This window comes from Bradyrhizobium sp. NBAIM01 (assembly GCF_020194115.1).
Lineage (GTDB): Bacteria > Pseudomonadota > Alphaproteobacteria > Rhizobiales > Xanthobacteraceae > Bradyrhizobium > Bradyrhizobium yuanmingense.
The window spans coordinates 54,462-111,430 of sequence record NZ_JADYVU010000014.1; the positions used below are offsets into that span (position 1 = coordinate 54,462).

The 56,969-nt window shown below is 65.8% G+C and carries 50 protein-coding genes and 1 tRNA gene (1 of these 51 only partly in view); 31 read left to right on the forward strand and 20 right to left on the reverse strand.

All coding sequences use genetic code 11. The features are described from left to right. Window positions 1–792: the 5' portion of a LysR family transcriptional regulator gene (locus I6F31_RS30315; RefSeq protein WP_225186573.1), read on the reverse strand. Its footprint begins 120 nt before the window's first position; only the first 792 of its 912 coding nucleotides appear in the window; its start codon is at window positions 790–792; its stop codon lies beyond the left edge, outside the window. Window positions 793–904: 112 nt separating this feature from the next. Between I6F31_RS30315 and I6F31_RS30320 the strand changes: the two genes are divergently transcribed. Continuing rightward, complete coding sequence (locus tag I6F31_RS30320) at window positions 905–1,912, forward strand: aldo/keto reductase (RefSeq protein ID WP_036009063.1); 1,008 nt, start codon at window positions 905–907, stop codon at window positions 1,910–1,912. Window positions 1,913–1,921: 9 nt separating this feature from the next. Here the strand turns inward: I6F31_RS30320 and moeB are convergent, their stop codons facing one another. Next, on the reverse strand, window positions 1,922–2,725 hold the full coding sequence (gene moeB, locus I6F31_RS30325; RefSeq protein ID WP_036009047.1) for a molybdopterin-synthase adenylyltransferase MoeB: 804 nt from the start codon (window positions 2,723–2,725) through the stop codon (window positions 1,922–1,924). Window positions 2,726–2,986: 261 nt separating this feature from the next. Between moeB and I6F31_RS30330 the strand changes: the two genes are divergently transcribed. Both I6F31_RS30330 and I6F31_RS30335 read left to right on the forward strand, forming a co-directional pair. Beyond that, the gene (locus I6F31_RS30330; protein ID WP_036009066.1) at window positions 2,987–4,345 is read left to right on the forward strand and encodes a serine protease; all 1,359 of its coding nucleotides are present in this window, start codon (window positions 2,987–2,989) and stop codon (window positions 4,343–4,345) included. A 273-nt stretch (window positions 4,346–4,618) separates the two neighbouring features. Beyond that, window positions 4,619–5,362, forward strand: a complete 744-nt coding sequence (locus I6F31_RS30335; protein WP_036009049.1) for a ParA family protein — start codon at window positions 4,619–4,621, stop codon at window positions 5,360–5,362. Window positions 5,363–5,596: 234 nt separating this feature from the next. Here the strand turns inward: I6F31_RS30335 and mutM are convergent, their stop codons facing one another. Continuing rightward, a complete protein-coding gene (mutM, locus tag I6F31_RS30340) occupies window positions 5,597–6,478 on the reverse strand; it encodes a bifunctional DNA-formamidopyrimidine glycosylase/DNA-(apurinic or apyrimidinic site) lyase (protein WP_036009051.1) in 882 nt (293 codons plus the stop codon). A gap of 81 nt (window positions 6,479–6,559) precedes the next feature. Between mutM and ubiE the strand changes: the two genes are divergently transcribed. The 12 genes from ubiE to I6F31_RS30400 all read left to right on the forward strand — a co-directional run bounded on the left by ubiE (window position 6,560) and on the right by I6F31_RS30400 (window position 24,718). Beyond that, window positions 6,560–7,321 carry a bifunctional demethylmenaquinone methyltransferase/2-methoxy-6-polyprenyl-1,4-benzoquinol methylase UbiE gene (ubiE, locus tag I6F31_RS30345; protein ID WP_036009053.1) on the forward strand — a complete coding sequence of 254 codons (762 nt, stop codon included), beginning with the start codon at window positions 6,560–6,562 and terminating at the stop codon, window positions 7,319–7,321. Further along, a complete protein-coding gene (gene ubiB, locus I6F31_RS30350; protein ID WP_036009056.1) occupies window positions 7,318–8,892 on the forward strand; it encodes a 2-polyprenylphenol 6-hydroxylase in 1,575 nt (524 codons plus the stop codon). The genes ubiE and ubiB overlap by 4 nt, the downstream gene beginning before the upstream one ends. Before the next feature lie 56 nt (window positions 8,893–8,948). Next, window positions 8,949–10,391 (forward strand): bifunctional phosphopantothenoylcysteine decarboxylase/phosphopantothenate--cysteine ligase CoaBC, encoded by a 1,443-nt coding sequence (gene coaBC / locus I6F31_RS30355; protein WP_225153038.1) that lies wholly within the window; start codon window positions 8,949–8,951, stop codon window positions 10,389–10,391. Next, window positions 10,388–10,846 carry a dUTP diphosphatase gene (dut, locus tag I6F31_RS30360; protein ID WP_036009075.1) on the forward strand — a complete coding sequence of 153 codons (459 nt, stop codon included), beginning with the start codon at window positions 10,388–10,390 and terminating at the stop codon, window positions 10,844–10,846. Before coaBC ends, dut begins: the two co-directional genes overlap by 4 nt. A 205-nt stretch (window positions 10,847–11,051) precedes the next feature. Beyond that, window positions 11,052–13,556, forward strand: coding sequence for a PAS domain-containing sensor histidine kinase (locus I6F31_RS30365; protein WP_036009077.1), 2,505 nt, complete (start codon window positions 11,052–11,054; stop codon window positions 13,554–13,556). Beyond that, window positions 13,553–15,070 carry a tRNA (adenosine(37)-N6)-threonylcarbamoyltransferase complex ATPase subunit type 1 TsaE gene (gene tsaE / locus I6F31_RS30370; RefSeq protein WP_036009080.1) on the forward strand — a complete coding sequence of 506 codons (1,518 nt, stop codon included), beginning with the start codon at window positions 13,553–13,555 and terminating at the stop codon, window positions 15,068–15,070. The genes I6F31_RS30365 and tsaE overlap by 4 nt, the downstream gene beginning before the upstream one ends. Before the next feature lie 87 nt (window positions 15,071–15,157). Further along, window positions 15,158–15,475 carry a PilZ domain-containing protein gene (locus tag I6F31_RS30375; RefSeq protein WP_036009083.1) on the forward strand — a complete coding sequence of 106 codons (318 nt, stop codon included), beginning with the start codon at window positions 15,158–15,160 and terminating at the stop codon, window positions 15,473–15,475. 118 nt (window positions 15,476–15,593) lie between these two features. Next, window positions 15,594–16,316, forward strand: coding sequence for a nucleotidyltransferase family protein (locus I6F31_RS30380; RefSeq protein WP_036009087.1), 723 nt, complete (start codon window positions 15,594–15,596; stop codon window positions 16,314–16,316). A gap of 197 nt (window positions 16,317–16,513) precedes the next feature. Continuing rightward, window positions 16,514–19,660, forward strand: coding sequence for a double-strand break repair protein AddB (gene addB, locus I6F31_RS30385; RefSeq protein ID WP_225186574.1), 3,147 nt, complete (start codon window positions 16,514–16,516; stop codon window positions 19,658–19,660). Next, the gene (addA, locus tag I6F31_RS30390) at window positions 19,654–23,163 is read left to right on the forward strand and encodes a double-strand break repair helicase AddA (protein ID WP_036009098.1); all 3,510 of its coding nucleotides are present in this window, start codon (window positions 19,654–19,656) and stop codon (window positions 23,161–23,163) included. The genes addB and addA overlap by 7 nt, the downstream gene beginning before the upstream one ends. A gap of 70 nt (window positions 23,164–23,233) precedes the next feature. Next, window positions 23,234–23,554: a thioredoxin gene (gene trxA / locus I6F31_RS30395; protein WP_008540017.1), complete on the forward strand. Its 321-nt coding sequence runs from the start codon at window positions 23,234–23,236 to the stop codon at window positions 23,552–23,554. A gap of 156 nt (window positions 23,555–23,710) precedes the next feature. Further along, window positions 23,711–24,718, forward strand: a complete 1,008-nt coding sequence (locus tag I6F31_RS30400; RefSeq protein WP_225148383.1) for an ATP-dependent DNA ligase — start codon at window positions 23,711–23,713, stop codon at window positions 24,716–24,718. A 99-nt stretch (window positions 24,719–24,817) separates the two neighbouring features. Here the strand turns inward: I6F31_RS30400 and I6F31_RS30405 are convergent, their stop codons facing one another. The 12 genes from I6F31_RS30405 to aroA all read right to left on the reverse strand — a co-directional run bounded on the left by I6F31_RS30405 (window position 24,818) and on the right by aroA (window position 37,142). Continuing rightward, window positions 24,818–25,558, reverse strand: coding sequence for a metallophosphoesterase family protein (locus I6F31_RS30405; protein ID WP_225148345.1), 741 nt, complete (start codon window positions 25,556–25,558; stop codon window positions 24,818–24,820). A gap of 104 nt (window positions 25,559–25,662) precedes the next feature. Next, the gene (locus tag I6F31_RS30410; RefSeq protein ID WP_225148346.1) at window positions 25,663–27,006 is read right to left on the reverse strand and encodes a folylpolyglutamate synthase/dihydrofolate synthase family protein; all 1,344 of its coding nucleotides are present in this window, start codon (window positions 27,004–27,006) and stop codon (window positions 25,663–25,665) included. Then, window positions 27,003–27,944, reverse strand: coding sequence for an acetyl-CoA carboxylase, carboxyltransferase subunit beta (accD, locus tag I6F31_RS30415; RefSeq protein ID WP_225148347.1), 942 nt, complete (start codon window positions 27,942–27,944; stop codon window positions 27,003–27,005). Before accD ends, I6F31_RS30410 begins: the two co-directional genes overlap by 4 nt. 171 nt (window positions 27,945–28,115) lie before the next feature. Continuing rightward, window positions 28,116–28,952 carry a tryptophan synthase subunit alpha gene (trpA, locus tag I6F31_RS30420; RefSeq protein WP_036009108.1) on the reverse strand — a complete coding sequence of 279 codons (837 nt, stop codon included), beginning with the start codon at window positions 28,950–28,952 and terminating at the stop codon, window positions 28,116–28,118. After that, window positions 28,949–30,163: a tryptophan synthase subunit beta gene (trpB, locus tag I6F31_RS30425; RefSeq protein ID WP_057027852.1), complete on the reverse strand. Its 1,215-nt coding sequence runs from the start codon at window positions 30,161–30,163 to the stop codon at window positions 28,949–28,951. Before trpB ends, trpA begins: the two co-directional genes overlap by 4 nt. Further along, window positions 30,160–30,819 (reverse strand): phosphoribosylanthranilate isomerase, encoded by a 660-nt coding sequence (locus I6F31_RS30430; protein WP_036009115.1) that lies wholly within the window; start codon window positions 30,817–30,819, stop codon window positions 30,160–30,162. The genes trpB and I6F31_RS30430 overlap by 4 nt, the downstream gene beginning before the upstream one ends. Window positions 30,820–30,886: 67 nt before the next feature. Further along, on the reverse strand, window positions 30,887–31,279 hold the full coding sequence (locus I6F31_RS30435) for a lipopolysaccharide assembly protein LapA domain-containing protein (protein WP_225148384.1): 393 nt from the start codon (window positions 31,277–31,279) through the stop codon (window positions 30,887–30,889). A gap of 82 nt (window positions 31,280–31,361) precedes the next feature. After that, window positions 31,362–31,667, reverse strand: a complete 306-nt coding sequence (locus tag I6F31_RS30440; protein ID WP_025032949.1) for an integration host factor subunit beta — start codon at window positions 31,665–31,667, stop codon at window positions 31,362–31,364. 172 nt (window positions 31,668–31,839) lie between these two features. Beyond that, complete coding sequence (gene sppA, locus I6F31_RS30445) at window positions 31,840–32,820, reverse strand: signal peptide peptidase SppA (RefSeq protein WP_036024439.1); 981 nt, start codon at window positions 32,818–32,820, stop codon at window positions 31,840–31,842. Between the two features lie 376 nt (window positions 32,821–33,196). Further along, window positions 33,197–34,903 (reverse strand): 30S ribosomal protein S1, encoded by a 1,707-nt coding sequence (rpsA, locus tag I6F31_RS30450; RefSeq protein ID WP_036009120.1) that lies wholly within the window; start codon window positions 34,901–34,903, stop codon window positions 33,197–33,199. 266 nt (window positions 34,904–35,169) lie between these two features. Then, window positions 35,170–35,808, reverse strand: coding sequence for a (d)CMP kinase (gene cmk / locus I6F31_RS30455; RefSeq protein WP_036024437.1), 639 nt, complete (start codon window positions 35,806–35,808; stop codon window positions 35,170–35,172). Further along, window positions 35,805–37,142 carry a 3-phosphoshikimate 1-carboxyvinyltransferase gene (gene aroA, locus I6F31_RS30460; protein WP_225186575.1) on the reverse strand — a complete coding sequence of 446 codons (1,338 nt, stop codon included), beginning with the start codon at window positions 37,140–37,142 and terminating at the stop codon, window positions 35,805–35,807. Before aroA ends, cmk begins: the two co-directional genes overlap by 4 nt. A 158-nt stretch (window positions 37,143–37,300) precedes the next feature. On the opposite strand from aroA, the gene I6F31_RS30465 reads away from it, so the two are divergent. The 3 genes from I6F31_RS30465 (at window position 37,301) to I6F31_RS30475 (ending at window position 38,277) form a co-directional block, all read left to right on the forward strand. Next, window positions 37,301–37,708, forward strand: coding sequence for a TIGR02300 family protein (locus tag I6F31_RS30465; protein ID WP_036009126.1), 408 nt, complete (start codon window positions 37,301–37,303; stop codon window positions 37,706–37,708). A 97-nt stretch (window positions 37,709–37,805) separates the two neighbouring features. Next, window positions 37,806–37,881, forward strand: a tRNA-Ala gene (locus I6F31_RS30470). Between the two features lie 159 nt (window positions 37,882–38,040). Next, on the forward strand, window positions 38,041–38,277 hold the full coding sequence (locus tag I6F31_RS30475) for a GIY-YIG nuclease family protein (RefSeq protein ID WP_225186576.1): 237 nt from the start codon (window positions 38,041–38,043) through the stop codon (window positions 38,275–38,277). Window positions 38,278–38,283: 6 nt separating this feature from the next. Here the strand turns inward: I6F31_RS30475 and I6F31_RS30480 are convergent, their stop codons facing one another. After that, entirely contained in the window at window positions 38,284–38,742 is a 459-nt protein-coding gene (locus I6F31_RS30480; RefSeq protein ID WP_225186577.1) for a MarR family transcriptional regulator, read from the reverse strand. A gap of 155 nt (window positions 38,743–38,897) precedes the next feature. Here I6F31_RS30480 and I6F31_RS30485 point away from each other — a divergent pair, with 155 nt between their 5' ends. From I6F31_RS30485 to I6F31_RS30535, 11 genes are all read left to right on the forward strand, one after another. Continuing rightward, entirely contained in the window at window positions 38,898–39,323 is a 426-nt protein-coding gene (locus I6F31_RS30485) for an organic hydroperoxide resistance protein (protein ID WP_036009140.1), read from the forward strand. Window positions 39,324–39,503: 180 nt separating this feature from the next. Next, window positions 39,504–40,706 carry a CaiB/BaiF CoA-transferase family protein gene (locus I6F31_RS30490; RefSeq protein WP_036009143.1) on the forward strand — a complete coding sequence of 401 codons (1,203 nt, stop codon included), beginning with the start codon at window positions 39,504–39,506 and terminating at the stop codon, window positions 40,704–40,706. A gap of 283 nt (window positions 40,707–40,989) precedes the next feature. Beyond that, window positions 40,990–42,306: a sn-glycerol-3-phosphate ABC transporter substrate-binding protein UgpB gene (ugpB, locus tag I6F31_RS30495; protein WP_036009146.1), complete on the forward strand. Its 1,317-nt coding sequence runs from the start codon at window positions 40,990–40,992 to the stop codon at window positions 42,304–42,306. 47 nt (window positions 42,307–42,353) lie between these two features. After that, window positions 42,354–43,235 carry a sn-glycerol-3-phosphate ABC transporter permease UgpA gene (gene ugpA, locus I6F31_RS30500; RefSeq protein ID WP_036009149.1) on the forward strand — a complete coding sequence of 294 codons (882 nt, stop codon included), beginning with the start codon at window positions 42,354–42,356 and terminating at the stop codon, window positions 43,233–43,235. Then, window positions 43,235–44,083 (forward strand): sn-glycerol-3-phosphate ABC transporter permease UgpE, encoded by an 849-nt coding sequence (gene ugpE, locus I6F31_RS30505; protein WP_225186578.1) that lies wholly within the window; start codon window positions 43,235–43,237, stop codon window positions 44,081–44,083. The genes ugpA and ugpE overlap by 1 nt, the downstream gene beginning before the upstream one ends. A gap of 6 nt (window positions 44,084–44,089) precedes the next feature. Beyond that, entirely contained in the window at window positions 44,090–45,178 is a 1,089-nt protein-coding gene (locus tag I6F31_RS30510; protein ID WP_036009161.1) for a sn-glycerol-3-phosphate import ATP-binding protein UgpC, read from the forward strand. 268 nt (window positions 45,179–45,446) lie between these two features. Continuing rightward, window positions 45,447–45,872, forward strand: coding sequence for an Hsp20 family protein (locus I6F31_RS30515; RefSeq protein ID WP_024338612.1), 426 nt, complete (start codon window positions 45,447–45,449; stop codon window positions 45,870–45,872). Between the two features lie 50 nt (window positions 45,873–45,922). Continuing rightward, window positions 45,923–46,195 carry a DUF1150 domain-containing protein gene (locus tag I6F31_RS30520; RefSeq protein ID WP_011083553.1) on the forward strand — a complete coding sequence of 91 codons (273 nt, stop codon included), beginning with the start codon at window positions 45,923–45,925 and terminating at the stop codon, window positions 46,193–46,195. A 215-nt stretch (window positions 46,196–46,410) separates the two neighbouring features. Continuing rightward, window positions 46,411–47,052, forward strand: a complete 642-nt coding sequence (locus tag I6F31_RS30525; protein ID WP_036009164.1) for a TetR/AcrR family transcriptional regulator — start codon at window positions 46,411–46,413, stop codon at window positions 47,050–47,052. Beyond that, the gene (locus tag I6F31_RS30530) at window positions 47,049–49,736 is read left to right on the forward strand and encodes a molybdopterin-dependent oxidoreductase (protein WP_225186579.1); all 2,688 of its coding nucleotides are present in this window, start codon (window positions 47,049–47,051) and stop codon (window positions 49,734–49,736) included. Before I6F31_RS30525 ends, I6F31_RS30530 begins: the two co-directional genes overlap by 4 nt. Continuing rightward, window positions 49,733–50,653, forward strand: a complete 921-nt coding sequence (locus I6F31_RS30535) for an FAD binding domain-containing protein (RefSeq protein ID WP_225144112.1) — start codon at window positions 49,733–49,735, stop codon at window positions 50,651–50,653. The genes I6F31_RS30530 and I6F31_RS30535 overlap by 4 nt, the downstream gene beginning before the upstream one ends. A 210-nt stretch (window positions 50,654–50,863) precedes the next feature. Here I6F31_RS30535 and I6F31_RS30540 read toward each other — a convergent pair whose 3' ends face one another. From I6F31_RS30540 to I6F31_RS30550, 3 genes are read right to left on the reverse strand one after another with little or no spacing between them, the layout of a single operon-like run. Continuing rightward, a complete protein-coding gene (locus I6F31_RS30540; RefSeq protein ID WP_225186580.1) occupies window positions 50,864–52,402 on the reverse strand; it encodes an AMP-binding protein in 1,539 nt (512 codons plus the stop codon). 57 nt (window positions 52,403–52,459) lie between these two features. After that, entirely contained in the window at window positions 52,460–53,590 is a 1,131-nt protein-coding gene (locus tag I6F31_RS30545) for a DUF5938 domain-containing protein (protein ID WP_036024411.1), read from the reverse strand. 38 nt (window positions 53,591–53,628) lie between these two features. Continuing rightward, entirely contained in the window at window positions 53,629–54,432 is an 804-nt protein-coding gene (locus I6F31_RS30550) for an SDR family oxidoreductase (protein ID WP_225113820.1), read from the reverse strand. A 303-nt stretch (window positions 54,433–54,735) separates the two neighbouring features. On the opposite strand from I6F31_RS30550, the gene I6F31_RS30555 reads away from it, so the two are divergent. Together I6F31_RS30555 and I6F31_RS30560 are read left to right on the forward strand one after the other, a co-directional pair. Next, the gene (locus tag I6F31_RS30555) at window positions 54,736–55,371 is read left to right on the forward strand and encodes a TetR/AcrR family transcriptional regulator (RefSeq protein ID WP_050991851.1); all 636 of its coding nucleotides are present in this window, start codon (window positions 54,736–54,738) and stop codon (window positions 55,369–55,371) included. Window positions 55,372–55,463: 92 nt separating this feature from the next. Continuing rightward, the gene (locus I6F31_RS30560) at window positions 55,464–56,090 is read left to right on the forward strand and encodes a GNAT family N-acetyltransferase (RefSeq protein ID WP_036009173.1); all 627 of its coding nucleotides are present in this window, start codon (window positions 55,464–55,466) and stop codon (window positions 56,088–56,090) included. A 36-nt stretch (window positions 56,091–56,126) separates the two neighbouring features. Here I6F31_RS30560 and I6F31_RS30565 read toward each other — a convergent pair whose 3' ends face one another. Beyond that, entirely contained in the window at window positions 56,127–56,966 is an 840-nt protein-coding gene (locus tag I6F31_RS30565) for an outer membrane beta-barrel protein (protein ID WP_036009176.1), read from the reverse strand. Window positions 56,967–56,969 lie beyond the last annotated feature (3 nt).

The window sequence follows — 56,969 nt, forward strand, 5'->3', positions numbered from 1 at the left end:
CCATTCTTCCATCAGGCTGATCAGATCGCCCGACTTCACGGCATCGCCAACATAGCCGTCGAGCGTGGCCCAGATGCCGACGCCGTCGAGCGCGGCGCGCATCGCAAGATTCATATTGGTCGAGATCAGCTTCGCCGGCGGATCGACCTTCACCACCTGCCCGGCTCTCTCGAATTCCAGATCGTGCATGACGCCGCTCGAATAGCGTGCGCGGATGCAATCATGGTCGAGCAGGTCCTTTGGATGCTTCGGTCTGCCGCGCCGCGCGATGTAACCGGGCGAAGCGACCACGACGTAGCTCTGTGGGCCGCTCAGCGGGATCGCCACCATGTCCTGCGCGAGATGCTCGCCATAGCGCACGCCGGCGTCATAGCCCCCGCTCACGATGTCGACGAAGCCGCTTTCGCTGACGATGTCGAGATCGACCTGCGGATGGGCACTCAGGAACGGCCCGGCCAGCGGCGCCAGCACCAGATCGACCGCGGGAGGCGGCGCATTGATGCGCAGGCGGCCGGAGGCGACCTCGCGCAGGCCCCGGACCTGCTCCAGGGCATCGCCGACATCGCGCAGCGCCGGGGCCACGCGCGAGAGCAACAGCTCACCCGCCTCGGTCAGCGCGACGCTGCGGGTCGTGCGGTTCATCAGGCGGACGCCGAGACGTTCCTCCAGGTCCCGCAGCCGCTGGCTAAGGCTCGATACGGACACGCGAATTTCGACCGCCGCGCGCCGGAAATTGCGGGTGCGGGCAACCGCCACGAAGACATCGAGATCGCGCAAATCGGGCTCGGCCATTGTTCGTCAATGTGAACAAGGCGTTCTGGATTGTCCAGCTTATCGGCGCAATCGCTCTGGCTCATATCTGTCCTCGTGACGCGGCGCAGCCGCCTTTTCGAGGATGATCATCATGGAACAGCGCAAACTCGGTTCAACCGGCCCGACCGTCTCCACATTCGGCCTCGGCTGCATGGGCATGTCGGAGGTCTACGGCGCCGCCGATCGCGGCGAGGCCATCGCCACGGTGCACGCGGCGCTCGACGGCGGCATCACCCTGCTCGACACCGGCGATTTCTACGCCATGGGGCACAACGAGATGCTGTTGCGGGAAGCCCTGAAGGAGGTGTCGCGCGAAAAGGTGCAGCTCAGTGTGAAGTACGGCGCGCTGCGCGGCCCCGCCGGTGAATTCGCGGGAATGGACACGAGGCCGGCGGCGACAAAGAACTTCCTCGCCTATTCGCTGCAGCGCCTCGGCACCGACTATGTCGACATCTACCGTCCCGCGCGTCTCGATCCCAATGTGCCGATCGAGGAGACCATCGGCGGTCTCGCCGATCTTGTGAAGGCCGGTTATGTCAGGCATATCGGCCTGTCCGAGGTCGGCTCCGACACCATCCGCCGCGCGCATGCGGTGCATCCGATCGCCGATCTCCAGATCGAATATTCGCTGATCGAGCGCGGCATCGAACGCGATATCCTGAAGACCTGCCGCGAGCTCGGCATTGGCATCACCGCTTACGGCGTGCTCGCGCGCGGCCTGATCAGCGGTCACTGGTCGAAGGACTCAGGCAAGGCCGGCCGTGACTACCGGCTGATGACGCCACGCTTCCAGGGGGCGAACCTCGACGCCAATCTCGCGCTGGTGGAGCAGCTGCGCGCAATCGCGGACGAGATCGGCGCAACGCCGGCACAGGTTGCGATCGCCTGGGTCGCTGCACAGGACAACGCGATCGTGCCGCTGGTTGGCGCCCGCACCCGCAACCGCCTCAGCGAAGCGCTTGGCGCAACGAAGGTGACGCTGACGCCGGTGCATGTCGCGGCGCTGGCCAAGGCGTTTCCACCCAATATCGCGGCCGGCACGCGCTACCCGGCCGAGCATATGGCGCATCTCGACAGCGAGAAGCCAGCGACGGCGTAACCGCGGCGATCAGGTGCGATGGACGCTGAGATCCTCGAACACAGGCCCGTCGCCGTTGAGCGGATTGGCGGGATCGCGTGAATAGCGCAGCGTCTCGAAGCGCATCGCGCGCGCATCGATCATCAGGAGGCGGCCGACGAGGCCGTCGCCGAAGCCGACGATCTCGCGGATGGCCTCCAGCGCCATCATCGAGCCGAGCACGCCCGCGAGCGCACCCATGACGCCGGCCTCTGCACAGGCCGGCACCGTGCCGGGCGGCGGCGCTTCCGGAAACAGGCAGCGGTAGGTCGGATTGAACTCGCCCTGCTCGTTCGTCTCATGCGCGCGGATGGTGGTCAGCGAGCCGTCGAAGGTGCCGAGCGCCGCTGATATCAGCGGCCGCTTGGCGAAGAAGCAGGCATCGGAAACGAGATAGCGCGTCGAGAAATTGTCGGAGCCGTCGAGCACCAGGTCGTAATCGCCGATCAGGCCGAGCGCGTTATCCGCGTTGAGCCAGGTGGCATGGCCGACGAAGCGGACATGCGGGTTGAGCGCCGCGATCCGCTCGGCGGCACTCTCGACCTTGTGCCGGCCGATGTCGGGCGTCGTATGGATCACCTGGCGCTGCAGGTTGGACAGCGACACCACGTCGTCGTCGACCACGCCGAGCGTGCCAACGCCGGCGGCGGCCAGATACATCAGCGCGGGCGCGCCGAGCCCGCCGGCGCCGATCACCAGCACCGAGGCCCGCTTCAGCGCCGCCTGGCCGGGGCCGCCGACGTCGCGCAACACGATGTGGCGGGCATAGCGTTCGAGTTCGTCCGGGCTCAGCATCGTCGTACGCCTCTCCTACCAAGCCGCCGCTCTCAACCCTCATGGTGAGGAGGCGCAAAGCGCCGTCTCGAACCATGCAGGTCCCGATTTCGCCGCGGCCATCCTTCGAGACGCGGCCTCGAGGCCGCTCCGCAGGATGAGGATCTCAGCTCGCGGCCTCTACGCCACTGAACCACCGCAACATTGTTCGCGACCAACGAGATGTGCTTCAATCGCATGCTTTTCAATGTTTTGGCGTTCAACGGGCTGGCTGGATTTGTCATGAGATCGATGCTTGCGGCAACACTGATGTTGGCGGCTGCCACGGGCGCGCACGCCCAGATGACGACGCCCCAAGTGCCAGGCGCCACCCCGAAGACGGTCCAGACCGTTCCGGTCAAGCCCCCTGCGATGCAGACGCCGTCCGCGACGGCCGATGGCATGGCCAAAGCCGAGCGGCTGGCGCTCCAGTCCGACCTCGCCTGGGTCGGACAATATAACGGCGCCATCACCGGCGACGTCAGCGAGCGCATGGTCAACGCCATCAAGGAGTACCAGAAGGCCAAGGGCGGCAAGCCGACCGGCGTGCTCAATCCGCAGGAGCGCACCGCGCTCGCCGAGGCGGCACGCAAGAAGCAGGAGAGCGTCGGCTGGAAGATCGTGACGGAGCCGACCAGCGGCGCCCGGCTCGGCATTCCCGGCAAGCTGGTGCCGCAGCAGGCAAGCGACGCCAACGGCTCGAAATGGACCTCGCCGACAGGGACGGTGCAGGTGGTTCTCAGCCGCCGCAAGGAAGTGAGCCCGACCTCGGCCAAGCTCGCCGATCTCGAGAAGGAGCCGTCCGGCCGCAAGGTCGATTACACCGTGGTGAAGCCGGATTTCTTCGTGCTGTCGGGCTTGCAGGGCCAGAAGAAGTTCTACGTCCGCGGCACCTTCAAGGGTGACGAGGTCCGCACCATGACGATCCTCTACGACCAGGCGACAGAGAATACGGTCGAGCCGGTCGTGATCGCGATGTCGAGCGCGTTCAACGCGTTTCCCTCGGGACCGCTGGCCGGGCCGCCGCCGCGCAAGAACGTTGAATACGGCACCGGCATCGTCGTCAGCGAGGACGGCGCGATCGTCACCGACCGCCTCGTCACCGACAGCTGCCTTGCGATCACGATCGCCGGCCATGGCAGCGCCGACCGTCTCGCCGAGGACAAGGAGCACGATCTCGCGCTGCTGCGCATCTACGGCGCGCGCGACCTGAGGCCGCTCAGCCTCGCCGGCGGGGCCGCGAAGACCAATGTCGATGTCGTCGGCATCGCCGATCCGCAAAGCCAGGGCGGCGCCGCCGCCGTGTCGAACCTCAAGGCCGCGTTGACGCCGGCGATGAGCAGCAATTCCGCGCTCTCGCCGCCGCCGGCGGTCGGCTTCTCCGGCAGCCCAGCCGTCGACGGCGACGGCAAGTTCGCCGGCATCGCGCTGCTGAAGCCGGCGGTGGTCGCGGGACCCGCGACGTCGGTGCCGGCATCACAGGCGATGATGGTCTCTGCCGAGGCGGTGCGCGGGTTTCTCAAGGCGAAGGGCGTCAGCCCGAATGGCACGTCGACCGACGCCAAAGCCGCCGTCGTGCGCGTGATCTGCGTGCGCAAGTAGGTCTCGTGCCCCTGGACGCGTTGCAGCGCTTGCGCTGCCGCGCAGAGCCGGGGCACGGCCGTGCGGGCCACCTTACGTACGATTACGGAGCCGGTAATGGTACGGATTCGCTGGCATTCGCGATTCCGCCATCATCGTTGCCGTTGATTCGGACCTCCGCGATCCCCTTTGGATCGGGCCGGCACGTCCTGAGCGAGAAGCGCTCAGCATCCAGAAGCGATGCACGTTCGCGTGGCGTATCCCTGACCCAGCACTCCAAAGGATTGACCTTCAATGCACACGATCGTACTGGCCACCCAAAAGGGCGGCAGCGGCAAGAGCACGCTCGCCATCGGCCTCGCCTTGGCCGCCAAGCAGGCCGGCTTCACCGTCCGCCTGATCGAGACCGACCCGCAGGGCACCCTCTCCAACTGGCAGCGCCGCCGCTCTACCGACGATCTCGTCGTCGAGCCGATCTATCACGCCGCCGATATCGCGCCGCGTCTCAAGATGCTCGCCGACAGCGGCCTCCAGCTCGCGATCGTCGACACCGCCGCCGGCCTCAGCGCCGCCACCACCGCCGCGATCCGCCATTCCGACCTCTGCCTGATCCCGGCCCGTCCCAGCGTCGCCGACATCGAGGCGACCGTCTCGACGCTCAGCGTCGCCCGCGCCTGGAAGCGGCCTTACAGCTTCGTGCTCAACCAGACGCCGATCCGCGGACAGCGCATCGACAACGCCGCGACCGCGCTCGCCGAGGAAGCCGCGCTCGATCTTGCCGAGGTGCTCGCGCGTCCGCTGATCGTGATGCGCAACGATCACCAGGACGCGCTTGCGAGCGGCCTTGCCGTGAGTGAATTCGCGCCGAACGGCAAATCGGCGGACGAGATCCGCGGCCTCTGGCGCTGGATCGAGACCCGGCTCGAGCTCGAAGCCACCACCAATGTCCTGATCGACCAGGTCATCTCGGCTGCGCACGGCATGCTGCAGATCGCTGCGGAACAGGCGGCGGACGAGACCACGGCACTGGCGTCCTGAGCGGGGCGATCGCTCGGACGACAGTCGGGCTCTTCGCCATCCGGTGAACGGGCCCAAGCGACGAAGCAGTTCGGCCACCAGCCCGGCCGGATTGCTTCGCCTCGCGCGTTGTAGCGAGGGCTCCCGTAGCCTGGATGAAGCGAAGCGCAATCCAGGAAGGTCTCTCCGCGGAGAGGCCGGCCCCGGATTACGCTGCGCTCCATCCGGGCTACGACGCTGCGGCAATCCCGACGGTCACTTTTGACATTTCGCGCACCAGAACGTCGAACGACCGTTCTGCACGAACCGCTTGATCGTGCCGCCGCAGCGCGGCGTCGTGCATTTTTCGCCTTCGCGGTCATAGACCCTGAACGAATGCTGGAAATAGCCGAGCTCGCCCGAGGTCTGGCGATGGTCGCGCAAGCTGGAGCCGCCGGCCTTGATGGCATCGTTCAGCACGGTGTGGATCGCGCCGACCAAGCGCTGCGCATGATCCGTCGGCTCGCCCTTCCTGGTGGATAGCGTCGCAGCAATGCGCCGCGGCGACAGATGCGAGCGGTGCAGCGCCTCGCAGACATAGATGTTGCCGAGCCCGGCCACCACGCGCTGGTCGAGCAGCGCGGCCTTCAGGCTCGTGGTCTTGCCTTGGCAGGAGCGCGCCAGCATCGCGGCGTCGAATTCGTTGCCGAGCGGCTCGGGGCCGAGCCCGCGCAGCAGCGGCTCGTCTTCGAGCGCGCCACGCGCAATCACTTTCATGTATCCGAAGCGGCGCGGATCGTTGAAGACGATGTCGGCGCCCGAGGACATCCGAAACAGCACGTGGTCGTGGGCGGAATCCTTAGCCTTCGGATAATGAAACTCGCCTGGCTGAGCCTCGTTGTCCGGCTTGATGACGCGGAACGAGCCCGACATGCCCAGATGCATCAAGAGCACGTCGCCGGAGGCGAGATCGGCCATGAGATATTTTGCACGGCGCCCGAGGCCCGTGACGACTTGCCCCTTGAGCCGGGCCACGAAGTCGGGCTGGAACGGAAAGCGCAAATCCGGCCGGCGGGCCTCCGCATCGAGGATTTTCGCGCCCTCCATCACGGGCTGAAGGCCGCGGCGGACGGTCTCGACTTCGGGCAATTCAGGCATGGTCGGGCATTCACCTTATGAAGGCGGTGTGATAGCGCCATTGCGGCGGGCGGGCTATGGTCCGCCGAGTGGAGTAGAGTAATGGATCGGCCGGGCGAAACCACGCATTTTGGCTTCAGGGACGTTCCCCTCGGGGACAAGCAGACGCTGGTGAACGATGTGTTTCGCAGCGTGGCGTCGCGCTATGACCTGATGAACGATTTGATGTCCGGTGGCCTGCACCGGGTCTGGAAGGACATCATGATCACCGCGCTGGATCCGCCGAGGGGCGACCGGCCGTTCGCGCTGCTTGACGTCGCCGGCGGCACCGGCGACATCTCGTTCCGTGCCGCCAAGGCCGCCGGCCCCGGCTTCCACGCCACGGTGTGCGACATCAATGCGGACATGCTGGCCGTGGGGCGCGAACGCGCCGCCAAGCGTCATCTGGACACCCAGGTCGATTTCGTCGAAGGCAATGCCGAATCGCTCGGCTTCGCCGACCGCAGCTTCGATGCCTATACGATCGCTTTCGGCATCCGCAACGTGCCCCGGATCGACCTTGCGCTGCGCGAGGCCTATCGCGTGCTGAGACCCGGCAGCCGCTTCCTGTGCCTGGAATTCTCCACTGTCGAGATGCCCGGCCTCGACAAGCTCTATGATCTGTTCTCGTTCAAGGTGATCCCCCCGCTCGGGCGCATGGTCACGGGCGACGCCGAATCGTACCAGTATCTCGTCGAGTCCATCCGCAAATTTCCGAAGCCCGCCGCCTTCGCCGACATGATCCGCGAGGCTGGCTTTGCCCGCGTCAGCTGGCAGACACTCTCCGGCGGCATCGTCGCATTGCATTCGGGCTGGCGTTTGTGATCTCTGCCGTCACCCACATTGCGCGCCTGATCCGCGCCGCGTTCGTGTTTGCGCACGAAGGCGTGTTCGGCGCGGTCGATCCGAGCCTGGTGCCGCCGCCGGGACAGCTCGCGCTGAAGCTGGCGCGCATCATCGAGCGCCGTGGCGCCAAGCAGGGACCGCGGATCTCGCGCGCGCTGACGCGGATGGGCCCGGCCTATCTCAAGCTCGGCCAGTTCCTGGCCACGCGCCCCGACGTGGTCGGCGTCATCATGGCGCGCGACCTCGAAAGCCTGCAGGACCGCCTGCCGCCGTTTCCGCAGCAGGAAGCCGAGGCCACGATCGCGACCTCGCTGGAACGGCCGCTGACGGACATCTTTGTGAGCTTCGGCCCGCCGGTCGCGGCTGCCTCGATCGCGCAGGTGCATCGCGGCGAGGTGGTGCGCGGCGGCATCCGCAAGTCCGTCGCGATCAAGGTGCTGAGACCCAACGTCGCCGCGCGCTTCCGCCGCGATCTCTCCGATTTCTTCTACGTCGCGCACAAGGCTGAGGCCTACTCGGCCGAGGCGCGGCGCCTGCGCCTGATCGAGGTCATCAACACCATGTCGCGCTCGGTCGCGATGGAGATGGACCTACGGTTAGAGGCTGCCGCGCTGTCGGAGATGGCGGAGAACACGCGCGACGATCCCGATTTCCGCGTGCCCGCCGTCGACTGGGACCGCACCACGCACAACGTGCTGACGATGGAATGGATTGACGGCATCGCGCTGAACGATCACAAGCGCCTCGCCGAGGCGCGGGTCGACCTGCCCGATCTCGGCCGCAAGGTGATCCAGAGCTTCCTGCGCCACGCGCTGCGCGACGGCTTCTTTCATGCCGACATGCATCCGGGCAATCTGTTCCTGGATGACGCCGGCCGCCTCGTCGCGGTCGATTTCGGCATCATGGGCCGGCTCGGCATGAAGGAGCGGCGCTTCCTCGCCGAGATCCTGCTCGGCTTCATCACCCGCGATTATCGCCGCGTGGCCGAGGTGCATTTCGAGGCCGGCTATGTGCCCGCGCATCATTCGGTCGAGAATTTTGCGCAAGCCATCCGCGCCATCGGCGAGCCGATCCACAACCGCACCGCCGAGGAGATCTCGATGGCGCGGCTGCTCACGCTGCTGCTCGAGGTCACCGGCCTGTTCGACATGACGACGCGGCCCGAGCTGATCCTGCTGCAGAAGACCATGGTGGTGGTCGAGGGCGTGGCGCGCGGCTTCGATCCCAAGCTCGACATCTGGCGGATCGCCGACCCCGTGGTGCGCGAATGGATCGAGCGCAACCTCGGACCGATCGGCCGCATCGAGGGCGCGCTCACAGGGACCGGGGACATCGCGCGGGTCTTGATGCGCCTGCCGGAGATCGCCGAGCGGTCGGTGAAGGTGCTCGAGCAGCTCGAGACCATGACGCGGGAGGGCATCAGGCTTTCGCCGGAGAGCATCGCGGCGATGGGACGCAGCGAAGGCCGCAAGAACCGCTGGCGCACCGTGGCGCTCTGGATCATCGCCGCGACCTTCATCGGGATTCTGATCGCCGTCCGGAATCTGTGATTGCACTGCAATCACTGGAGTGATAGCATCGCTATCATTCCGTGCCGGAGGGCGTCATGGCAAGCCTGACCATCCGCAAGCTCGACGACGCCGTCAAAACCTATTTGCGGCTGCGCTCGGCCAAGAACCACAGGTCGGTCGAAGAGGAGGTCCGGGTCATCCTGCGGGAGCTGATCGAGGGCCGCGAGGAGCCGCTGACGCCGTTTGCGGTGCCCTCCGCCGCCCCGACGCCGCAGCGCAGCGGCGCCGTTCCCGAGGTCAGCGTCACCCTGATCATCGGCGGCGGGATCGCGGCCTATAAGTCGCTCGACCTGATCCGCAGGCTGAAGGAGCGCCGCATCGAGGTCCGCTGCGTGCTGACCAAGGCGGCGCAGCAATTCGTGACGCCGCTGGCCGCGAGCGCCCTGTCGCATGAGCGCGTCTATACCGACCTGTTCGACCCGCAGAGCGAGTTCGATGCCGGCCATATACGCCTCGCGCGCGACTGCGACCTGATCGTGGTGGCGCCGGCCACGGCCGACCTGATGGCGAAGATGGCGAACGGCCATGCCGACGACCTCGCCAGCGCCATCCTGCTCGCGACCAACCGCAAGGTGCTGCTGGCGCCGGCGATGAATCCGCTGATGTGGAGCAACGCGGCGACGCGGCGCAACGTCGCCCAGCTCCAGCGCGACGGCGTGGTGCTGATCGGCCCGAATGCGGGCGAGATGGCCGAAGCCGGCGAAGCCGGAACGGGCCGCATGTCGGAAGCCATCGAGATCGCCAATGCCGCCGAGCGGCTGCTGCGGCCGCCGACGCCGAAGCCGCTCGCCGGCAAGCGCGTGCTAATCACCGCCGGTCCCACCCACGAGGCGATCGATCCCGTGCGCTACATCGCCAACCGTTCCTCCGGCAAGCAGGGCTTTGCCATTGCCGCCGCTGCACAGGCCGCGGGCGCCGAGGTTACTCTGGTGAGCGGTCCGGTCGACCTCGACGATCCCCCGGGCGTGACGGTGAAGCATGTCGAATCGGCGCGGCAGATGCTGGAGCAGGTCAAGGCCGCGCTTCCCAGCGACGTCGCGATCTTCGCCGCCGCAGTCGCCGACTGGCGCGTCGCCAATGAAGGCGAGCAGAAGCTGAAGAAAACCGCGGCCGGCATGCCGCCGCTGCAATTGGTCGAGAACCCCGACATTCTCGCCACCATCTCCAAGCTCGCCGACAAGCGCCCGAGGCTCGTGATCGGCTTTGCCGCCGAGACCGAGCACCTCATCGACAACGCCAAAGCAAAATTCGCGCGCAAGGGCTGCGACTGGATCGTCGCCAACGACGTCTCGCCCGCCACCGGCGTGATGGGCGGCGACCGCAACACGGTCCACCTGCTCAGCCGCAAGACCGGTGCGCCGGACGGTGAGATTGCAGTTGATTCCTGGCCGGCGATGACCAAGGAACAGGTCGCGATCGAACTGGTCGCGCAGATCGCGAAGAGCGTGACCGGCAAATCCCTGGAGTCCGCATCTTGAGCACGAAGGTGACCGTCGAGCTGCAACGCCTCGCCCACGCTGAGGGCCTGCCGCTGCCGGCCTATCAGACCAGCGAGGCCGCCGGCCTCGATCTGATGGCCGCGGTGCCGGACAACGAGCCCATGACGCTCGCACCAGGCCAATACGCGCTGGTGCCGACGGGCCTTGCCATCGCCTTGTCGCCGGGACACGAGGCGCAGGTGCGGCCGCGTTCGGGGCTGGCGGCCAAGCACGGCGTCACCGTGCTGAATTCGCCAGGCACGATCGATGCGGACTACCGCGGCGAGATCAAGGTGATCCTGATCAATCACGGCACCGCGCCGTTCGTGATCAAGCGCGGCGAGCGCATCGCCCAGATGGTGATCGCGCCGGTGCTGCAGGCCGCGCTGGTTCCCGTCGCCACATTGTCGTCGACCGACCGCGGCGCCGGCGGTTTTGGTTCGACCGGGCGCTAACCCAAGACAACTCCAGCCGAATCATCCGCAGAATCACGCGCCTTGGAACCGCGCGGCCCGCATTTTTTTGGGGCCGCCCTTGCGTTCACGATCTGGACTCTTACCGGCGGAGTCGCGGTGAGGGTATTGTCTTTTGATTCGCGCGCGACGGGGGTCGCCGCGCGCAGATTCGTGCGGTCTTGAATTTCCGCGTCTTGGGGCAACTATGTCAGGCGTGATCGTGTCGATGCGTCGGACGCTGTTGTCGTGCACATCGCTGGCGCGCAACGGCTTGGTGGGAGGCGCTCTCGCAGCGCTGCTGCCGGCTGCGCCGGCCAAGGCCGCCGACCTCATCGACACCCTCGCCCTCGTGATGGATCTCAACCGGCAGGAACTCGCGGTGCTCGCCACCGCGCTGGCCCTGCTCGGCTTTTCGGTGATGGCCGCGATCCTGTTGATGCGGACGCGGGTGCGCACGGCGAAGAACGAGGCGCGGCTGCGCGCGCGGATCGGGGAACTTCAGCTCCAGGCCGACCGCTTCGGCGCACTGTTGTTCGCCGAGCCGCAGATCCTGATCTCATGGCCGGCGGGCGACAACCGCGCGCAGATTTCCGGCGATATCGCGCTGGTGCTGCCGCGCGATTCCTCGCCGCAGCGCGTGCTGGCGTTCGGAACCTGGCTGCCGCCGGAACCGGCGCTGCTGATGGACCATGCGGTCGATGCGCTGCGCGAGCGCGGCGACGGGTTCCAGCTGACGCTGACCACCGCGCACGGCCATATGCTGGAAGCGATCGGGCGCGCCATCGGCGGCCAGGCCATCGTCCGCATTCGCGAGCTCTCGGGCCTGCGCCGTGATCTGGCCGAAACCAATCTGCGCTACAAGGCGCTCTCCGACGAGACCGAGATGCTTCGCGGCTTTGCCGCGGCCGCACCGTGGCCGATCTGGGCGAAGGGCGAGAACGGCGCGCTGACCTACGCCAACCCGGCCTATGTGCGCGCCACCGAGGCGACCAGCGCCATCGATGCCCAGGAGCGCAAGCTCGAGCTGCTCGACAGTGACGACCGCAATGCGATGGAGCGGGGGCTCAAGGACGCCGCCAATTTCACCTCGCGGCTGCCGATCGTGATCGGCGGCGAACGGCGCATCTACGACGTGCGCGCCGTCAATGTCGGCAGCGGCAGCGTCGGCGTCGCCATCGATGCCAGCGAGGCGGATGCGCTGAGCTCGGCGCTGGTGCGCATGGCGGAGGCGCACCGCCGCACGCTCGACCAGCTCTCCTCCGGCGTTGCCGTGTTCGACGGCCAGCGGCGCCTTGCCTTCTACAACGATTCCTATCGCCGGCTGTGGGATCTCGATCGCAACTTCCTCGACGCCCATCCGGACGATTCCAGCGTGCTCGACCAGCTCCGCGCCGCGCGCAAATTGCCGGAGCAGCCGGATTTCCGCGCCTGGAAGGCCAAGCTGCACGAGGCCTATCGCGCGGTCGAGACGGCCAAGGACACCTGGTTCCTGCCTGACGGCCGCGCGCTCTCGGTCGTCACCACGCCGAATCCCGAGGGCGGCGTCACCTATCTGTTCGACGACGTCACCGAAAGCCTCGACCTCGCCCGCCGCTTCGACGGCCTGATCCGCGTCCAGCGCGAGACGCTGGACAGCCTCGCCGAAGGCGTCGCGGTGTTCGGCAGCAACGGCAAGGCGCAGCTGTTCAATCCGGCCTTCGTGCGGATGTGGAAGCTGTCGAGCGATGCCATGCGCGACGAGCCGCATATCCAGACCGTCGAAGGCTGGTGCCATCAGCTGTTCGACGATCCGCAAGTCTGGCGCCAGATCCGCGAGGCCATCACCGCGATCGAGAACCGCGCCGACCTGCCGCTGAAGCTGGAGCGCAAGGACGGCAGCGTGCTCGACGGCATGATCCGGCCGCTGCCGGACGGCGCCACCATGCTGACCTTCCAGGACATCACCGACACCGAGAATGTCGAGCGCGCGCTGCGCGAGCGCAACGAGGCGCTGGAGGCGGCCGACCAAATGAAGGTGGATTTCGTCCACCACGTCTCCTACGAGCTGCGCTCGCCGCTCACCACCATCATCGGCTTTGCGCATTTCCTCAGCGATCCCTCGACCGGTCCGCTGACGCCGAAGCAGGCCGAATATCTCGACTACGTCACCAAATCGACCAACGCGCTGCTCGCGCTCACCAACAACATCTTGGATCTCGCCACCATCGACGCCGGCGCGATGAAGCTGGAACTCGGGCAGGTCGACGTCAGCAAGGCCATCGAGCTTGCCGCCGAGGGCATCCAGGACCGGCTCGCCACCGACCGCATCCGCCTCAAGGTCGAGATCGCGCCCGACGTCGGCAGCTTCGTCGGCGACGAGAAGCGCGTCGTGCAGGTGCTCTATAACCTCCTCGCCAACGCGGTCGGGTTTTCTCCACAGGATTCCACCGTCGGCATCAGCGCGCGGCGCACGGACCGCAGCGTGGTCTTCACCGTGACAGATTCGGGCCCTGGAATACCTGCCGACATGAAGGACAAGGTGTTCAACTGGTTCGAAAGCCGCTCCCAGGGCTCGCGTCACCGCGGCGCCGGGCTCGGCCTGTCGCTGGTGCGCTCCTTCGTCGAGCTGCATGGCGGCAAGGTGCGGGTGGATTCGATCGTCGGCCGGGGCACGGTCGTGATCTGCGATTTCCCGACCGACCAGGCGGCGCATCGCGACGCCGCCGAATGACTGATGCAACCACATTCTCCGTCGCGCTTCACAACGAGACGGCCACGGCGCAATTGATGGCCGACCTCGCGCTGCTGGTCGGCCCCGGTGACGTCATTACGCTGACCGGCGATCTCGGCGCCGGCAAGACCGCGGCGGCGCGCAGCCTGATCCGCTATCTCGCCGGCGACGATGCGCTGGAAGTGCCGAGCCCGACCTTCACGCTGGTGCAGGGCTACGAGCTGCCGCCCTTCCCGGTGTTGCATGCCGATCTCTACCGTGTCGAAGACGAGAGCGAGCTCGAGGAGATCGGGCTGTCGCCGCTGCCCGATGCCACGCTGGTGCTGATCGAATGGCCGGAGCGCGCCCCGTCGGCGATGCCCGAGAACCGCATCGACATCGCGCTGACGCATCGGCCGGCGCTGGGCTCGAACGCGCGTGCCGCCGACATCACCGGCCATGGCAAGAGCGCAGCTATAGTTGCGCGGCTGAAGGCGCTGCGCGACTTCCTCGACGCATCCGGTTACATCGATGCGACGCGCAAGCGCATGCCGGGCGACGCCTCGACACGCTCCTACGCGCGGCTGGTGCGCGATGAGGAACTCGTCATCCTCATGAACTTCCCGCAGCGGCCCGACGGCGCGGCGCTCTACGACGGAAAATCCTACAGCGCCGCGGTGCATCTGGCCGAGAACGTAAAACCCTTCGTCGCCATCGACGAAGGCCTCCGGGCGCAGGGGATCTCCGCGCCTGCGATCCATCATTTCGATCTCGACCAGGGCTTTCTGATCTCCGAGGATTTCGGCAGCGAGGGCGTGATTGAGGGCGATCCGCCGCGGCCGATACTCGAGCGCTACGAAGCCGCCACCGACGTGCTGGCGATGATGCACGGCAAGACGCTACCGGAGACGCTGCCGCTGGACGGGCAGACCTACGCGATCCCCGTCTTCGACGTCGAGGCGCTGCTGATCGAGATCGGGTTGATGCCGGAATGGTATTTGCCCGATCGCAACGCGCCGCTGAGCGATGAGGCGCGCGCGGAATTTTTTGCGATGTGGCGCGAATTGCTGAAGCGGCCGCTGGCGGCGCCGCGGACGTGGATCATCCGCGATTATCACTCGCCCAATCTGATCTGGCTCGGCGAGCGCAGCGGCATCGAGCGCGTCGGCGTGATCGATTTCCAGGACGCCGTGCTGGGGCCGCAATCCTACGACGTGGTGTCGCTGCTCCAGGACGCTCGCATCGACGTACCCGAGACTATCGAGCTGACGCTGCTGTCGCGCTACATCAAGGCGCGGCGGGCGCAGGACACGAGCTTCGACACCGCCGGCTTCGCCGAGCTCTACGCGATCATGTCGGCGCAGCGGAACACGCGCCTGCTCGGCACCTTCGCCCGGCTCAACCGCCGCGATGGCAAGCCGCATTACCTGCGCCATCAGCCGCGGATCTGGACCTATCTCCAGCGCTCGCTGGCGCATCCCGCGCTCGCCCATCTGCGCGACTGGTATCTCGCCAACGTCCCGCCGCCGGGCTGATTCAGGACCGATTTACCGGCCGTTAGCCAAGATGTCGCTATTCTGGCGCCGAGGGAGCCGGAACATTGCGGGGCTGGAGCGGGGCAGATGGCAGCGAAAGCGGATCAGCGCGGAAATAGCCGGGTCATTTTCGAGCGCGGGTTTTCGGCCCAGATGATGGGAATCGACGGCACCTGGCGGCGCGACTGCACCATGGAGGACGTCTCCGAGACCGGCGCCAAGCTGACCATCGACGGCTCGGTCGAAGGCCTGCATCTGAAGGAATTCTTTCTCCTGCTGTCGTCCACGGGGCTCGCCTACCGGCGTTGCGAGCTGGCCTGGGTCAATGGCGACCAGATCGGCGTCAATTTCCTGAAAGTGGGCGACAAGAAGAAGAAGGTACGTTCCACAGCCGTTGGGGCGTGACGGCAACACCCGTCGTACAACCGTCACGGCGGGTGGTTAAGGCGGTTGAGATGCGGTGCGGCAGATCGAGCCCCGTGTTAGGATTGCTGCGCACGCGAAAGGTCTGAGAAAGCGAAGGATGTCCGTCAAGCCGACCAAAGCCATGGTGCTCGCCGCAGGGTTTGGCCTGCGCATGCGCCCCCTGACGGACAAGATGCCGAAGCCGATGGTGCCGGTCGCAGGCCAGCCGTTGCTCGACCACGTGCTCGACAAGCTCGGCCAGGCCGGCGTGACCGAGGCGGTGGTCAACGTGCACTATTTGCCGGACCAGATCATCGACCACGTCGCATCACGCCAGCTTCCGCGCGTGACGATCTCCGACGAGCGCGACCAGGTGCTCGGCACCGGCGGCGGCGTCGTCAAGGCGCTGCCGCTGCTCGGCGATACGCCGTTCTTCCACGTCAATTCCGACACGCTGTGGATCGACGGTGTGCGCTCCAACCTTTTGCGGCTCGCTGAAAACTTCGATCCCGATCGCATGGACATCCTGCTCCTGATGGCGCCGACCGCGACCAGCATCGGCTATGGCGGCCGCGGCGATTACGGCATGCTGCCCGACGGCGCCTTGCGCAAGCGCAAGGAGAAGGAGGTCGTTCCGTTCGTCTATGCCGGCGCGGCGATCATGTCGCCCGCGATCTTCGTGGACGCACCCAAGGGCGAATTCTCGCTGACGAAGATGTTCGATCGCGCGGGCGAGCAGGAACGGCTGTTCGGCCTGCGCCTCGACGGCGTCTGGATGCATGTCGGCACGCCCGATGCCGTGCACGCCGCGGAAGAGGCGTTTTTGGAGAGCGTGGCTTAAGGGCTGCCTCGAAGAGGCCGTAGCCCGGATGGAGCGTAGCGTAATCCGGGGCCTCTCGCCGCGGAGCAGCATCCCGGATTGCGCTGCGCTCCATCCGGGCTACGAACCTCGGCGAACAGCGGGGACGACTCCTCCTCCACCCATGACCATTTGACCCCGCCTCCCTATATTGCCTGATCCTTCGAATCAGGCAGCCCATGCGCGTCTTCAGCGTTCCCATCTCAGTTCCGTTCCTGCGCACGGTCGTCACCGCCCTGCTCGATGGGCGGCTGGTCGAGGGGTTCGAGGCGCGCAAGGAACCGGCGCGGCTGGCGGACGCCACGCTGTATCTGCCGACGCGGCGCGCCATGCGGGTCGTGCGCGAGATTTTCCTCGATGAAATGAAAGCGGATGCCGTCGTGCTGCCGCGCATCGTCGCGCTCGGCGACATCGACGAGGACGAGCTCGCTTTCGCGGGTGAGAGCGAACAGTTTTCCGGGACCGCGCCGCTCGACATTCCGCCGCGCCTGGGCGAGCTCGAACGGCGGCTGACGCTGGCGCAGCTCGTCGCCGCCTGGGCCAAGGGCCCGGTGCTCGCGCCGCTCGTGGTCGGCGGTCCCGCCTCGACGCTGGCGCTGGCTTCCGATCTCGCGCGGCTGATCGACGACATGGTGACGCGCGGCGTCGACTGGAGCGCGCTCGACGGGCTGGTGCCTGACAACCTCGACCGCTACTGGCAGCACTCGCTCGAATTCCTGCGCATCGCCCGCATCGCCTGGCCCAATCATCTCGCCGAGATCAACCGGATCGAGCCGGCCGCGCGGCGCGATCTTCTGATCGCCGCGGAAGCGAGGCGCTTGACCGCACATCCAAATGGACCCGTGGTTGCGGCGGGTTCGACCGGCTCGATGCCGGCCACCGCCAAATTTCTCCATGCGGTCGCCGCGCTGCCGCATGGTGCCGTGGTGCTGCCGGGCCTCGATACCGATCTCGACGACGACGCCTGGCGCAGCATCGGCGGCGTGCGCGATGCGCTCGGCAAGTTCGTGGAACATCCGGCGTCGAACCATCCGCAATACGCCATGAATGCGCTGCTGCAACGCTTCGGCATCAAGCGCAGCGATGTCGAGACCTTGCAGCCGCCGGCGGAAGTCGGCCGCGACCTGCTCGCGTCGGAATCGATGCGGCCGTCCGCCAAGACCGAGGTCTGGCACGACCGGCTGAAGCAGCCCGATGTCGCCGCGAAGATCGCGGGCGGCATGAAGAACCTCGCGGTGGTCGAAGCGCCCAATCCTGAAATGGAAGCGCTCGCCATCGCCATTGCGATGCGCGAGGCCAGGCACCTGGACAAATCCGCGGCCCTGGTCACGCCCGACCGCGCCCTGGCGCGGCGGGTGATGGCGGCGCTGACCCGATGGGATCTCGCCTTCGATGATTCCGGCGGCGACGTCTTGATGGAAACATCCGCAGGCACGTTTGCGCGGCTTGCGGCAGAGGCGGCGACCAAGGGCCTGGAACCACCGACGCTGCTGGCGATGCTGAAGCATCCGCTGTGCCGGCTCGGCCGCGCGCCGGGGGCGTGGAAGATGGCGATCGAGAGCCTGGAGCTTGCGGTGCTGCGCGGCACGCGTCCGCCGGCAGGCACCACGGGCCTCCTGCGCGAGTTCAACCGCTTCCGCGATGAGCTGGCAAAGCTGTGGCGCAGCGAGGTCTCCGCACTGCATCGCGCCGAGCCGCGGGCGCGTCTCAAGGCCGAGGATCTCGATCGCATCCAGGCTCTGATCGATGCCCTGCAAAAGGCATTGGCGCCGATCGAGAGCCTGCCGCCCACGAAGCCCTATGATTTCGCCGAGCTCGCGCATCGGCATCGCGAGATCATGATCGAGCTGTCGCGCGACGAGCAGGGCATTCCGCTCGCCTTCGAGGATCGCGATGGCCTCGCGCTCGCCGGCGCCTTCGACGATCTCCTGCGCGGCGGCACGACCAGCGGATTAATGGTGCAGCTAGCGGACTATGCGGACGTCTTCCAGACCGCCTTCGGCGATCGCGCGGTGCGGCGGCGCGACAGGCCGGGCGCGCGGCTGCAAATCTACGGCCCGCTGGAATCGCGCCTGATGCAGGCCGACCGCATCATCGTCGGCGGCCTGATCGAAGGCGTCTGGCCGCCGGCGCCCCGCATCGACCCCTGGCTCAGCCGGCCGATGCGGCACGAGCTCGGGCTCGATCTGCCGGAGCGCCGCATCGGCCTCTCCGCCCATGACTTCGCGCAATTGCTCGGCGGCGACGAGGTGATCCTCACCCATTCCGCCAAGGCCGGCGGCGCGCCGGCGGTGGCCTCGCGCTTCCTGCATCGGCTCGAGGCGGTCGCTGGCGACGAGCTCTGGAAGGCGGCGGTTCGCGCCGGCGAGACATACGTGCAGTTCGCTGCGGCGCTCGACCAGCCCGACGAGGTCAAGCCGATCAAGCAGCCGGAACCGCGACCGCCACGCGCAACACGGCCGCTCAAAATGTCCGTCACCGAGATCGAGGACTGGCTGCGCGATCCCTACACGATCTACGCCAAACGTATCTTGCGGCTCGATGCGCTCGATCCCGTCGACATGCCGCTCTCGGCCGCCGACCGCGGATCGGCGATTCACGATGCCATCGGCGAATTCACGGAAAGCTATGCGGCGCGTCTGCCCGACGATCCCGCGCGGGTTCTGCGCGCGATCGGCGAGAAGCACTTTGCACCGCTGATGGAGCGGCCCGAGGCGCGCGCGCTGTGGTGGCCGCGCTTCCAGCGCATCGCGCGCTGGTTCGGCGAATGGGAGACGGCGCGGCGCGAGGCGATCGCGGCGATCGTCGCGGAGACCCGTGGCGAGATCTCGATCATGCTCGATAACAAGCGCAGCTTCCGCCTCTCCGCCCGCGCCGACCGCATCGAACGCCGCCAGGGCGGCGGCTACGCCATCCTCGACTACAAGACCGGGCAGCCGCCGACCGGCAAGCAGGTCCGCATGGGCCTGTCGCCGCAGCTGACGCTGGAAGCTGCGATCCTGCGCGAGGGCGGCTTTCCCGATATCGACGCCGGCGCCTCCGTGAGCCAGCTCGTCTATGTCCGTCTCAGCGGCAACAACCCGCCGGGCGAGGAGCGCATCCTCGAGCTCAAGTACAAGCCGGGCGACGAGCCGCAGCCGCCGGACACCGCGGCCGCAGAAGCGCGAGTCAAGCTGGAGGCATTGATCCGTGCCTTCGAGGACGAGAACCAGGCCTATACCTCGCTGAACCTGCCGATGTGGGCGAACCGCTACGGCACCTATGACGATCTTGCCCGGATCAAGGAATGGTCCGCGGCCGGCGGATTGGGGATCGAGGAATGGTGAAGGCGCCGCGTCCCATCCCTGACGAGGTGCGAGCGCGGCAGGCGCGCGCCTCCGATCCGACTGCATCGGCCTTCGTCTCGGCCAATGCCGGCTCGGGCAAGACGCATGTGCTGGTGCAGCGCGTGATCCGCCTGCTGCTCTCGGGCGTGCCACCGGAGAAGATCCTCTGCATCACCTTCACAAAAGCTGCCGCCGCCAACATGGCCGAGCGCGTGTTCACCACGCTCGGTCATTGGGTGACGCTGGACGATGACGCGCTCGACGCGGCGATCCGCGCGGTCGGCATCCCGCATCCCGGCGCAAAGCTGCGTCGCGACGCGAGAAAACTGTTCGCCTGCGCGCTGGAGACGCCGGGCGGGCTGAAGGTGCAGACCATCCACGCACTGTGTACCCGCCTGCTCCAGCAATTTCCGTTCGAGGCCAACGTTCCCGCACGCTTCGCCGTGATCGACGAGCGCGACCAGACCGACATGATGGAGCGTGCCAATCTGAAGGTGCTGCTGGAAGCCGCGCGCGATCCGGAGAGCGTCACCGGCCGCGCGCTGCTGACGGCGATGGCGAGCGCCGCGGATGTCACCTTCAAGGAGGTCGTGCGCGAGGCGTGCCTCAGCCGCGATCATTTCATGGCTTGGACCGACCAGGCCGGCAATGCGGAAGCCGCAGCGGCGCAGATGGCTGCGGTGCTGGGCGTTGACATCGGCGACCGTATCGAAGCCGTCGAGACGGAAATTCTCGACGGCCCGTTCCTGCCGCGCGCGCGCTGGGACGACATTGCCTTCGCGCTGGAGGACGGCAGCAAATCCGACAATGACCAGGCAGGGCGGCTGCGCGCGGCAAAGGTGTTTTCCGGCAGCGATCAGGTCGACGCCTATCTGTCCGTCTTCCTCACCGACGACAAGCTGCCGCGCAAGGCGGTGCTGACCAAGAAGTTCTGCGATCACAATCCCTCCGTGGCCCGCCTGTTCGAAGCCGAGGCGCAGCGCCTTGCGGTTCTGATCGAAAAGCGCCGCGCCGTGACGGTTCGGGACCGCACCGCGGCCCTGCTGCATATCGCGACAGCGGCCGCCGCGAATTACCGCCGCGAGAAGCAGGAGCGCGGCCTGCTCGACTACGACGACCTCATCGACAAGACGCTGGCGATGCTGGACCGCATCGCCTCGGGCTGGGTGCATTACAAGCTCGACCGCGGCGTCGATCACGTGTTGATCGACGAGGCGCAGGATACCAGCCCGCGGCAATGGGACATCATCGCGCACATCATCTCCGAGTTCACCGCCGGCGAAGGTGCGCGCGAGGGGCTGAACCGCACCATCTTCGCTGTCGGCGACGAGAAGCAGTCGATCTTCTCGTTCCAGGGCGCAGCTCCCCACGAGTTCGACGCGCGCAGGCGCGAGCTGCATCGCAAGTTCACCGCCGCCGGCCTGAAATTCGATCCGGTCGCCTTCACCTATTCGTTCCGCTCGGGCGCGACGATCCTGCATTCGGTCGACCACGTCTTCCGCGATCCCGCGATCTACAAGAGCATCCATTCGGTCGAGATCGGCCATCCCCTGCACAATTCGCTGAGCGATGCCGGCCCGAGCGTGATCGAGCTGTGGGATCTCGCCGAGGCCGACGATCGGCAGGACATCGAGGGCTGGCGTGCGCCATTCGACGGCGTCGCCGTCACCAGCCCCGAGGTCAAGCTTTCCCGACGCATCCAGGCCGAGATCAAGCGGCTGGTCGAGAGCGGCACGCTGACCGGGCACGAGGGCGAGCGTCGTCCTCTTCGCTATGGCGACATGCTGATCCTGGTGCGCCGGCGCGGCAACGCATTCGACGCCGTGATCCAGGCGCTGAAGCACGCCGGCATTCCGGTCGCCGGCGCCGACCGGCTCAAGCTCACCGAGCACATCGCCATCATCGACCTGATGAACCTGGCCGACGCGCTGCTGCTGCCACAGGACGATCTCGCGCTCGCGGTGGCGCTGAAGAGCCCGCTATTCGGGCTCGATGACGACGATTTGTTCACTCTCGCCTGGGACCGCAAGGGATCGCTGCGCCGCGCGCTCGGCGACCACGCGGCCACAAGCGAAAAATTCACCACGGCGTTGCGTCGCCTGGAAGCCTGCGAGATCCGCGCCCGCGACGAGACGCCGTTCGCGTTCTACGCCTGGCTGCTGGGTGGCGATGGCGGACGTGCGCGCATCCTGCGCCGGCTCGGCCACGAGGCCAATGACGCGCTCGACGAATTCCTGGAGCTCGCGCTGAACTACGAGCGCAAGGCGCCGGCTTCGCTGCAGGGCTTCATGGCCTGGCTCCGCTCGGCCGACACCGAAGTGAAGCGCGACATGGAGATCTCGCGCGACGAGGTGCGGGTCATGACCGTGCACGGCGCCAAGGGCCTGGAGGCCTCGGTCGTGTTCATGGTCGACACCACGTCTTCGCCCGCGGACTCGCAGCGGCTGCGGCTGATCCAGGTGCCGCGCGGCAATGGCGGCGAGGTCGTGGTCTGGGCCGGCCGCAAGGCCGACGATCCCAGGCCTGTCGCCGAGGCGCGCAAGGCGATGCTGGAGGAGACCGAGGACGAATATCGCCGCCTGCTCTACGTCGCGATGACGCGCGCGGCCGATCGGCTGATCGTCGGCGGCTGCATGCCCGGCAACATGAAGACGGTGCGCAAGCTGAGCTGGTACGACCTCGTCGACACCGGCCTTGCCGGTTCGGGGCTCGACAAGCAGGTGATCGAGACCCCGCTCGGCAAGGTGACGCGGTTCGCCCGGCCGGAGGATGTCGCGGCGCTGGGTGCGCCGGCGGCCACCGTGCGCCAGACCATCGCGCTGCCTGACTGGCTGCGGACACCGGCCCCGCGCGAGACCATCGACGAGGATCCCGTGCGCCCCTCGGGCCAGTCTGCCGAGGAGGGCCGCAGCGTCCGATCGGGTGAATCGGTGCAGTCGCGCGCGCTGGCGCTGCAGCGCGGCACGCTGGTGCATCGGCTGCTGCAATCGCTGCCCGACATCGCCGGCGAGCGCCGGCGCGAGGCCGCGCTCGGCTTCATGGCGCGCAACGCCGCGGACTGGCCGGAGGCCGACCGCATCGCGCTGGCCGACAAGGTGCTCGCCCTGATCACGGAGCCACGCTTTGCGCCCGTCTTTGCCGCCGGCAGCCGGGCGGAGGTCGCCATCGCCGGCCGGCTGGAGCGGCCGGGCCGCCCCCCGGCCCTGGTATCGGGGCAGATCGACCGGCTGGTCGTGCGCCCCGAGGAGGTCCTGATCGTCGACTTCAAGACCAACCAGGCCGCGCCCAAGAGCGCGGCCGAGGCGCCGGCGACCTATGTCCGCCAGCTTGCGCTGTACCGGGCGGTGCTGTCGCGGCTTTATCCCCAAAAGCCGGTCAGGGCCGTCCTGCTCTGGACCGAGGCCCTTGAATATATGGAGATTTCGGCCCCCGCGCTGGACGCGGCGCTGGCATCCCTTCATCTCGGTGTGAGCGTCCTTGACCCGGCAAGGGGCCGTTCATAGGTTGACCGCATGATCCCGGGCGCGATTCCAGGTCGCGCCGATTCTCTTTCAACCGAGTGAGGTACTCCCAATGGCCGTTAGCAAGGTTTCCGACGCCGATTTCGAAGCCGAAGTGCTCAAGGCGAACGGCCCCGTGGTCGTCGATTTCTGGGCCGAATGGTGCGGCCCCTGCCGCATGATCGCACCCGCGCTCGACGAGATCGCCGGCGCGATGGGCGACAAGGTCAAGATCGTGAAGCTCAATGTCGACGAGAGCCCGAAGACCGCCTCGAAGTACGGCGTGATGTCGATCCCGACCCTGATGATCTTCAAGGGCGGCGAGATGGCCTCGCGCCAGGTCGGCGCCGCGCCGAAGGCGAAGCTGCAGCAGTGGATCACCTCCGCGGTCTGATCAACTGGCCAGGATTATTGGCGCAAGATTATTTTCGACAACGGCCGGCGAAAGCCGGCCGTTTGGCGTTGATGGGACGTGTTCAGCGTATGACGAGTCCCGCCCTTGCCTGCTCCTCCCCGAAAGCGCGACCGCAAGCCCACCGCTCTCGCCGCAATGGAGGCGCGCTCGGTCGACGCGATCCCGCGCGGCGGTGAATGGCAATATGAACCCAAGTGGGACGGCTTCCGCTGCCTGTTGGCGCGCAACGGCAGCAACGTCGACCTGCGCTCCAAATCCGGCGAAGACCTCGCGCGCTACTTCCCGGAAGTCGTCACTGCTGCCTTGGAGCTGAAGGCCGACCGTTTCACGCTCGACGGCGAAATCGTCGTGCCGCACGGCAAGAGCTTTTCCTTCGACGCGCTGCTGCAACGCATTCATCCGGCGGCAAGCCGCGTGAAGAAGCTCTCGGTGGAGACACCGGCGCTCTACCTCGTCTTCGATCTGCTCGCGACATCCGGACAGAAGGGCCTGGCTGAGAAGACGCTGCGCGAACGGCGGCCGGCGCTGGAAGCCTTCGCGAAAGCCAACCTCAAGGGCAGCCTCTTCCGTCTTTCGCCGACGACGACGAGCTACGCCACAGCCAAAAAGTGGCTCGCGCAATCCGGCGGCGGCTCGGACGGCGTCGTCGCCAAGCGGATCGATCTGCCCTATCAGGCGGGAAATCGCGACGGCATGCAGAAGATCAAGAAATTCCGCAGCGCCGATTGCGTGGTCGGTGGCTTCCGCTATGCCACCAACAAGATCGCCGGCCGGAACGTCGTCGGCTCGCTGCTGCTCGGGCTCTACGACGATGACGGCCTGCTGCACCATGTCGGCTTCACCTCGGCGATCAAGGTGGAGGCGAAGCCTGATCTGACCGATCGGCTCGAAGCACTGATCGGCGAGCCCGGCTTCACCGGCAACGCGCCGGGCGGGCCGAGCCGCTGGTCGACGGAGCGTTCCGCAAAGTGGTGTCCGCTGAAGCCGAAGCTGGTGATCGAGGTCTGCTACGACCATTTCAGCGGCGAACGCTTCCGTCACGGCACCTCAATCCTGCGCTGGCGCCCGGACAAGGCGCCGCGGCAATGCACGTTCGAGCAGCTGAAGCAGAAGGCGGCCGATCCGATGAAGCTGTTGAAGTAGCGCGTAGCCCGGATGGAGCGGAGCGTAATCCGGGAATCATGCCCCAAGCAACGATGGCCCCGGATTGCGCTGCGCTCCCTCCGGGCTACGCAGCAACACCTACTTGATCCACCCCGTCGCCAGCGCGTTCGCAAGCTCCGGCTGACCATTGCGGCGCGCCAGCGCGGCCATGGCCTCGTGATCGTAGGCGACGTGGCGGAACGTCACCTGCCAGGCAGCATCGGCACGTTCGAGGATCGCATAGCGCGCGTGCGGCGTGCCGGCCTCGACCACATGCGCGTACGGATGCTTGTCGCGAAAACCAGGGCTGCCGACGCTGCCGGGATTGACGATCAGCCGGCCGTCGCGCAGGCGCACCGCGCGGGCGAGGTGGGTGTGGGCGCACAGGATCAGCGATTGCGTGATGCCGTCCGCGAGCTGCTCGATGCGGTCGAGCGGCGACAGCGCCACCGTGCCGTCGGGATGAACGGTGTCGAGCCAGTACACCTCATCGCTGCTGGGCGTCGCGTGGCAGACGAACACCTGCTCACGGAAGACACGCGTCATCGGCTGCGCGCGCAGCCAATCGAGGTGGGCGGCATCGAGCTGTTCATAGGCGGGACGATCCCACGACCCCATCTTCTCCGGCGGACGGTCGAGCAGATAGCGGTCGTGATTGCCGAGGACGTGCACGGCGTCGAGCGGCATCAGGATCTCGATGGTGCGGCGCGCATCGAGCGGGCCACTCAGCATGTCGCCGAGATTGACGATGTCGGCAATACCGAGCGCGCGGATGTCGGCGAGCACGGCCTCCAGCGCGAGATAGTTTCCGTGGACATCGGCAATCGCGGCGAAGCGCATTGGCATTTCCTGTAGCCCGGATGGAGCGCAGCGTAATCCGGGACCTTCCTTGCTTGTGGCGCGATCCCGGATTGCGCTTCGCTCCATCCGGGCTACGGCAACCTCTATGCAGGCGGCGTGCCGTTGATCGCCAGCACGTGGCCGGCGAGATACAGCGAGCCGGTGATCAGGATCCGCGGCGGCAGCTCGTAGGCGAGCTGCGCCAGCGCGCGCAGGGCGGCCTCGACGCCGGGGGCAGGCTCGACGCGCATGCCGAGGCTGCGCGCGGCATCGGCGAGACGGTCGACCGGCATCGCATTCTCCGTGTCGGGAATCGGCACTGCGATGATGTGGCGGGTGAGGCCGGCGAAATTGGCGAGGAAGGCGTGCGCATCCTTGTTGGCCATCATGCCGGCGATGATCACCAGCGGCCGCGACACCCGCTCCTCGAGGTCGCCGAGCGCGGCCGCCGCAACGCGCCCGCCCTCGGCATTGTGGCCGCCGTCGAGCCAGATCTCCGAGCCCTGCGGACCCCAGGACAGCAACTCGCCCGAGGTGAGGCGCTGCATCCGCGCCGGCCAGTCGGCACCGACGATGCCGGCCTCGAACGCGGCGTGATTGACCTTGATGGTCGGCAGCGCGCGTAGCGTCGCGATCGCGAGCCCGGCATTGACGAACTGGTGGCGCCCGAACAGACGCGGCGCCGGAAGGTCCATCAAGCCGCGATCGTCGGAATAGACCAGACGTCCGCGCTCGACATTGACGTGCCAGCTCTCGCCTGCGGCGAACAGCGGCGCGCGCATGCGCCGCGCCTGCGCTTCGATGACGGCCATCGCTTCCGGCATCTGCTCAGCGCAAATCACGGGCACGCCGCGCTTGATGATCGCGGCCTTCTCGCCGGCAATCGACGCCAACGTATCGCCGAGGAAATCCATGTGATCCATGCTGACGGGCGTGATCACAGAGGCCGCCGGCTGATCGACCACGTTGGTCGAATCCAGCCGGCCGCCGAGGCCGACTTCGAGCAGCACGATGTCGGCCGGGTTCTGCGCGAACAGCAGGAAGGCAGCCGCCGTCTTCAGTTCGAACAATGTCGCGGCCTCGCCGGCATTGACGCGCTCGACCTCTTCCAACGCCGCGCGCAGTTCGTCGTCGCCGACGAGCACGCCGCCACTGAGGCGGCCAAGCCGGAAGCATTCGTTGATGCGGACGAGATAAGGGGACGTATAGGCGTGGACGCGAAGACCTGAGGCCTCCAGCGTCGCGCGCAGATAAGCGAGGGTCGAGCCCTTGCCGTTGGTGCCGGCAATGTGGATCACCAGCGGCAGCTTGCGCTCGGGGTGGCCGAGCCGCTCGAGCAGACGGTGCATCCGCTCCAGCCCGAGATCGATGCGCTTCTGATGCAGGGCCGACAGCCGCCCGATCACGTCGTCGAGCGGTGTCTTTGCACTGTCAGGGGAGACGTTCACGCGTGCGGCGCTGCCGGCGCCGTCTCGGCGGCGGATACGATCTGCGCCGGGCTCGCGACCGGCTGCACGGACTTCGATGCATCTTCCTGCGCCGGCGCCTTGGTCAAGAGGCGGCAGAGCCGCGCCAGGGTCGGGCGCAGCTCGTGGCGATGCACGACCATGTCGACCATGCCGTGCTCCTTAAGGTACTCGGCGCGCTGGAAACCTTCAGGCAGCTTCTCGCGGATGGTCTGCTCGATCACGCGCGCACCGGCAAAGCCGATCAGCGCGCCGGGCTCGGCGATCTGGACGTCGCCGAGCATCGCATAGGACGCTGTGACGCCGCCGGTGGTGGGATTCGTCAGCACGACGATGTAGGGCAGCTTTGCCTCGCGCAGCATCTGCACCGCAACGGTGGTGCGCGGCATCTGCATCAGGGACAAAATGCCTTCCTGCATGCGTGCGCCGCCGCTCGCGGCGAACACGATGAACGGCGACTTCTTCTCGACCGCAAGCTCCATCCCGCGCACGATGGCCTCGCCCGCAGCCATGCCGAGCGAGCCGCCCATGAAGTCGAAATCCTGCACGGCGACGACGACGGCGGAGCCTTCGAGCTTGCCGTAGCCGACCTTGACCGCATCGTTCAGATTGGTCCGCGCCCGCGCATCCTTGACGCGGTCGACATATTTCTTCTCGTCGCGGAACTTGAGCGGGTCTGGGGTGACCTCGGGCAGCGCCACGTCGAACCAGGTCTCGTTGTCGAAGATCGACTTGAGCCGCGCGACCGCGCCCATGCGCATGTGATAGTTCGAGCCGGGGATGACGAACTGGTTGGCCTCGACGTCCTTGTAGAACACGAGCTGTCCGGAATCCGGGCACTTGATCCACAGGTTCTCCGGCGTCTCCCGCCGCAGCATGTTGCGGATCTTCGGCCGGACCACGTTGGTAAGCCAGTTCATGGTTTGCTCCGATGTGCGATCCCGCCGGGAATCGCCTGAAGGATATATGGCGGCCGGACATCTGCCCGGCAAGCCGCCGTGTCGCCCGCGTTAGAGCATGATCCGGAAAAGTGTGAAGCGGTTTTCCGACCAGATCATGCTCAAACTAAAGAGCTACAGCGGAATTATGGCCTATTCCGCCGCCTGCTGCGCGCCCTTGACGCCCTGGGCCAGAGCGGCCGTCAATTCGGCGACGGCGTTAACGGTCTTGGCGGTCGCCCGCCCCTCGGCATCGAGGCTGTTCTTGAGGGCGTCGACCAGCGCGGTGCCGACCACCGACCCATCGGCCTTCTCGGCAATGGCGCGCGCCGCCTCCGGCGTGCGGATGCCAAAACCGACGCAGATCGGCAGCCTGGTATGCCGCTTGATGCGCGCGACAGCTTCGCCGACGGCATTGGCGTCCGCCGCCGCCGCACCGGTGATGCCGGCGATCGAGACGTAATAGACAAAGCCTGATGTGTTCGCGAGCACCGCAGGCAGGCGCTTGTCGTCAGTGGTCGGCGTCGCCAGGCGAATGAAGTTGAGCCCCGCCTTCAGCGCGGGAATGCAGAGCTCGTCGTCTTCCTCCGGCGGCAAATCGACGATGATCAGGCCGTCGACGCCGGCCGTCTTGGCATCAGCCAAGAACTTGTCGACGCCGTAGATGTAGATCGGATTGTAATAGCCCATCAGCACCAGCGGCGTGACATTGTCGTCCTTGCGGAAGTCGCGCACCAGCTCCAGCGTCTTCTTCAAGGTCATGCCGATCTTGAGCGCACGCAGGCCTGCAGCCTGGATCGAAGGACCATCCGCCATCGGATCGGTGAAGGGAATGCCGAGTTCGATGACGTCGGCGCCGGACTTCGGCAGCGCCTTGACGATCTCGAGCGAGGTCGCGGGATCGGGATCGCCGGCCATCACATAGGTGACAAAGGCCGCGCGGCCTTGGCTTTTCAGCTCGGCAAAACGGGTATCGATACGCGTGGTCACTTCTTGCCCCTCAGGATGTCGCCGACCTGCGGGACGTCCTTGTCGCCGCGGCCGGAGAGATTGACGACCATCAGGTGGTCCCGCGGCCGCTTCGGCGCGAGCTCCATCACCTTGGCGATGGCATGCGCGGGCTCGAGCGCGGGGATGATGCCTTCGAGCTTTGACAGCAGCTGGAACGCGGCGAGCGCCTCGTCATCGGTCGCGGAGAGATAATTGACGCGGCCGACCTCGTGCAGCCAGGAATGCTCAGGGCCGATGCCGGGATAATCGAGACCGGCCGAGATCGAATGCGCGTCCTGGATCTGGCCGTCGGCATCCATCAAGAGATAGGTGCGGTTGCCGTGAAGCACGCCGGGGCGGCCGCCCGCGATCGAGGCCGCATGCAGCTGCGTCAGGCCATGGCCGGCGGCTTCGACGCCGAAGATCTCCACGGAGGAATCATCGAGGAACGGATGGAACAGGCCCATCGCGTTGGAGCCGCCGCCGATACAGGCCACCAGCGAATCCGGCAGGCGCCCCTCGATCTCCTGCATCTGCGCCTTGGTCTCGTCGCCGATGACCGACTGGAAATCGCGCACCAAGGTCGGATAGGGATGCGGACCGGCCACCGTGCCGATGCAATAGAAGGTGTTGTGCACGTTGGTGACCCAGTCGCGTAGCGCCTCGTTCATGGCGTCCTTCAGCGTGCGCGTGCCCGACTGCACCGGCATCACCTTGGCACCCAGCATCTCCATGCGGATGACGTTGGGCTGCTGCCGCTCGACGTCGACGGCGCCCATATAGACCACGCATTCGAGGCCAAAGCGCGCGCACAGCGTCGCGGTGGCAACGCCGTGCTGGCCCGCGCCGGTCTCGGCGATGATGCGCTTCTTGCCCATGCGCCGTGCCAGCATGATCTGGCCGAGCACGTTGTTCACCTTGTGCGAGCCGGTGTGGTTGAGCTCTTCACGCTTGAGGTAGATCTTGGCGCCGCGGAGATGCTCGGTCAGGCGCTCGGCGAAATAGAGCGGCGAGGGCCGGCCGACATAATTCTTGAGATAGCCGTTCATCTCGGCCTGAAACGCCGGATCGGCCTTGGCTGCGGTGTAGGCCTTCTCCAGGTCGAGGATCAGCGGCATCAAGGTTTCGGCGACGAAGCGTCCGCCGAAAATGCCGAAATGGCCGCGATCGTCGGGGCCGCTGCGGTAGGAGTTTGGCTTGGCAATGTTCATCGGACGCTTAACTCTTGGGTGGCGCGCGCGGCGCGGATGAAGGCCTTGATCATGTCAGGATCCTTGACGCCGGGCGCGCTCTCGACGCCCGAGGACACGTCGACGCCGCTGGCGCGGGTGACACGAAGGGCCTCGGCGAGATTCTCGGCGTGCAGCCCCCCCGAAACCATATAGGGCAGTTTCAGATCGAGCTTTTCGAGCAGGTGCCAGTCGAAGGGCTCCCCGAGGCCGCCGGGCCGCGTCGCGTCCTTCGGCGCGCGCGCATCGAACAGGATGCGATCGGCGACCGCGGCGTAGCCGGGCAGCACCGCGAGATCGGCCGCTGTCGCGACCGGGACCGCCTTCATCACCGGGCGGCCGAAGCGTTGCTTGAGGTCGCGCAGCCGCGCCACGCTCTCCCCGCCGTGGAGCTGGAAGATGTCCGGCGACAGCGCGTCCATGATGTTGTCGAGCGTTGCGTCATCGGCATCGACCGTGAGCGCCACCTTGAGCGCGCGCCGCTTGACCTGACGGCCGAGGTCACGGCCGAGTTCCAGGGACAGGTGCCGGGGCGACGGCGGAAAGAACACGAACCCGACCATGTCGGCGCCCGCCTCGAGCGCCGTTTCGAGCGTCTCGGGCGTGGACAGGCCGCAGATCTTGACGAGCAGGGACATGGTCTCAAAGCGGGTAGAGGCCGCGGGTCCGCGGCCGGAAAACGGGGCTTTTCGGTCGGGGCCGCTTCTACAACGTCGCGCGCTGCTTGTCTCGCCCGACGGGCCCGTACAGGCCCATCCCGGAGGGAACGGGAAGGCGCTGGGACTCCGCCTTCGCTGCCGTCGCCTGGGCCCGCAGATCGGCCAGTTCGGCCCTGACGGCCCGGGCCTCCGCGTCATTCAGGCGCGCCGCGCGCCGCCAGCGCCGCTGGCCGATCCAGACGGCGGAGCCGCCCGCGACAACGCCCAGGGCCGCCGCCAGGATCAGCAACAGGAACAGCGGCAGGGTGATCGACAGCGAGGGGTCGTCGGCAATGAAGGGGTCGAAGGAGACCGTGACGAAATGCCTGTTGGCGACGGCGAACGCCACCAGGATCAGGCCCAGCGGAAGTACGATCAGCGCGGTCAGGAACTTTCGCATCTGGCTTCGCTCGCCTTGAATCAAGCTTGCGGCCGCATCCTGTGCGACCGCGAAAAACCCCAAAGCGCGCTCACATCGCGCTCTAGTCTACGCCGCCGGGATCCGGATGGTCGCGGTTCAGCCGCTCGCGCATTTCCTTGCCGGTCTTGAAGAACGGAACGCTCTTCTGATCGACGGGCACATGGGCGCCGGTGCGTGGATTGCGCCCTGCGCGCGCAGGGCGATGCTTGACCGAGAAGGCACCGAAGCCGCGCAGCTCGACGCGGTCACCGCGTGCAAGCGCCGCTACGATCTCTTCGAGAATCGCATTCACAATGTTCTCGACATCCCGCTGGTACAGATGCGGGTTGTGCTCGGCGATACGCTGAACAAGTTCGGATTTGATCATCGAGAGATAGGACCCGGGAGCGTGCGGATGACCATTTCCGTGAAAATACCGTGATCTGTCAAGACGCTAAATCAAGGATGGGCGTCGTGAAAATGCGTGACAAATGCCGAAAAAGCAGGCTGCGCCAGCACGCGTCAGACGCGAAAAAGCTCTGAAACTCGCCTGCCGACGGTCAGTTGGACGCAGCCGGCTGCCACAAGGCCAGCATTCCATCCATTCCGAGCCGATCCACCGCCTGCGCGACGCCGGTTTGCCCGATCTGGTGCGCGATCGAGCCCAAACCGAGCGCTTCCAGCGTCAATGCGGCCGCCGTCTTCAGGAACGGCAGGTCGCCGAAGCGCGGCTGCAGCTTGTAGTCGCGCACCGGTAGCCCCTTCTTGACGCCCTTCTGCTCGACCAGCCAGGTCACGGCCGTCTTCTCGTCGCCGATCTGGTCGATCAGCTTGAGATCGATCGCCTGGCGCCCGGTGAAGACGCGGCCGTCGGCGACTTTTTCGAGCTGCGTGTCATCCATGCCACGCCGCTCCTTCACCATCCCCTTGAACCAGGCATAGGAATCCTTCACCAGCGCATCGAGCGCGGCGCGCGCCTCGGGACTGGTCGGCTCAAAACCGTTGGGCGCCGCCTTCAGCGGCGAGGACTTCACCTCCTCGACCTTGACGCCGATCGTCTTCATGAGCTCGGAGAGGTTGGGGTACTGGAACAGCACGCCGATGGAGCCGACCAGGGAGCTTTGCTGGGCGACGATGTGGTCGCTCGCAATCGCGGTGATGTAGCCCCCGGAGGCGGCCAGCCCCTCCACCACCACCACCAGCGGCTTTTTCGCCTTGAGACGGACCAGCGAGTCATAGAGCTGCTCGGAGCCGGCGGTGGTGCCGCCGGGCGAGTTGATGTGAACGATGACGGCGGCGGCCTGCGAATTCTCGAGCCGCTCCAGCGCCTGCGTGCGGTCGGAATCGCTGCGGATCAATCCCTCGATCTGGACGCGCGCGATCGAGCCGGCGGATGCGAGGGTGCCGCGTGCACCGGGCGTCGCAATCAGCGCGAAGCTTGCAATCGCCGCGATCGCGATCAGCGCCGCCATCACCCGCCAGAACGTCAGCTTGCGGCGGATCCTGCGGCGATCGACGATGATGTCCGAATCGAGCGACATCGGAATATCTCCAAATGAAAGATCAGGCGCGTTGTGCCGTCACGGCGTGACCATTGGCCTATCTCGATACATCAATTGCGGCGCAATTTGAAGAAAACAAGGCCTCGTGTGGGGCAAGCAAGTCGTCGCAGACTCGGTCGTCGTCCCCGCCTAGTGCGCAATTGCGCACGGGGGCGGGGACCCACAACCCCAAGGAGGAGTCGTCGAGCGAGCTGGCAACTCCGAGTCTTCGTCAAACTCCTCCCTGGGGTTATGGGTCCAGGATCGGCGCTCCGCTTCGCGTCGCTTGTCCGGGACGACAGCGGAGTTCGTGGAGACAGCAACAAAAAGCCCCGGCTTGCGCCGGGGCCTTGATGTCGCAAAACGGACGTTTCGCTTACTTGCTGTCGCGGTTCTTCAGCGCGGTGCCGAGGATGTCGCCCAGCGTCGCACCCGAATCCGAGGAGCCGTACTGCGCGATGGCTTCCTTCTCTTCGGCGACTTCGAGCGCCTTGATCGACACCTGGACCTTGCGGGCCTTCTTGTCGAACTGGATGACGCGGGCATCGACCTTCTCGCCGACGGCGAAGCGTTCGGCGCGCTGGTCGTTGCGGTCACGGGCGAGCTCGGAGCGCTTGATGAAGGTGGTGAAGTCGGTACCGGCGATCTTCACCTCGATACCGCTTTCCTTCACTTCGAGCACTTCGCAGGTCACGACCGCACCCTTCTTGACATCGCCCGGCTCGGCGAAGGGATCGCCTTCGAGCTGCTTGATGCCGAGCGAGATGCGCTCCTTCTCGACGTCCACATCGAGCACCACGGCCTTCACCATGTCGCCCTTCTTGTAGTTGTCGATCACCTGCTCGCCCGGAAGCTTCCAGTCGAGATCGGAGAGGTGGACCATGCCGTCGACGTCGCCCTCGAGGCCCAGGAACAGACCGAACTCGGTCTTGTTCTTGACCTCGCCCTCGACCACCGAACCGGTCGGGTGCTTCTCGACGAAGACCTCCCAGGGGTTGCGCATGGTCTGCTTGAGGCCGAGCGAGATGCGGCGCTTGACGGAATCCACTTCCAGCACCTGCACGTCGACTTCCTGCGAGGTCGACACGATCTTGCCGGGGTGCATGTTCTTCTTGGTCCACGACATCTCGGAGACATGGATCAGGCCTTCGATGCCCGGCTCGAGCTCGACGAACGCACCGTAGTCGGTGATGTTGGTGACGCGGCCGGTGAAGCGGGCACCCAGCGGGTACTTGGCTTCGATGCCCTGCCACGGATCGTCCAGCAGCTGCTTCATGCCCAGCGAGATGCGGTGCGTCTCGTGGTTGATCTTGATGATCTTGACCTTCACGGTCTGGCCGATCGAGAGCACCTCGGTCGGGTGGTTGACGCGGCGCCACGCGATGTCGGTGACGTGCAGGAGGCCGTCGATGCCGCCGAGGTCGACGAACGCACCGTAATCGGTGATGTTCTTGACCACGCCGTCGATGACCTGACCCTCTTCGAGGTTCTGCACCAGCTCCTGGCGCTGCTCGGCGCGGGTCTCTTCCAACACCGTGCGGCGGGACACGACGATGTTGCCGCGGCGGCGGTCCATCTTCAGGATCTGGAACGGCTGCGAGTTGTTCATCAGCGGCGCAACGTCGCGGATCGGCCGGATGTCGACCTGCGAGCGCGGCAGGAAGGCCACGGCACCGTCGAGGTCGACGGTGAAGCCGCCCTTGACCTGGTTGAAGATGACGCCGTTGACCTTCTCGTTGTTCTGGAACGCCTTCTCCAGCTTGCCCCAGCTCTCTTCGCGTCGCGCCTTGTCGCGCGACAGCACGGCTTCGCCGAGAGCGTTTTCGATGCGATCGAGGAACACTTCCACCTCGTCGCCGACCTTGAGGTCGCTCTCACGGCCGGGGCCGGAAAATTCGCGCAGCGCGACGCGGCCCTCGGTCTTCAGGCCGACGTCGATGACGGCCATGTCCTTTTCAATTGCAACCACCTTGCCCTTGACGACGGAGCTTTCCTGCAGGTTGCCACCTGCGAAGGACTCGTCGAGCATCGCGGCGAAATCGTCGCGCGACGGGCTATAGGTATCAGCAGAAGTCGAAGCCATTTGTTCTCCAGTTGCGGATGTCTTGCCGGCCGTTGGGTTCATGGGCGCATCGCGCGCGCAGTGTCGGAAGGTCCGCAAGACCTTCGAGCGACCGCTCGTTGCCCTGATCTAGCGACCAGAACAGCGGAAGCGGGCCGGCTGAGGCCCGCGCGTTCGATACGTTGAAAGCTTGTCCGGAACCTGGATCGCGCCGGTCCCGAAACCGGGACGAAGCGTATCGACCTCAAAGAGCGGGAGCGGGCACTTCCTCCAATGACGGCGGCGGCTTAACCCCGCGACCGGCCCGCTCGGACAGCCTCGATAATGTCGATGGCGGCCCGGACGCCGCCTTCTATATCCAGTTGGGAGTTATCTAGCAAGTAAGCATCCGGGGCCGGTTTCAGAGGCGCAATCGGCCGATTCTTGTCACGTTCGTCACGCTGGAGGATGTCGGCGAGCACGGCCGCCTCGTCCGCCTCCTCGCCCCGCGCTTTGGCCTCCATGGTGCGGCGCCGCGCGCGGACCTTGGGGTCGGCGACCACGAAGATCTTCACGTCGGCATGGGGGCAGATCACGGTTCCAATATCCCGGCCGTCGAGCACGGCGCCGGGCGGATCGGCGGCGAACTGGCGCTGGAAATTGACCAGGACCTCGCGAACCCGAGGGATTGCCGAGACGATCGAGGCCCCCTCGCCGGCCTTCTGGGTCTTCAGCGCAGGATTACCGAACTTTTCGGGATCGAGCTCCAACGCGGCCTGCACCGCGGCCGCCTCATCGTTGAGATCGTGCCCCGACTGCATCAAGGCGTAGGCGACCGCGCGATAGATCACGCCGGTATCAAGATGACGATAGCCGTAATGGTGGGCGAGACGCTTGCCGAGCGTCCCCTTGCCCGAAGCCGCGGGCCCGTCGATGGCGATGATCATGAAAACTCGGCCCCTAGCGAACGCATCATCGGAATGAAATCCGGAAAGCTGGTGGCGATGAAGGCGGTGTCGTCGACCGTAACAGGCTGATCGGAGGCGCAGCCCATCACCAGCGCGGACATCGCGATGCGATGGTCCATATGGGTGGCGACAGTGCCGCCGCCCGGGACGTGGCCGCGACCCCTTACGATCAGATCGTCGCCGGAGACCTCGACCTTGACGCCGTTGACGCGCAGCATGGCGGCGGTGGCTTCAAGCCGGTCGGATTCCTTGACGCGCAGCTCCTGCAGGCCGCGCATGATCGTGGTGCCTTCGGCGAACGACGCCGCCACCGCCAGCACCAGATATTCGTCGATCATCGACGGCGCGCGCTCGGGCGGCACCTCGACGCCGCGCAGCTTCGACGCCCGCACGCGCAAGCGCGCCATCGGCTCGCCGGCATCGCCGCGCACTTCGCTCTCCTCGATGGAGGCGCCCATTTCGCGCAGCGTGGTGAACAGCCCAGTGCGCAGCGGATTGGTCATGACGTCGGACAGCACGACATCGGAGCCCTCCACGATCAGCGCCGCGACGATCGGGAACGCAGCCGAAGAGGGATCGGCAGGCACCACGACATTGGCGCCATGCAGCTCGGGCTGGCCCACCAGCGTGATGCGGCGGCCGTGCCGGCCTTCCTGGACCGAGGTGATGTCGGCGCCGAAATGCTTCAGCATCAGCTCGGTGTGGTCGCGGCTGGCCTCGGTCTCGATGACCGTGGTGGTGCCGGGAGCGGCGAGGCCCGCCAGCAGCACGGCGGATTTGATCTGGGCCGAGGCGACCGGGGTCTTGTAGACGATCGGCAGGGGATCCCGCGCGCCCTGGAGGGTCAGCGGCAGGCGCCCGCCCTCGCCGCCCGCGGTTACCTTGGCACCCATCTTTTCCAGGGGATCGAGGATCCGGCGCATCGGACGGCTGCGCAGCGAGGCGTCGCCGTCGAACACCGCCGAAATCGGGCAGCCGGCGACGGCGCCCATGACCAGCCGGCAGCCGGTGCCGGAATTGCCGAAATCCAGTGCTGCCTTGGGCTGGGCGAAGCCTCCGACCCCGACGCCGTTGACGGTCCAGGCGAAATCGCCGGTGCGCTCGACGCTGGCGCCCAGCGCCTGCATCGATTTGGCGGTGTTGAGGACGTCCTCGCCCTCGAGCAGGCCCGAAATCCTGGTCTCGCCGACCGCGAGCGCGCCCAGGATGAGGGCGCGGTGGGAGATCGACTTGTCGCCGGGCACCCTTACTTTCCCGGTCAGGGGACCGCTGGCGCGAGACTGGAGCGGCCTCGGTTGATCGGAATGGGTCAAGATTGTGTCCTTGAATAGGCCCGGTGGGCTGGCGCGCAGGTACCACATGGTCCGCGCGCCGTCACGGGCATGTCGTTCTCCCGTAATGCGCTATTGACAGCGGGCCGCCAACTAGCCAAGTGAAGCACCGCTTTTCAGACATTCCCAGGATTCCTGCCGTGGCCAAGTCCGAACTCGGAACCAAACGTATTTGCCCGACCACGGGCAAGAAGTTCTATGACCTCAACAAGAATCCGGTGATCTCGCCCTATACCGGCGAAGTGGTGCCGATCGCCCCGGTCGCTCCTGCCCGCGGCCCCCGTGCGGCCGAGGCCCGCAACATGGCCCAGGACAACGCGCCGGAGCCGGCGGAGACCGAGGAGTTGGTCTCGCTCGAGGAGGCCGATGCCGAGGAGAACACCGGCAAGGTCAAGGCGGTCGTGCCCGAATCGGAGGACGATATCGAGGTCGACGAGACCCTCGACGACGATGATGACGACGATTCGACCTTCATTGCCGACGAGGAAGAGGGCGATGAGGACGTCACGGACATCATTGGTGATGTCGGCGGTGATGAAGAGACTTGAGATCAGCCCTGATCTGTGAAAAAGGGTGCTCCGCGCGAGTCGCCTAGAGCGCTCGCCGGCCGGGACGGGTCCCCCAGGATCCTCCCATTTGGACTAAGGGGCCATAGCTCAGCTGGGAGAGCGCTTGCATGGCATGCAAGAGGTCGGCGGTTCGATCCCGCCTGGCTCCACCAGCCTTCGCTCGCTTCGCGAGCTACGGCTCGGCAAGCCAGCCCCGCTCCATCGTAGCGAAGTGAGCGAAGGCTGCCGCGGCGTAGCCCGAAGGGCGAAGCCGGGCTTTCCCGGACCAAAACTGGATGTAAGCTCCTCCCTCGACAACCAGGGAGAGTGCGGTGAAGTACGTTTACATCCTGGAGAGCCTCGATTCCCTCCATTTCTATGTCGGGATGACCGACGACCTGCGGGCCCGACTGGCGAAGCACAATGCTGGTGAGGTACCACATACTTCGAAATTCGGGCCCTGGCGTCTCAGGACCTACATAGCATTCAGCGACGAGAAGCAGGCCGTCGGGTTCGAGCGATACCTCAAATCAGCATCCGGCCGCGCCTTCGCCAAGAAGCGCCTCTAACTCCCCCTACTCCCCGATCACCGCATTCAGCCGATCCCTGAGCGCGACGATCTCGTCCTTCATCGCGACCAGTTCCGACACCGAGCAGTCCGACGCGGCCAGGATTGATTGCGGCACGCTGCGCGCCTTGTCCTTCAGCGCATGGCCCTGCGGCGTCAGGGCGATCAGAACCTGACGCTCGTCCTCACGCGAGCGGGTGCGCCTGACGAGATGGGCGGCCTCGAGCCGCTTCAGCAGCGGCGTCAGCGTGCCCGAATCCAGGAACAGCTTCTCGCCGATCTCCTTGACCGGCACGTCGTCGCGCTCCCACAGCACCAGCATGACCAGATATTGCGGATAGGTCAGGCCGAGCCGATCGAGCAGCGGCTTGTAGACGCGGTTAAAGGCGTGCGTAGCGGAATAGACCGCGAAGCAGATCTGGTTGTCGAGACGAAGCGGGTCTACCGCCGTTGATTTCCGGGCCATGAAGAATCCTGCGCGTTTCTCCCATTCTGGGCCCGGCCGGCGCCACATTCAATTGCGAACAATTAAATGTGAGGCGCGACGAATTAGATTGCGCACAATCTAATTGTCTGCGATAAAGCTTACACCCCAACCCGGAAAGACCCGAGGAGACGACAATGTCCGTGAACGTCCTCTACAAGACCAGCGCCAAGGCCACCGGCGGCCGCGACGGCCATGCTGCGACCCTCGACGGCGCGCTCGACGTCAAGCTCACCACGCCGAAGGAGCTCGGCGGCGGCGGCGGCGCCGGCAACAATCCCGAGCAGCTGTTCGCGGCCGGCTATGCCGCCTGCTTCATCGGCGCAATGAAGTTCGTGGCCTCGCAGGGCGGACCGAAGGTGCCCGCGGATGCCTCGGTCACCTCGACCGTCGGCATCGGCCCGCGCTCCGAGGGCGGCTTCGGCCTCGACATCGACCTTGCGGTCTCGCTGCCGGGCCTTGCCCGTGCGGACGCCGAGGCGCTGGTCGCGAAGGCGCACCAGGTGTGCCCGTACTCCAATGCCACGCGCGGCAATGTCGACGTTCGCCTGACGGTGGTCTGATCGGCAGCGCGGATTGGCTGGCCCGGGAATCCCCCCTCGGGCCGGCCGCATCCGACTGAATTTGCCATGCTGCGGCATGGCTGCTCGGCGGCGCATACGGCTCCACGCTCGGCGCCATTGCTGGCGCAAACAAACCTCGCTAGGCCTGTGATCCAATGATCGACACAGGGAAGCGAAGGCATGACTGAAGCAGCAACGGGCGCCATGAGCGGATTGCGCGTCATCGATCTCACGCGCGTGCTCGGCGGTCCCTACTGCACCCAGATCCTCGCCGACCACGGCGCCGACGTGATCAAGGTCGAGCCGCCCGCCGGCGACGAGGTGCGCGAATGGGGCCCTCCGTTCCACGAGGAGGATGCGGCCTATTTCGTCGGCATCAACCGCAACAAGCGCTCGATCGGCCTCGACCTCGCCTCCGAGGGCGGCCGAATCGTGCTGCTCAAGATGCTGGAGACCGCCGACGTCCTGATCGAGAATTTCAAGCCGGGCACGCTGGAGAAATGGGGCATCGGCAACGACGTCCTCAGCAAGAAATATCCCCGCCTCGTGCATTGCCGGATCTGCGGCTTCGGCGCCGACGGCCCGCGCGGCGGCAATCCCGGCTATGACGCCATCATCCAGGCCATGACCGGCATGATCGCGGCGACCGGCTCGCCCGAGAGCGGGCCGATGCGGATCGGCGTGCCCTTGGTCGACATCACCACCGGACTTTATGCGGCGATCGGCATCCTGATGGCGCTGTCGGAGCGGCAGCGGTCGGGCAAGGGCCAGTTCCTGGAGACGACGCTGTACGAGACCGGCCTTGCCATCATGCATCCGCACACCGCGAATTATTTCATGCATGGCAAGCCGCCTGGTCTCACCGGCAACGAGCATCCGAACCTCGTGCCTTACGCGATCTTCCCGACCAAGACCGACAACATCTTCATCGGCGTCGGCAATGACGGCACCTTCCGCAAGCTGGCGAAGGAGATCGGCAAGCCCGAGCTCGGCACCGATCCGCGCTTTGCCCGCAACAAGGACCGCATCGCCAATCGCGAGGCACTGCGCGCCGAGCTTGCGGCCGTGTTCAGCCAGCACGAGGCCGAGCCGCTGTGCAACCGCCTGCTCGCGGCCGGCCTGCCTGCAGGTCCCGTGCAGAAGATCGACCAGGCGTTGACCAATCCGCACACGATCGCGCGTGGCGATATTATCGAGAAGGACTGGTACAAGGGCGTTGCCTCGCCGATCCGGCTCGACCGCAGCAAGCCGAGCCTGCGCCGCGTGCCGCCGAAATTCAGCCAGCATGCGGCCGAGGTGCTGGGCGAGTTCGGCTACTCCAAGGCCGAGATCGACGCGATGGTCGAAAAAGGCACGGTCTGCGGTCCCGAGCGGAAACGCTGAGCTAAGGCGAGCGTCAACGGTGGTGCGCTCCCTCTCCCGCTTGCAAGTGGGAGAGGTTCGGAGCCCGCGGCACGATAGTGCCTCATCTCAATGCCGCACTGCGGCGCGCGCACGCATGTGCAGCGCGAACGGAGTTGGCTGACGGCTCCGTCTTGGCCTATTTGACAACTTCCCATTTGGCCGCGCTTGCTGCTTTCGTTTCTCCCGCTTACACAGTCATGTGAACGTCATATGGCGCTGCTAGCGCAAGCGCTTCTTTAGTGACGGGCAAGGGAGGTTCTTGATGGCTCTTCGACATTTTGGCACGGCGGCGGCCGTCGCACTCACAATTGGTCTCGGCGCGTCGCCGGCGCTTGCCGTGACCGAAATCCAGTGGTGGCACGCGATGACCGGCGCCAACAACGACGTCATCGTCAGGCTCGCCAACGACTTCAACACCACGCAGAGCGACTACAAGGTGATCCCGACCTACAAGGGCAACTACGCCGACACGATGAACGCCGGCATCGCCGCGTTCCGCGCCGGCAACGCGCCGCACATCATGCAGGTGTTCGAGGTCGGCACCGCCACCATGATGGCAGCGACCGGCGCCGTGAAGCCGGTCTACAAGCTGATGGCCGAGACCGGCGAGAAGTTCGATCCGAAGGCCTATCTGCCTGCGATCACCGGCTATTACTCGACCTCGAAGGGCGAGATGCTGTCCTTCCCGTTCAACTCGTCCTCGACCGTGATGTGGGTCAACCTCGACGCACTGAAGAAAGCGAATGTCGAGGTGCCGAAGACCTGGCCCGAAGTGTTCGACGCCGCCAAGAAGCTGAAGGCGGCCGGCCACGCCACCTGCGGCTTCTCCAACTCCTGGGTCACCTGGGTCAATCTCGAGCAGCTCTCCGCCTGGCACAACGTGCCGCTCGCCAGCAAGGCCAACGGCCTCGACGGTTTCGACACCGTGCTGTCCTTCAACGGTCCGCTCCAGGTCAAGCATCTCGAAAATCTGGTCGAGCTCCAGAAGGACAAGACCTACGACTATGCCGGCCGCACCAACACCGGCGAAGGCCGCTTCACGTCGGGCGAATGTCCGCTCTACCTGACCTCGTCCGCGTTCTTCGGCAACGTCAAGGCGCAGGCCAAGTTTGCCTTCACCGCGGTGCCGATGCCCTATTACCCGGACGCTAAGGGCGCGCCGCAGAACTCGATCATCGGCGGTGCCTCGCTCTGGGTAATGGGCGGCAAACCGGCGGACGATTACAAGGGCGTCGCCAAATTCTTCTCCTTCCTCTCGGACACCGATCGCCAAGTCTACATCCACAAGGCCTCGGGCTATCTGCCGATCACCAAGGCGGCCTATGAGAAGGCCAAGGCGGATGGCTTCTACAAGGATCAGCCCTATCTGGAGACGCCGCTGCTCGAGCTGACCAACAAGGAGCCGACCGAGAATTCGCGCGGCCTGCGCCTCGGCAACATGGTGCAGCTCCGTGACGTCTGGGCGGAGGAGATCGAGCAGGCGCTGGCCGGCAAGAAGACCGCCAAGCAGGCGCTGGACGCGGCCGTCGAGCGCGGCAACACCATGCTGCGCCAGTTCGAAAAGACCGCCGTGAAGTAAGGCGACAAGCGGCAGGCCGGTCCCCCGGCCTGCCGCGCTGGGGCATCATGCAAAAGCAAGCCATTTTCCAATCGAAGCTGTTGCCCTATGCGCTGGTTGCGCCGCAACTCGCGATCGTCCTGATTTTCTTCTACTGGCCGGCCTTGCAGGCGATGATCCAGTCGTTCCTGCTGCAGGACGCCTTCGGCCTGTCGACCAGCTTCGTCTGGTTCGAGAACTATATCGAGCTGTTCAAGGAGCCCGCCTATTTCGAGGCGATCCTGCGCACCTTCTTCTTTTCGTTCGCGATCGCGGTGTCGTCGCTGTCGTTCGCGCTGCTGCTGGCCGTGATGGCAGACAAGCCGCTGCGCGGCTCGATGCTCTACCGCACGCTGCTGATCTGGCCCTATGCGGTGGCGCCGCCGGTCGTCGGCGTGCTCTGGATCTTCATGCTGCATCCCTCGCTCGGCGTGCTCTCGCGCTACCTGCGGGCGCTGGGCATCGACTGGAATCCACTGCTCGACGGCGACCAGGCCGCAGCGCTGATCATCCTGGCCGCCGCCTGGAAGCAGATCTCCTACAACTTCCTGTTCTTCCTCGCCGGCCTGCAGAGCATCCCCAGAAGCGTGATCGAGGCGGCTGCGATCGACGGCGCCCGCCCGATGCGCAGGTTCTGGACCGTGATCTTCCCGCTGCTGTCGCCGACCATCTTCTTCCTCCTGGTCGTCAACATTGTCTACGCCTTCTTCGACACGTTCGGCATCATCGACACGATGACCCGCGGCGGTCCGGGCAAGTCGACGGAGACGCTGGTCTACAAGGTCTATACCGACGGCCTGCTCGGCGGAAACCTCGGCAGCTCCGCGGCGCAATCGGTGATCCTGATGATCATGGTGATCGTGCTGACGGGCATCCAGTTCCGCTTCGTCGAACGCAAGGTGACCTACTGATGGTCGAGGAAGAAGGCTTTCGGCGCTACATTGCCCATATCATCCTCTGGATCGGGATCGCGATCGTCGCCTTCCCGGTCTATCTCGCCTTCGTGGCGTCCACCCAGGACAACGCGGTGATCGCCAACGGGCAGATGTCGTTGCTGCCCGGGGGTCATTTCTTCCAGACCTACTACCAGACCATCTTCATCGGCACGAGTGGCTCGACCCGCGAGCCGGTCGGCAACATGATGCTGAACTCGCTGGTGATGGCGCTGCTGATCGCGCTGGGCAAGATCGCGATCTCGATCATCTCGGCCTATGCGATCGTGTACTTCCGCTTCCCGTTCCGGATGTCGATCTTCTGGCTCATCTTCATCACCTTGATGCTGCCGGTCGAGGTCCGCATCTATCCGACCTACAAGATCGTCGCCGATCTGCACATGCTCGACAGCTATGCCGGCCTGTCGCTGCCGCTGATCGCATCGGCCACCGCGACGCTGCTGTTCCGCCAGTTCTTCATGACCGTGCCGGACGAGCTGCTGGAAGCCTCGCGCATCGACGGCGCCGGCCCCTTCCGCTTCTTCTGGGATACGCTGCTGCCGCTGTCGCGCACCAACATGGCGGCGCTGTTCGTGATCCTGTTCATTCTCGGCTGGAATCAATATCTCTGGCCGCTGTTGATCACCACGCGCGACGACATGCAGACCATCCAGATCGGCATTCGCAAGATGATCACCACCACCGACGCGCTGACCGAATGGCCGATCGTGATGGCAACCGCCGTGCTGGCCATGCTGCCGCCGGTGTTCGTCGTCGTCGTCATGCAGAAATTGTTCGTGCGCGGCCTGGTCGAGACGGAGAAGTAGAGACTTATGGCCAACGTCACCCTGCGCAGCGTCCGCAAAACCTATCCCGGCGGCTTCGAGGCCATCAAGGGCGTCGACGTCGATGTCGGCGACGGACAGTTCTGCGTGCTGGTCGGCCCCTCCGGCTGCGGCAAGTCCACGCTGCTGCGCATGGTCGCGGGGCTGGAGACGGTCACCGGCGGCGAGATCGACATCGGCGGCCGCGTCGTCAACGGAGTAGAGCCCGCCGATCGCGACATCGCGATGGTGTTCCAGAACTACGCGCTCTATCCGCATATGAGCGTCTACAACAACATGGCCTATGGCCTGCGCAACCGCGGCATGGCCGAGGCCGAAATCAAGACCCGCGTCGAGGAAGCCGCGCGTGTGCTCGAGCTCTCCGCCATGCTGGAGCGCAAGCCGCGCCAGCTCTCCGGCGGCCAGCGCCAGCGCGTCGCCATGGGCCGCGCCATCGTGCGCCAGCCGAAAGTCTTTTTGTTCGACGAGCCGCTGTCCAACCTCGACGCCAAGCTGCGCATCGCGATGCGGGTCGAGATCCGCAAATTGCAGCGCCGGCTCAACACGACGTCGATCTACGTCACCCATGACCAGCTCGAGGCGATGACGCTCGCCGACATTCTTGTCGTGATGAACGGCGGCCAGGTCGAGCAGGTCGGCAATCCGCTTGATATCTACGAGAAGCCGGCCACGACCTTCGTCGCCTCCTTCATCGGCGCGCCGCCGATGAACTTGATGTCGACGCGGCCCGAGGAGATCCGGTCGCAGCTCGCCGGCAGCGCCGCGGCCGATGCCGGCATCGTCGGAATCCGCCCGGAGGATTTCGTCATCACCGACGAGACGCCGGCCGGCGGCCTCGTCCTGCCGCTCACCGTGGAAGCCATCGAGCGCGTCGGCGCCGAGACCTTCGTCTACGGCTCCCGCGAGCAGGAGGACCAGCGCGTCGCCGCCACGCCCGGCGAGCTGCCGCCCGGCGAGGTCATCGTCCGCATTCCCGGAACCCAAGCGCCCGCCATCGGCGCGAGAATCCGTGTCGCGGCGGTGCGGGCGAAGCTGCATCTGTTCAGTGACGACGGGCGGACGCGGCTCAAGGGCTGAGCAGCTCCGGGGCCCGACGACAAAAGTGCGAAAACAACCCCATGCACAGTAGAAGGGGGTTTGTTTTTGTTGGGATAAATCGCCTCGCGCGACGCGTCATGCCAACCACGACGAACCAGGCATTCGGGCGATGGCGGAAAGTGGCCCGTCCACAGCCTCCCCCGCTACCTGCTTGAACCCACAGGGGAACATGCCCATATTGCTGATCAAGGGGCGCCGCTCGCGGGCCCTGATGCACCAAAGTCGCTTCGAGAGGACTTTGTAAACTATGTCTCGTGTTCCAACGCTCTCCAGTCCCTTCCTGCTGGGCTTTGACGAGATCGAGCGCGTGCTCGATCGGGTCGTCAAAGGCGCCGACGGTTATCCTCCCTACAATATCGAGAGGTGCGACCGCACGGACGGCCAGCCCGAGCGTTTGCGCATCACGCTGGCGGTCGCCGGATTTACGCGCGACCAACTCGATGTAACCATTGAGGAAAACCAGCTCGTGATCCGCGGGCGGCAGCAGGACGACAAGACCCGGCAATACATCCATCGCGGCATCGCCGCGCGCCACTTCCAGCGCACCTTCGTGCTGGCGGAGGGGATGCTGGTGCTGGGTGCGGATCTGAAGAACGGGTTGTTGTCGATCGATCTGGCCCGGCCTGAACCGGAGCGGATCGTTAAGACAATCGCTATCAATGAGCACGAATAATGGAACGAGTAGCGGACTCGACCGCTTAGTGTTCCAGAGGAGTCGAGACCATGAGTGAAGGTCACGTTGCGTTCGAATACGAAGCCAAGAACGTCTCTCCGGAGACACTGGCAACCCTGGGCGAAGGCCATATCGCCTATGTGAAGCAGATCCGCTCCGAGGACGTGCCGGGCCTGTTCCCCGAGGCGCCCAAGATCGCGCCGGGCCTCAAGCTTTTCGCGCTCCACGCCGCCGACGGCACGCCGATCATGCTGACCGACAGCCGCGAAGCCGCAGTCGCCAACGCCTGGAGCAACGAGCTGCAAGCGGTGAGCGTGCACTAAGCACGCGCGTCGCACGAATAGGGTTTCAAACGGGCATGCCTTCGCAAGAAGGCGTGCCCGTTTTCATTTGGGCGGCGAGGTATTCGCGTCGCCATCGCCAGCCAACGGGAATTCGGCGATGTTCCCGCCCCGCGGGCGGCCTTGGCTCTTGCGCGCACGAGACCGTCATCAATCCGTGATTTGACATTTCGTTCGCGTTTGTCAAATCTGACAAAATGCAGGCCAAGGCCCCTCCCCAGGACCGGATCCTCGACGCCGCCTTGCGCGTGTTCCGGCGCCACGGCTTCCGCCGCTCCTCGATCGAGCTGGCGGCGGAGGAAGCCGGACTGACGCGGCAGGCGCTCTATCATCACTTCGCCTCCAAGGAGGCGCTGTTTCGCGCCGTGCTCGAGCGGATCTACGCGCAGGGGCTCGCTGCGGAAATCGCGGCCGCGAAGGCGGCGGAAGAAGCGGGCCTCGAGCTTGCCGACATCCTGGTCGCCGAGATCGGCGCGCGAATGCAGTCGCTGCTCGCTTCGCTGAAGGACTCGCCCCATACCGAGGAGCTGTTTTCCGAGCACCTCGCACAGGCGCGCGACCTCTACCAGAGCTATTCCAACCGTTTCGCCGACGAGATCGCAACCACGATCGCGCGGGTGTGCCGCAAGCGAAAGCTTAACCTCGAAAGCGGCGTCAGCGTGCGCGAGCTCGCGCGCTGCGTCGAGATGGCGATCCACGGCACCAAATCCGCTTTCCCTTCCATGCAGCCGGTCGACGCGTTCCTGAAACAGCTCGAGACCATGCTGCGCATGCTGATCGCCGGCGCGATGGCGCCGTCCGCAAAGAAGTCCCAACGCAAAACGGGAGTTCGAAAATGACCAGCACGACCATCAATGGACGGCCTCTGGTGCTGCCCGACGATCCGGATGCGCTCTTGATCGACGTGATCCGCGATGGCGGCCTCACCGGCACCAAACTCGTCTGCGGCTCCGGCGTCTGCGGCGCCTGCACCGTGCTGCTCGACGGCACGCCGGTCGTGAGCTGCCTGTTGCCGGCGCAGGCGGCCGCGGGCAAATCGCTGACAACCATCGAGGGCGTCGGAGCCGCCGGATTGCATCCGGTGCAGAAGGCGTTCATGGCGCACGATGCCCTGCAATGCGGCTTCTGCACACCCGGCTTCGTGGTCGAAGCCGCCGCCTTCCATGACGGCTGGCGCGCGACCAAGGGCGCGGCGACACCCTCGCGCGAGGAGATCGCCGCCGCGCTATCTGGACATCTCTGCCGCTGCGGCGCCTATGAAGGCATTTTTCGCGCTGTGGCGGAGGCTTGTTCGGGCCGCTTCGACGGCATCGAGCCCATCGCGCCGCGGCTGGAAGCCCGTGACAAGGTGACGGGCCTCGCCCGCTACACCGTCGACGTCCACCATGACGGCCAGCTCGAAGGCGTCATCCTGCGCGCGCACGTCGCGCATGCGAGGATCACCGGCCTTGATCTGGCGCCGGCGCGCGCCATTGCCGGTGTTGCCGCGGTCGTTCCGCTGCTCGACGACGACAACATGGTCCGCTTCGTCGGCGCGCCGATTGCAGCCGTCGCGGCCAAGGACCGCCGCACCGCACTGCAGGCCATCGCCGCGATCAGCTTCAAGCCCGAGCCTTTGCCCGCTGTGATCGGGCTCGATGCAGCGCGACGCGACGATGCACCCGTCGTGTTCGAGAAGAAGGACCGCAAGCGTGCCGGCAACGTGTCCGAGGGCGCAGGCGGCGCTCCGGTGTCGTGGAAGGGCAATGTGCGCGGGCCCTCGGCGCCGTTCTCGCAGAAAGCCAAGCGCGCCAAGAGCTGGCTTGACGAGGCGCGCCAGCGACGCAATCCGCTGCTGGTCGAGGAGACCTTTCGGGTCTCGACGCAACAGCACGCAAGCCTCGAACCACATGCCGCCGTGGCCAGGTTCGATGGCGATCAGCTCATTGTGCACATCTCGACCCAGGCCATCCACGAGAGCATGGAGAAGATCGCCAAGCGTTATGGTCTTCCGCACGACAAGGTGCGTGTGATCGCCGATCATGTCGGCGGCGGATTCGGCTCCAAGGGCAGCGTTGGGCTGGAGACCATCGCCGCGATCGAGCTTGCGCGCGCCGCGAAAGCGCCGGTGCGCGTCGCCTTCGATCGTGAAGAGGAGCTTTCCGTCACCGGCTATCGTCCGGCCGCCGAGCTGAAGCTGTCCTTGCTGCCTTCTGCGGAAGGCCGCCTCAAGGCGCTGTCGCTCACTGCCCATGCAGACACCGGCGCCGCCGTGAACTCGCTGATCGCGGGCCTGGCGCGGCTGATCTATCCGGCCGAAGCAAAGGAGCTCGTCGACTTCGACGTGCTCAGCAATTTGCCGCCCGGCGCGCCGTTCCGCGGCCCCGGCGGTCCGCCGATGTCGTTTGCGCTGGAGCAGGCGGTCGACGAAGCCGCACTGCGCATGAAGGTCGATCCGATTCAGCTGCGCAAGCTCTGGGACCCCGATCCCAACCGCCAGCGACTGTACGACTGGGCTGCCGGCCTCGACGTCTGGAAGAGCCGCAAGCCAGCCGCATCGCAGACCGGCCGCTACCGGCGCGGCGTCGGCGTCGCCACCGGTTACTGGCTCTATCTCTGGCAGACCGGCTCCTCGGTCGAACTCGCGATCAAGGGCGGCCGCATCGTCGCAAGCTGCGCGGTCCAGGATATCGGCACGGGCACACGCAGCGTGATCGCCAACACCGTCGCGAAGGCGTTCGATCTCGAGCCGCATGATGTGGACGTTCGCATCGGCCGCTCCAGCCTGCCGCGCGGACCGGGCTCCGGCGGCAGCCGCGTCACCGCCTCGGTGGTGCCGCCGACCTTGCTCGCCATCGACAAGCTCAAAGCGGAAATCAGGCGCACCGCCTCTCGCACACCTGCTCCGGGCTCGAACGCGCCGTGGCGCGAGATGATCGCGGCCTCCCCTGATATCGCCGTGTCGGCCAAGCGCCAGGAGGACGGCAAGCCGCCGCCCGGCGTCAGGCCCGCGCTGCACGAGGCGGGCATCATGGGCCGGGTGTTCGGTTGGGTGCTGCGTCTGATGAGCCACATGGTGGTCGGCGCCGGCGTGCCGAGCTCGGTGCAGGTGATGGAAGTCGAGGTCGACACCTGGCTCGGCCATGTGCGCGTGCTCAACGCCTATACGGGCCTCGCGGTCGGCAAGCTCGCCGCGCCGGCGCTGGCGCGAAGCCAGGCCGCGGGCGCGGTGATTCAGGGCATCGGCTACGCACTCTATGAGTCGCGGGAGACCGATCCCTCGAGCGGCCACATCCTGAGCGGCAGCATGGAGGATTACCGCATCCCGGGGATTGCCGACATGCCGAAACTGGACGTGCATTTCGACGAGGCCGGTTTCGAGCATGTGCCGGGCGGCAGCGTCGGCATCGGTGAAGTCGCCACCGTGCCGACCTCGCCCGCGATCGCCAACGCCATCCGCGATGCGATCGGCGTGAGACTGACTGAAATTCCGTTCCGGCCCGATCGTCTTGTGGCCGCGCTGAAAGGGAGGGATGCAGCATGAGTGTCGCCGTCATCACCGCCAATCCCACGCCTGAATTCCGCGCCGGAGGCACCGACTTCAGCGAACGCCGCCGCAGCGGGGTGTCGCAGGGAATGCTGATCGATATCTCGACCAGCGGCGACAAGACGATCAGCTGGGGAGCCGATGGAGCGGCCCGGATCGGCGCGCTCGCCACCATCGCCACGATCGCGACCGACGCGCGCATCCTCGCCGCTTATCCCGGCATTGCGGCGAGCGCGCAGGGACTCGCCACGCCACAGGTGCGCAACGTTGCCACGCTCGGCGGCAATCTCGCGCAGCGTTCACGCTGCTGGTATTTCCGCCGGGCCGACATCGATTGCCTGAAGAAAGGCGGCAGCACCTGCCCTGCCCGTTCCGGCAATCATCTCTATGGCGTTGCCTTCGATCTCGGACCGTGCATCGCGCCGCATCCCTCGACCATGGCGGCGGCTCTGCTCGCCTATGATGCGACCATCACCACGGACCGGCGCAGCGGATTGACGATTAGCGGTCTCCTCGGCGACGGCTCGGTCGCGCACGCCGATCATACACTCGCAGCAGGCGAGATGATCAAGAGCATTGCGCTTCCTGCTCCGCTTCAAGGCGAGCGCGCTTCCTACAAGCGGGCGATCAGCCGGACCTATGCGGAATGGCCGCTGGTGGAACTCTGCGCCCGCGTCGTGATCGCCGGCGGCAAGTTCCAGCTGGTGCGTCTCGCTGCCGGCGGCGTCGCGCCCGTGCCGCTTCGCCTCACCGCCGTGGAAGTCCAGCTCAGCGGCAAGCTTGCCAATGCGGCATCGATCGCAGAAGCGGCGAAAGCGGCGAGCTCGGGTGCCAAACCATTGCCGATGACGGCCTACAAGCTCGATCTCCTGCAAGGGCTGGTGCGCGACGTGCTGGAGCGGCTTTCGGGCTGAAGCGCGATGAGATGTGGCTTGATCACGCAACGCCGGAGGTGCGCTCCCTCTCCCGCTTGCGGGAGAGGGTTGGGGAGAGGGTGCTTCCGCAATGGGACAATCCCCAAGAGGAGAAAGCCCTCACCCGCGCCTTCGGCGCGACCTCTCCCGCAAGCGGGAGAGGTGAACAAGCCGCGACAATCGATTCAACCTAAAGCCATTTCGCTCTAACTAACCGCCTGAGCGATCTGCCAGCCGCGCGCGGATATCCGGCTTCAGCACCTTGCCGACCTTGGAGCGCGGCAGATCGTCCCAGACTTCGATCTGCTTCGGTGTCTTGACGCTGCCGATCCGCTGCTTGACGAAGGCCGCCAGCGCCGTCGCATCGACGCTCTGGCCGGCACGGGGCTGCACCACGGCGACGATACGCTCACCCCGTTTCTCGTCCGGAAGGCCGATCACGGCGCAATCCTGTACCGCCTCATGCGCCCGCAGCGCGTTCTCGACCTCGATCGAATAGACGTTGAACCCGCCGGTGATGATCATGTCCTTGGCGCGATCGACGATGTAGAGGTAGCCATCGTCGTCGATGTAGCCGATGTCGCCGGTGTGGTGCCAGCCATGCGCGGAGGCCTCCGCCGTGGCTTCGGGATTTTTGTAGTAGCCTTCCATCACCAGCGAGCCGCGAACCACGATCTCGCCGCGTGAGCCGGTCGGCAGCAAATTGCCGTCGCCATCCATGATGCCGGCCTGCACCAACGGGCTGATCCGCCCCGCCGAGGCGAGGCGCTCCATCGCGATCGTGCCATCGGCATTGTAATGCTCATCCGGTGCCATCATCGAGATCATCATCGGCGCTTCAGTCTGACCGAACAACTGCGCCATGGGCCCGATGCGCCGGAGCGCCTCCGCAAGCCGTGCGGCCGAGATCGGTGCCGCGCCGTACCAGAAGCATTGCAGAGACCCGAGCTTCGCCGAGTCGAGCTTGGGATGATCGAGCAGCATGTAGATCAATGTCGGCGGCAGGAAGGTGTGCGTGACATGGTAGCGCTCGATCAAATCGAGGAATTCGGCGATGTCGGGGCGATGCATGATCACGACGCGGCCGCCGAGCGCCATGATCGGGAAACACAGCACACCGGCCGCATGGGTCAACGGCGCGAGCGCGAGATAGACCGGACGACCCTTGAAGGGATAGCCCATCAGCGTCAGTGCCGTCATGGCCTCGATGTTGCGACCCGACAGCATGACTCCCTTCGGCTTTCCGGTGGTGCCGCCGGTGCCGGGAAGCATCGCGAGATCGTCGACCGTCTCGCGTTGATATTGGTCGGCGGACAGGCCCGCGAGCCAGCCGTCGAACGAGGGCGCGAAGGGCAACTCGGCATCGAGGCAGACGAGGACACGCAGCTTCGGCAGCTCTGCACGCACCGCCTCGACCATCGGCGCGAAGCTCGAGTGAAACAGCAGCAGGCTGCAGTCGAATTGGTCGAGGATGAGCCGGTTCTCGGCCGCCTCGTTGCGCGGATTGATCGGGCACCAAACCGAGCCCGCGCGGGAAATCCCGAACACGCATGCAAACGCGACCGGATCGTTGCCGGAAAGGATTGCGACCTTCTCGCCGGCAGCAATACCCGATCGCGCGAGCCCGCGCGTGACGCGATAGCTCAGCAACTGCACCTCGCGGTAGCTGAGATCGCGCCCGTCCATGGTCAGGCACGGCGCATCGGGGCCGAGCGAGGCACCTTTGTCGAGGTAATCGATGAAGCGCATGATCAATCCCGGAAGCAGCTGGCGGGTGGCGCGCGGCCGCGCCACCCGTGATCTTGCTCAGTCGTGCACGGTGAGGATCGGTCTGCTGACCAGCCCGAAGCTGCGCAGCTGGCCGAGCAGCTCGTGATGACCGAACGCCTGGCAACCGGAGGCGAAACCCACGCGCTTGGGCGGCTGCTGCAGCAGATGCGCCGCGGCATAGGCCTGCAACAAGCCGGTCTGCTTGTAATTGCTGTTGCCGTTGATGACGCAGTGCGCGCGCCCGAGCGGGCCAGAGGCATGCACCGAATCCAGCGACTTGTTGACGCGCGGGTTCTCGCGCGGCGGCATGGTGTTCATCACGCCGGCGGCGGTCTGCGCCAAAGCAGTGTAGCGGTCGTCGGGGTTCATGTTCTTGGTCGCGTCCAGCGCGGCGGCGACGATCTGCGGCACGCCCAGCATCAGCGCGCGGTTGAACACGCCGCCCAGCACCTTCACGTTGGCCACGCGCGGATCGCGCTTGAACCACACCGGGTGCGAGGTGCCGCCCCAGGGCAGCGCCAGTGCGAGCTCATGCTGGCCGGGGATGGCGAGGTTGTAGAGGCCGGCATCCGCCTGATGCTCGACATACTTGTTCTGCTCCAGATAGTAGGCCTTTGCCATCGCGGCGTTGACCAGGATGGTCTGCGTCGAGGCGATGGTCGGGCTGCCGCCCCAGAACACGGCGATATCGAGCGTGTCGAGGCCGGGCGTCTCCAGGCACAGCTGCGCCGCAATCTCACCGGTGGTGTACATCTGCGCGATGCCCGGCGCGAGCAGCAGGCCGGCATTGGCGAACTTCGTGCCCCATTCCTGCTCGAGCGTGATCAGCCAGTCCTGCTCGCCTGTCGTGTCGGTGTAGTGGCATCGGGACGCCCAGCAAGCCTGCACCACCTCGGCACCGAACCTGGCGAAGGGGCCCACGGTGTTGAGCACCACCGAGGCGCCGTTGAACAGCTCCGTCAGTGCGCTCACGGTGTGCGGCACTTCCACCACCTCGTAGTCGGCGGTCTCGATACCGGCCACGTTCGCTTTCATTGCGGCGTTGAGCTTCTCCGCGCTGCGCCCCGCGGCGATGAAGGGGATGTTGTACTCGCGTAAGTATTCGCAGACCAGCCGGCCGGTGTAGCCGGACGCGCCATAGACGATGACGGGCTTCTTCGCGCTCATTGTCGTTCCTCCGAAATGTTCGTTGTCGGGTTTGCAGCTCACATTCCCATGCCGCCATCGACCGGCAGTCCGATGCCGGTGATGAAGCGGGCTTCGTTCGAGCACAGGAACACCGCAGCATTGGCGATGTCGCCGACCTCCGCGAGCTTGCCGAGAGGCGTCTGCTCCACCACCGAGCCGACCGCGGCGTTGACGTCGGGCGCGAGACCGATCTTGACGATGTCGTTGGCGAGCTGCAGGCCCATGTCGGTCGGGATCAAGCCAGGATAGATGCAGTTGACGCGCACGCCATAACCGAGCTTGCCGGCCTCCATCGCCGCGACCCGCGTCATGCGATCGACCGCAGATTTCGTGCCGGAATAGACCGCGATGCTCGGGAAGGCGATCGTCGCCGCGACAGACGCGATGTTGACGACCGCGCCGCCTTTGCCCGCCGGTCCACCCGGCCGCATCGCGCGGAAGGCGTGCTTCATGCCGAGCACGGTGCCGACGATGTTGACGTCGCACATCCGCCGCGCATCCTCGGCCCTGATCTCGCTGACCAGCGACGTGATCTCGATGCCGGCATTGTTGATGAGGATGTCGTAGCCGCCGAGGGTGGCGACCGTCGCAGCAGTCGCTTTCTCCCACTGCGCATCGTCGGCGACATCGAGATGCACGAAGCCGGTCTTCACTCCGAGCCTGGCGATCTCGCCGGCGCTATCCTTGCCGACGTCATCGAGAATGTCGCCGATCATGACCGCCGCACCGGAGCGCGCCAGTGCTTCTGCAATAGCCGCTCCTATCCCGCGGGCTCCGCCGGTGACCAGGGCTTTGCGGCCATCAAGACTCTTCTCACTCATCGCACGTCCTCCCTTGGCTTGGACTGATCTGTTCGCTGATGATCGGTGCGTGCTGGGTTGGCAGCACGGTGCCGGCGCGGTTGCGCAACGGCATGCGAGTCCGTTCCGGCGGCGCGGCGCCGGCGAGTGCATTTCCTCCATTTGCTGACGTCTTGACGACTGTCCAAATTTCTTGGCGCGCACACTCCTCCCGGAACTTGACAGTTGTCAAGGACAAAATTTGACAGTTGTCAAAGAGGATGGTCTGTAGACGATGACCGACGACGTGATCGTGGTGACCAAGAGACGGGAGACAGCGCGACGATGGCGCGGCAAGCGACAGGAGCGGCGAAGCGAGAGGCCGTGGCGGAGATCGTGCGAGACGACAAGTTCAACGCGCGACGCATCGAGCTTGCCGAGGCCGCGCTCGAAACGCTTGGAGAGCTCGGCTTCGCCCGGACCAGCCTGCGGGAGATCGCGCAGAACTCGGCGTTCACGCACGGCGTGTTCCACTATTATTTCAGCGACAAGCTCGACCTGATCTGCTGCTGCGTTCGCCACTACAAGGCCAAGTGCGTGACGCGCTATGACGAGGTCGTCGCGACAGCGACGAGCCGCGACGAATTGACGGAGGGCTTCCTCGCCAAGCTCGCAGCAACGCTGCAGAACGAAGCCCGCATGCACCGGCTTTGGTACGATTTGCGCTCGCAGGCGATGTTCGAGGCGGCGTTTCGCAAGGATGTCCTCGAGATCGACAAGAGCCTGGAAGCGATGATCTGGCGCATTGCCTCGCGCTATGCCGAGCTCGGCGGCAAGCGGCCGGCGTCGTCGCCAGGCGCGCTCTACGCGCTGTTCGACGGTCTGTTCCAGAGTGCGCTGCTCAAGCACCTCGCGGGTGACAAGAGGGCGGTCCCCGAACTGCTCGACGAAGTCCGGCGCCTGCTGCCGACGGTCTGCTGAAGCGCGGAAGCGGCGCCCACCGTCGCCGCACGAGACCTGCACGTTAGCGCCATCCAAATTGATCGTCCGTCTCGAAACTGCTTAGATGCGGCATGCCGCCGAAAGTCGAACGTCTGCCCAAGCAGCAATTGTGGTTTCCGGCCGGGCGCTATTTTCTGCGCACCATCAAGCGCGATGACGCCTCGCAGCGCTGGGCGGACTGGTTGTCCGATCCCTGGACCGTGCATGTCCTCAACACGTCACCGCGCGCGATGACCAAGGCGGAGATCGCCGACTACATCAAATCCTTCGATCAGCGCGAACGGCTCCTGCTCGGGATATTCGAGCGCGGCAGCCGCATCCATGTCGGCTTCATCCGCCTCGACATCAACGCGGCGGCGAGCGAGGCGCTCGTCAGCGCCGTGATCGGAGAAAAGGAGCACCGCAATGCCGGAGCGACGGTGAACACCTTCATTCCGCTGCTCAGGTTCGTGTTCGACGATCTCAAGCTGAGCCGCATCCGCGCGTTCGTGCTGGAGCGCAATCAGACGACCATTCAATATCTGTCCAAGCTCGGATGGACGCTCGAGCCCGAACCCGAAAAACCGGTGCGATCGCATACGGATGGATCGCTTCTGGTATTGCGTCGGATGATCTGGGACCGGCCCGGTTTCCAGGCCTGGTTGAAGAGCCCGATCGGGCAGCGGATCGTGAATCGCATGGAAGCGGCGCGAGGTTGAGCCCCGGCCGCTCCCTTTGTCTGCTTAAGCGATCAATCAGTACTTCGCGACGACGGGTGACCCGCCGAACCGATAGTTGATACCTACCTTCACGATATCGATGTCCTGACGAATATCGATCAACGCGGTGGTGGCGGCGGCTGGATTGGCGAATCCCACGCGCTTGCTGTCGAAGCCGTAGTGAGTGTACTCGACCAAGGCCGACCAGTTCGGGGCGAAGGCCCACTCGACACCGGCACCTGCCACCCAGCCGACACGATCGGTGCTGGCGCTTGAATTGCAGGGCTCAAAAACGAGGAATCCCACACCGGGACAAAAGAAGCCGCCAATCGACGAGAAATTGTTCAGATTGTATCGGTCATGCGCAAACCCGACGCCGCCCTTGCCATAAACGAGCAAGCGATCCCATGTGTAGCCGACCCGACCCGTGACGCTGGCGACCCAGTCGGTGCGGCTCGATAGAGTGGCGGGCGCGCCGGTCTTTCCGGCGAAGAAGGGATCGTTGGCGGTGCCGTGAAGATCGGTGGCCGTGAAATCGCCGGCAATCCCGAGCACCCAATTGCTGGCAAATTGGTAGTCGCAACCTACCTGAACGCCTCCTACAATTCCGACGTCTCCGTTCACCCCAATGCGATCACCAGGCACACTGCCTATAGTCATTGCAGGCGAGATGACCGCCCCCGTTCCGATGCCGGGATCCGTGAAGCCCGTTCGGCTCGCACCGCCGCCGACATGACCCCCGACATAGCAGCCGGTCCAACTGAAAGGCACGGCCGCCGCAACCGGCGCTTTCGTGTAGGGACGAGCTCCCAGATCGGCACCTTGAGCGGAGCCTGCGACAATCAGAGCCGACGTCGCCAGCAGCAGTCGTTTCATTCG

What these genes read in the sequence shown, in the direction of transcription:
- I6F31_RS30565 (WP_036009176.1), bottom strand. Translation starts at nt 56,966, where the DNA reads ATGAAACGACTGCTGCTGGCGACGTCGGCTCTGATTGTCGCAGGCTCC.
- cmk (WP_036024437.1), bottom strand. Translation starts at nt 35,808, where the DNA reads ATGATCATCGCCATCGACGGGCCCGCGGCTTCGGGCAAGGGGACGCTC.
- mutM (WP_036009051.1), bottom strand. Translation starts at nt 6,478, where the DNA reads ATGCCTGAATTGCCCGAAGTCGAGACCGTCCGCCGCGGCCTTCAGCCC.
- I6F31_RS30490 (WP_036009143.1), top strand. Translation starts at nt 39,504, where the DNA reads ATGACTGAAGCAGCAACGGGCGCCATGAGCGGATTGCGCGTCATCGAT.
- I6F31_RS30435 (WP_225148384.1), bottom strand. Translation starts at nt 31,279, where the DNA reads ATGCGAAAGTTCCTGACCGCGCTGATCGTACTTCCGCTGGGCCTGATC.
- coaBC (WP_225153038.1), top strand. Translation starts at nt 8,949, where the DNA reads ATGGCAAGCCTGACCATCCGCAAGCTCGACGACGCCGTCAAAACCTAT.
- I6F31_RS30380 (WP_036009087.1), top strand. Translation starts at nt 15,594, where the DNA reads ATGTCCGTCAAGCCGACCAAAGCCATGGTGCTCGCCGCAGGGTTTGGC.
- I6F31_RS30535 (WP_225144112.1), top strand. Translation starts at nt 49,733, where the DNA reads ATGAGTGTCGCCGTCATCACCGCCAATCCCACGCCTGAATTCCGCGCC.
- tsaE (WP_036009080.1), top strand. Translation starts at nt 13,553, where the DNA reads ATGACTGATGCAACCACATTCTCCGTCGCGCTTCACAACGAGACGGCC.
- I6F31_RS30320 (WP_036009063.1), top strand. Translation starts at nt 905, where the DNA reads ATGGAACAGCGCAAACTCGGTTCAACCGGCCCGACCGTCTCCACATTC.
- I6F31_RS30525 (WP_036009164.1), top strand. Translation starts at nt 46,411, where the DNA reads ATGCAGGCCAAGGCCCCTCCCCAGGACCGGATCCTCGACGCCGCCTTG.
- addB (WP_225186574.1), top strand. Translation starts at nt 16,514, where the DNA reads ATGCGCGTCTTCAGCGTTCCCATCTCAGTTCCGTTCCTGCGCACGGTC.
- addA (WP_036009098.1), top strand. Translation starts at nt 19,654, where the DNA reads ATGGTGAAGGCGCCGCGTCCCATCCCTGACGAGGTGCGAGCGCGGCAG.
- I6F31_RS30440 (WP_025032949.1), bottom strand. Translation starts at nt 31,667, where the DNA reads ATGATCAAATCCGAACTTGTTCAGCGTATCGCCGAGCACAACCCGCAT.
- I6F31_RS30430 (WP_036009115.1), bottom strand. Translation starts at nt 30,819, where the DNA reads ATGTCCCTGCTCGTCAAGATCTGCGGCCTGTCCACGCCCGAGACGCTC.
- sppA (WP_036024439.1), bottom strand. Translation starts at nt 32,820, where the DNA reads ATGTCGCTCGATTCGGACATCATCGTCGATCGCCGCAGGATCCGCCGC.
- trpB (WP_057027852.1), bottom strand. Translation starts at nt 30,163, where the DNA reads ATGAACATTGCCAAGCCAAACTCCTACCGCAGCGGCCCCGACGATCGC.
- I6F31_RS30405 (WP_225148345.1), bottom strand. Translation starts at nt 25,558, where the DNA reads ATGCGCTTCGCCGCGATTGCCGATGTCCACGGAAACTATCTCGCGCTG.
- trxA (WP_008540017.1), top strand. Translation starts at nt 23,234, where the DNA reads ATGGCCGTTAGCAAGGTTTCCGACGCCGATTTCGAAGCCGAAGTGCTC.
- I6F31_RS30400 (WP_225148383.1), top strand. Translation starts at nt 23,711, where the DNA reads ATGGAGGCGCGCTCGGTCGACGCGATCCCGCGCGGCGGTGAATGGCAA.
- accD (WP_225148347.1), bottom strand. Translation starts at nt 27,944, where the DNA reads ATGAACTGGCTTACCAACGTGGTCCGGCCGAAGATCCGCAACATGCTG.
- I6F31_RS30520 (WP_011083553.1), top strand. Translation starts at nt 45,923, where the DNA reads ATGAGTGAAGGTCACGTTGCGTTCGAATACGAAGCCAAGAACGTCTCT.
- I6F31_RS30550 (WP_225113820.1), bottom strand. Translation starts at nt 54,432, where the DNA reads ATGAGTGAGAAGAGTCTTGATGGCCGCAAAGCCCTGGTCACCGGCGGA.
- I6F31_RS30375 (WP_036009083.1), top strand. Translation starts at nt 15,158, where the DNA reads ATGGCAGCGAAAGCGGATCAGCGCGGAAATAGCCGGGTCATTTTCGAG.
- I6F31_RS30555 (WP_050991851.1), top strand. Translation starts at nt 54,736, where the DNA reads ATGGCGCGGCAAGCGACAGGAGCGGCGAAGCGAGAGGCCGTGGCGGAG.
- I6F31_RS30365 (WP_036009077.1), top strand. Translation starts at nt 11,052, where the DNA reads ATGTCAGGCGTGATCGTGTCGATGCGTCGGACGCTGTTGTCGTGCACA.
- moeB (WP_036009047.1), bottom strand. Translation starts at nt 2,725, where the DNA reads ATGCTGAGCCCGGACGAACTCGAACGCTATGCCCGCCACATCGTGTTG.
- I6F31_RS30480 (WP_225186577.1), bottom strand. Translation starts at nt 38,742, where the DNA reads ATGGCCCGGAAATCAACGGCGGTAGACCCGCTTCGTCTCGACAACCAG.
- I6F31_RS30545 (WP_036024411.1), bottom strand. Translation starts at nt 53,590, where the DNA reads ATGAGCGCGAAGAAGCCCGTCATCGTCTATGGCGCGTCCGGCTACACC.
- I6F31_RS30485 (WP_036009140.1), top strand. Translation starts at nt 38,898, where the DNA reads ATGTCCGTGAACGTCCTCTACAAGACCAGCGCCAAGGCCACCGGCGGC.
- rpsA (WP_036009120.1), bottom strand. Translation starts at nt 34,903, where the DNA reads ATGGCTTCGACTTCTGCTGATACCTATAGCCCGTCGCGCGACGATTTC.
- ugpE (WP_225186578.1), top strand. Translation starts at nt 43,235, where the DNA reads ATGGTCGAGGAAGAAGGCTTTCGGCGCTACATTGCCCATATCATCCTC.
- I6F31_RS30540 (WP_225186580.1), bottom strand. Translation starts at nt 52,402, where the DNA reads ATGCGCTTCATCGATTACCTCGACAAAGGTGCCTCGCTCGGCCCCGAT.
- ugpB (WP_036009146.1), top strand. Translation starts at nt 40,990, where the DNA reads ATGGCTCTTCGACATTTTGGCACGGCGGCGGCCGTCGCACTCACAATT.
- ubiE (WP_036009053.1), top strand. Translation starts at nt 6,560, where the DNA reads ATGGATCGGCCGGGCGAAACCACGCATTTTGGCTTCAGGGACGTTCCC.
- I6F31_RS30335 (WP_036009049.1), top strand. Translation starts at nt 4,619, where the DNA reads ATGCACACGATCGTACTGGCCACCCAAAAGGGCGGCAGCGGCAAGAGC.
- I6F31_RS30515 (WP_024338612.1), top strand. Translation starts at nt 45,447, where the DNA reads ATGTCTCGTGTTCCAACGCTCTCCAGTCCCTTCCTGCTGGGCTTTGAC.
- I6F31_RS30330 (WP_036009066.1), top strand. Translation starts at nt 2,987, where the DNA reads ATGAGATCGATGCTTGCGGCAACACTGATGTTGGCGGCTGCCACGGGC.
- I6F31_RS30560 (WP_036009173.1), top strand. Translation starts at nt 55,464, where the DNA reads ATGCCGCCGAAAGTCGAACGTCTGCCCAAGCAGCAATTGTGGTTTCCG.
- I6F31_RS30530 (WP_225186579.1), top strand. Translation starts at nt 47,049, where the DNA reads ATGACCAGCACGACCATCAATGGACGGCCTCTGGTGCTGCCCGACGAT.
- ugpA (WP_036009149.1), top strand. Translation starts at nt 42,354, where the DNA reads ATGCAAAAGCAAGCCATTTTCCAATCGAAGCTGTTGCCCTATGCGCTG.
- I6F31_RS30510 (WP_036009161.1), top strand. Translation starts at nt 44,090, where the DNA reads ATGGCCAACGTCACCCTGCGCAGCGTCCGCAAAACCTATCCCGGCGGC.